The organism is Pandoraea sp. ISTKB (assembly GCF_001721285.1).
Classification (GTDB): domain Bacteria; phylum Pseudomonadota; class Gammaproteobacteria; order Burkholderiales; family Burkholderiaceae; genus Pandoraea; species Pandoraea capi.
Genome location: NZ_MAOS01000020.1, coordinates 114,952 through 162,965, shown reverse-complemented (window position 1 = coordinate 162,965; position 48,014 = coordinate 114,952). Strand labels below are relative to the sequence as shown.

The 48,014-nt window shown below is 57.6% G+C and carries 64 protein-coding genes; 39 read left to right on the top strand and 25 right to left on the bottom strand.

Annotated features, from left to right (window positions below):
- The first annotated feature begins 180 nt into the window (after positions 1 to 180).
- The 32 genes from A9762_RS28845 (at position 181) to A9762_RS04735 (ending at position 18,920) form a co-directional block, all read left to right on the top strand.
- Positions 181 to 330: a hypothetical protein gene (locus A9762_RS28845; protein WP_170836179.1), complete on the top strand. Its 150-nt coding sequence runs from the start codon at positions 181 to 183 to the stop codon at positions 328 to 330.
- A gap of 45 nt (positions 331 to 375) precedes the next feature.
- On the top strand, positions 376 to 723 hold the full coding sequence (locus A9762_RS04885) for a hypothetical protein (RefSeq protein ID WP_139133062.1): 348 nt from the start codon (positions 376 to 378) through the stop codon (positions 721 to 723).
- A 24-nt stretch (positions 724 to 747) separates the two neighbouring features.
- Positions 748 to 915, top strand: coding sequence for a hypothetical protein (locus A9762_RS28840; RefSeq protein WP_170836178.1), 168 nt, complete (start codon positions 748 to 750; stop codon positions 913 to 915).
- A gap of 13 nt (positions 916 to 928) precedes the next feature.
- On the top strand, positions 929 to 1,066 hold the full coding sequence (locus tag A9762_RS28835; RefSeq protein WP_170836177.1) for a hypothetical protein: 138 nt from the start codon (positions 929 to 931) through the stop codon (positions 1,064 to 1,066).
- 48 nt (positions 1,067 to 1,114) lie between these two features.
- Positions 1,115 to 1,390, top strand: a complete 276-nt coding sequence (locus A9762_RS04880) for a hypothetical protein (RefSeq protein WP_240493437.1) — start codon at positions 1,115 to 1,117, stop codon at positions 1,388 to 1,390.
- Between the two features lie 26 nt (positions 1,391 to 1,416).
- Entirely contained in the window at positions 1,417 to 2,040 is a 624-nt protein-coding gene (locus A9762_RS04875) for a DUF262 domain-containing protein (protein WP_069340758.1), read from the top strand.
- A gap of 32 nt (positions 2,041 to 2,072) precedes the next feature.
- Complete coding sequence (locus A9762_RS04870) at positions 2,073 to 2,387, top strand: hypothetical protein (protein WP_069340757.1); 315 nt, start codon at positions 2,073 to 2,075, stop codon at positions 2,385 to 2,387.
- Between the two features lie 17 nt (positions 2,388 to 2,404).
- Entirely contained in the window at positions 2,405 to 2,809 is a 405-nt protein-coding gene (locus tag A9762_RS04865) for a hypothetical protein (RefSeq protein ID WP_069340756.1), read from the top strand.
- A 24-nt stretch (positions 2,810 to 2,833) separates the two neighbouring features.
- Positions 2,834 to 3,196, top strand: coding sequence for a hypothetical protein (locus A9762_RS04860; RefSeq protein ID WP_069340755.1), 363 nt, complete (start codon positions 2,834 to 2,836; stop codon positions 3,194 to 3,196).
- Between the two features lie 236 nt (positions 3,197 to 3,432).
- Positions 3,433 to 3,873: a hypothetical protein gene (locus A9762_RS04855; RefSeq protein ID WP_139133098.1), complete on the top strand. Its 441-nt coding sequence runs from the start codon at positions 3,433 to 3,435 to the stop codon at positions 3,871 to 3,873.
- Positions 3,874 to 3,975: 102 nt separating this feature from the next.
- Positions 3,976 to 4,206, top strand: a complete 231-nt coding sequence (locus A9762_RS04850; protein ID WP_069340913.1) for a hypothetical protein — start codon at positions 3,976 to 3,978, stop codon at positions 4,204 to 4,206.
- 83 nt (positions 4,207 to 4,289) lie between these two features.
- Entirely contained in the window at positions 4,290 to 4,649 is a 360-nt protein-coding gene (locus tag A9762_RS04845; protein ID WP_069340912.1) for a hypothetical protein, read from the top strand.
- A 30-nt stretch (positions 4,650 to 4,679) separates the two neighbouring features.
- Positions 4,680 to 5,018, top strand: a complete 339-nt coding sequence (locus A9762_RS28440) for a hypothetical protein (protein WP_139133097.1) — start codon at positions 4,680 to 4,682, stop codon at positions 5,016 to 5,018.
- A 191-nt stretch (positions 5,019 to 5,209) separates the two neighbouring features.
- A complete protein-coding gene (locus tag A9762_RS04840) occupies positions 5,210 to 5,593 on the top strand; it encodes a hypothetical protein (RefSeq protein WP_139133096.1) in 384 nt (127 codons plus the stop codon).
- Between the two features lie 69 nt (positions 5,594 to 5,662).
- Positions 5,663 to 5,962 (top strand): hypothetical protein, encoded by a 300-nt coding sequence (locus A9762_RS04835; protein WP_139133095.1) that lies wholly within the window; start codon positions 5,663 to 5,665, stop codon positions 5,960 to 5,962.
- Positions 5,963 to 6,539: 577 nt separating this feature from the next.
- Positions 6,540 to 6,770, top strand: a complete 231-nt coding sequence (locus A9762_RS04825) for a hypothetical protein (protein ID WP_139133094.1) — start codon at positions 6,540 to 6,542, stop codon at positions 6,768 to 6,770.
- Positions 6,771 to 6,786: 16 nt separating this feature from the next.
- Complete coding sequence (locus A9762_RS04820; protein WP_069340908.1) at positions 6,787 to 7,023, top strand: hypothetical protein; 237 nt, start codon at positions 6,787 to 6,789, stop codon at positions 7,021 to 7,023.
- A 116-nt stretch (positions 7,024 to 7,139) separates the two neighbouring features.
- Complete coding sequence (locus A9762_RS04815; protein ID WP_069340907.1) at positions 7,140 to 7,403, top strand: hypothetical protein; 264 nt, start codon at positions 7,140 to 7,142, stop codon at positions 7,401 to 7,403.
- Positions 7,404 to 7,417: 14 nt separating this feature from the next.
- Positions 7,418 to 7,690, top strand: coding sequence for a hypothetical protein (locus A9762_RS04810; RefSeq protein WP_069340906.1), 273 nt, complete (start codon positions 7,418 to 7,420; stop codon positions 7,688 to 7,690).
- Positions 7,691 to 7,703: 13 nt separating this feature from the next.
- The gene (locus A9762_RS04805; protein ID WP_069340905.1) at positions 7,704 to 8,081 is read left to right on the top strand and encodes a hypothetical protein; all 378 of its coding nucleotides are present in this window, start codon (positions 7,704 to 7,706) and stop codon (positions 8,079 to 8,081) included.
- 371 nt (positions 8,082 to 8,452) lie between these two features.
- Complete coding sequence (locus A9762_RS28435) at positions 8,453 to 8,803, top strand: hypothetical protein (RefSeq protein WP_139133093.1); 351 nt, start codon at positions 8,453 to 8,455, stop codon at positions 8,801 to 8,803.
- A gap of 676 nt (positions 8,804 to 9,479) precedes the next feature.
- The gene (locus tag A9762_RS04790; RefSeq protein ID WP_069340902.1) at positions 9,480 to 10,487 is read left to right on the top strand and encodes a hypothetical protein; all 1,008 of its coding nucleotides are present in this window, start codon (positions 9,480 to 9,482) and stop codon (positions 10,485 to 10,487) included.
- A gap of 95 nt (positions 10,488 to 10,582) precedes the next feature.
- Positions 10,583 to 11,491: a recombination-associated protein RdgC gene (locus A9762_RS04785; protein ID WP_069340901.1), complete on the top strand. Its 909-nt coding sequence runs from the start codon at positions 10,583 to 10,585 to the stop codon at positions 11,489 to 11,491.
- On the top strand, positions 11,472 to 12,122 hold the full coding sequence (locus A9762_RS04780; RefSeq protein ID WP_206093553.1) for a hypothetical protein: 651 nt from the start codon (positions 11,472 to 11,474) through the stop codon (positions 12,120 to 12,122). Before A9762_RS04785 ends, A9762_RS04780 begins: the two co-directional genes overlap by 20 nt.
- Positions 12,119 to 12,382 (top strand): hypothetical protein, encoded by a 264-nt coding sequence (locus A9762_RS04775; RefSeq protein ID WP_069340900.1) that lies wholly within the window; start codon positions 12,119 to 12,121, stop codon positions 12,380 to 12,382. Before A9762_RS04780 ends, A9762_RS04775 begins: the two co-directional genes overlap by 4 nt.
- A complete protein-coding gene (locus tag A9762_RS29075) occupies positions 12,375 to 13,646 on the top strand; it encodes a hypothetical protein (protein WP_069340899.1) in 1,272 nt (423 codons plus the stop codon). Before A9762_RS04775 ends, A9762_RS29075 begins: the two co-directional genes overlap by 8 nt.
- A complete protein-coding gene (locus tag A9762_RS04765; RefSeq protein ID WP_069340898.1) occupies positions 13,643 to 15,538 on the top strand; it encodes a DNA cytosine methyltransferase in 1,896 nt (631 codons plus the stop codon). The genes A9762_RS29075 and A9762_RS04765 overlap by 4 nt, the downstream gene beginning before the upstream one ends.
- Positions 15,535 to 15,948: a hypothetical protein gene (locus tag A9762_RS04760; RefSeq protein WP_240493448.1), complete on the top strand. Its 414-nt coding sequence runs from the start codon at positions 15,535 to 15,537 to the stop codon at positions 15,946 to 15,948. The genes A9762_RS04765 and A9762_RS04760 overlap by 4 nt, the downstream gene beginning before the upstream one ends.
- The gene (locus A9762_RS04755) at positions 15,945 to 16,286 is read left to right on the top strand and encodes a DUF4031 domain-containing protein (RefSeq protein ID WP_083253631.1); all 342 of its coding nucleotides are present in this window, start codon (positions 15,945 to 15,947) and stop codon (positions 16,284 to 16,286) included. Before A9762_RS04760 ends, A9762_RS04755 begins: the two co-directional genes overlap by 4 nt.
- A gap of 780 nt (positions 16,287 to 17,066) precedes the next feature.
- Positions 17,067 to 18,149 (top strand): hypothetical protein, encoded by a 1,083-nt coding sequence (locus A9762_RS04745; protein ID WP_139133092.1) that lies wholly within the window; start codon positions 17,067 to 17,069, stop codon positions 18,147 to 18,149.
- On the top strand, positions 18,146 to 18,439 hold the full coding sequence (locus A9762_RS04740) for a hypothetical protein (protein ID WP_069340895.1): 294 nt from the start codon (positions 18,146 to 18,148) through the stop codon (positions 18,437 to 18,439). The genes A9762_RS04745 and A9762_RS04740 overlap by 4 nt, the downstream gene beginning before the upstream one ends.
- Positions 18,440 to 18,557: 118 nt before the next feature.
- Positions 18,558 to 18,920, top strand: coding sequence for a hypothetical protein (locus A9762_RS04735; protein ID WP_139133091.1), 363 nt, complete (start codon positions 18,558 to 18,560; stop codon positions 18,918 to 18,920).
- Here the strand turns inward: A9762_RS04735 and A9762_RS04730 are convergent.
- Together A9762_RS04730 and A9762_RS04725 are read right to left on the bottom strand one after the other, a co-directional pair.
- The gene (locus A9762_RS04730; protein WP_139133090.1) at positions 18,910 to 19,809 is read right to left on the bottom strand and encodes a DUF6685 family protein; all 900 of its coding nucleotides are present in this window, start codon (positions 19,807 to 19,809) and stop codon (positions 18,910 to 18,912) included. The genes A9762_RS04735 and A9762_RS04730 overlap by 11 nt on opposite strands.
- Positions 19,810 to 19,877: 68 nt before the next feature.
- Positions 19,878 to 20,165, bottom strand: a complete 288-nt coding sequence (locus tag A9762_RS04725) for a hypothetical protein (RefSeq protein ID WP_139133089.1) — start codon at positions 20,163 to 20,165, stop codon at positions 19,878 to 19,880.
- A gap of 58 nt (positions 20,166 to 20,223) precedes the next feature.
- Between A9762_RS04725 and A9762_RS28430 the strand changes: the two genes are divergently transcribed.
- Positions 20,224 to 20,580, top strand: a complete 357-nt coding sequence (locus A9762_RS28430; RefSeq protein ID WP_139133088.1) for a hypothetical protein — start codon at positions 20,224 to 20,226, stop codon at positions 20,578 to 20,580.
- A gap of 241 nt (positions 20,581 to 20,821) precedes the next feature.
- On the opposite strand, the gene A9762_RS04715 is transcribed toward A9762_RS28430, so the two are convergent.
- Positions 20,822 to 21,568 carry a hypothetical protein gene (locus tag A9762_RS04715; protein ID WP_139133087.1) on the bottom strand — a complete coding sequence of 249 codons (747 nt, stop codon included), beginning with the start codon at positions 21,566 to 21,568 and terminating at the stop codon, positions 20,822 to 20,824.
- Positions 21,569 to 21,813: 245 nt separating this feature from the next.
- Here A9762_RS04715 and A9762_RS04710 point away from each other — a divergent pair, with 245 nt between their 5' ends.
- Positions 21,814 to 22,389: a hypothetical protein gene (locus A9762_RS04710; protein WP_139133086.1), complete on the top strand. Its 576-nt coding sequence runs from the start codon at positions 21,814 to 21,816 to the stop codon at positions 22,387 to 22,389.
- A gap of 423 nt (positions 22,390 to 22,812) precedes the next feature.
- Here A9762_RS04710 and A9762_RS27980 read toward each other — a convergent pair whose 3' ends face one another.
- A complete protein-coding gene (locus A9762_RS27980) occupies positions 22,813 to 23,493 on the bottom strand; it encodes an A24 family peptidase (protein WP_139133085.1) in 681 nt (226 codons plus the stop codon).
- Positions 23,494 to 23,631: 138 nt separating this feature from the next.
- On the opposite strand from A9762_RS27980, the gene A9762_RS04695 reads away from it, so the two are divergent.
- Genes A9762_RS04695 through A9762_RS04685 form a run of 3 tightly spaced genes read left to right on the top strand, consistent with a single transcriptional unit; the run spans position 23,632 to position 26,055 of the window.
- Positions 23,632 to 24,891, top strand: a complete 1,260-nt coding sequence (locus tag A9762_RS04695; protein WP_069340888.1) for a hypothetical protein — start codon at positions 23,632 to 23,634, stop codon at positions 24,889 to 24,891.
- 36 nt (positions 24,892 to 24,927) lie between these two features.
- On the top strand, positions 24,928 to 25,344 hold the full coding sequence (locus tag A9762_RS04690) for a hypothetical protein (RefSeq protein ID WP_083253627.1): 417 nt from the start codon (positions 24,928 to 24,930) through the stop codon (positions 25,342 to 25,344).
- 33 nt (positions 25,345 to 25,377) lie between these two features.
- Positions 25,378 to 26,055, top strand: coding sequence for a hypothetical protein (locus A9762_RS04685; protein WP_069340887.1), 678 nt, complete (start codon positions 25,378 to 25,380; stop codon positions 26,053 to 26,055).
- Here the strand turns inward: A9762_RS04685 and A9762_RS04680 are convergent.
- From A9762_RS04680 to A9762_RS04575, 19 genes are all read right to left on the bottom strand, one after another.
- On the bottom strand, positions 26,039 to 26,536 hold the full coding sequence (locus tag A9762_RS04680) for a hypothetical protein (protein WP_069340886.1): 498 nt from the start codon (positions 26,534 to 26,536) through the stop codon (positions 26,039 to 26,041). The genes A9762_RS04685 and A9762_RS04680 overlap by 17 nt on opposite strands.
- A gap of 389 nt (positions 26,537 to 26,925) precedes the next feature.
- Entirely contained in the window at positions 26,926 to 27,225 is a 300-nt protein-coding gene (locus A9762_RS04675) for a hypothetical protein (protein WP_139133084.1), read from the bottom strand.
- Complete coding sequence (locus tag A9762_RS04670) at positions 27,188 to 28,579, bottom strand: type II toxin-antitoxin system HipA family toxin (protein ID WP_069340884.1); 1,392 nt, start codon at positions 28,577 to 28,579, stop codon at positions 27,188 to 27,190. The genes A9762_RS04675 and A9762_RS04670 overlap by 38 nt, the downstream gene beginning before the upstream one ends.
- On the bottom strand, positions 28,572 to 28,829 hold the full coding sequence (locus A9762_RS04665; protein ID WP_083253626.1) for a helix-turn-helix transcriptional regulator: 258 nt from the start codon (positions 28,827 to 28,829) through the stop codon (positions 28,572 to 28,574). The genes A9762_RS04670 and A9762_RS04665 overlap by 8 nt, the downstream gene beginning before the upstream one ends.
- Before the next feature lie 590 nt (positions 28,830 to 29,419).
- Positions 29,420 to 30,061: a DUF2026 family protein gene (locus A9762_RS04660; protein ID WP_069340883.1), complete on the bottom strand. Its 642-nt coding sequence runs from the start codon at positions 30,059 to 30,061 to the stop codon at positions 29,420 to 29,422.
- Positions 30,062 to 30,092: 31 nt separating this feature from the next.
- Entirely contained in the window at positions 30,093 to 30,302 is a 210-nt protein-coding gene (locus A9762_RS04655; protein ID WP_240493447.1) for a transcriptional regulator, read from the bottom strand.
- Positions 30,303 to 30,794: 492 nt separating this feature from the next.
- Positions 30,795 to 31,463, bottom strand: a complete 669-nt coding sequence (locus A9762_RS04645) for a hypothetical protein (RefSeq protein ID WP_069340881.1) — start codon at positions 31,461 to 31,463, stop codon at positions 30,795 to 30,797.
- Positions 31,464 to 31,522: 59 nt separating this feature from the next.
- On the bottom strand, positions 31,523 to 32,245 hold the full coding sequence (locus A9762_RS04640) for a hypothetical protein (protein ID WP_139133083.1): 723 nt from the start codon (positions 32,243 to 32,245) through the stop codon (positions 31,523 to 31,525).
- Positions 32,246 to 32,293: 48 nt separating this feature from the next.
- Positions 32,294 to 32,731 (bottom strand): MarR family winged helix-turn-helix transcriptional regulator, encoded by a 438-nt coding sequence (locus A9762_RS04635; protein ID WP_069340879.1) that lies wholly within the window; start codon positions 32,729 to 32,731, stop codon positions 32,294 to 32,296.
- A gap of 24 nt (positions 32,732 to 32,755) precedes the next feature.
- Positions 32,756 to 34,078: a hypothetical protein gene (locus A9762_RS04630; RefSeq protein WP_069340878.1), complete on the bottom strand. Its 1,323-nt coding sequence runs from the start codon at positions 34,076 to 34,078 to the stop codon at positions 32,756 to 32,758.
- A gap of 55 nt (positions 34,079 to 34,133) precedes the next feature.
- Positions 34,134 to 34,814: a response regulator transcription factor gene (locus A9762_RS04625; protein WP_069340877.1), complete on the bottom strand. Its 681-nt coding sequence runs from the start codon at positions 34,812 to 34,814 to the stop codon at positions 34,134 to 34,136.
- Positions 34,811 to 35,347, bottom strand: a complete 537-nt coding sequence (locus tag A9762_RS04620) for a hypothetical protein (protein ID WP_069340876.1) — start codon at positions 35,345 to 35,347, stop codon at positions 34,811 to 34,813. Before A9762_RS04620 ends, A9762_RS04625 begins: the two co-directional genes overlap by 4 nt.
- 89 nt (positions 35,348 to 35,436) lie before the next feature.
- A complete protein-coding gene (locus tag A9762_RS04615) occupies positions 35,437 to 35,826 on the bottom strand; it encodes a single-stranded DNA-binding protein (RefSeq protein WP_069340875.1) in 390 nt (129 codons plus the stop codon).
- 360 nt (positions 35,827 to 36,186) lie between these two features.
- Complete coding sequence (locus A9762_RS04605; protein ID WP_069340873.1) at positions 36,187 to 38,196, bottom strand: sulfite exporter TauE/SafE family protein; 2,010 nt, start codon at positions 38,194 to 38,196, stop codon at positions 36,187 to 36,189.
- Positions 38,197 to 39,864 (bottom strand): DNA primase, encoded by a 1,668-nt coding sequence (dnaG, locus tag A9762_RS04600; protein ID WP_069340872.1) that lies wholly within the window; start codon positions 39,862 to 39,864, stop codon positions 38,197 to 38,199. It abuts the gene before it with no gap.
- Between the two features lie 27 nt (positions 39,865 to 39,891).
- Entirely contained in the window at positions 39,892 to 40,479 is a 588-nt protein-coding gene (locus A9762_RS04595; protein ID WP_069340871.1) for a hypothetical protein, read from the bottom strand.
- A gap of 102 nt (positions 40,480 to 40,581) precedes the next feature.
- Positions 40,582 to 42,984, bottom strand: coding sequence for a DNA topoisomerase (locus A9762_RS04590; RefSeq protein ID WP_069340870.1), 2,403 nt, complete (start codon positions 42,982 to 42,984; stop codon positions 40,582 to 40,584).
- A gap of 5 nt (positions 42,985 to 42,989) precedes the next feature.
- A complete protein-coding gene (locus tag A9762_RS04585) occupies positions 42,990 to 43,571 on the bottom strand; it encodes a hypothetical protein (protein ID WP_139133081.1) in 582 nt (193 codons plus the stop codon).
- Between the two features lie 242 nt (positions 43,572 to 43,813).
- On the bottom strand, positions 43,814 to 45,247 hold the full coding sequence (locus A9762_RS04575) for a replicative DNA helicase (protein ID WP_139133080.1): 1,434 nt from the start codon (positions 45,245 to 45,247) through the stop codon (positions 43,814 to 43,816).
- A gap of 463 nt (positions 45,248 to 45,710) precedes the next feature.
- On the opposite strand from A9762_RS04575, the gene A9762_RS04565 reads away from it, so the two are divergent.
- Positions 45,711 to 46,124 (top strand): hypothetical protein, encoded by a 414-nt coding sequence (locus A9762_RS04565; RefSeq protein WP_069340865.1) that lies wholly within the window; start codon positions 45,711 to 45,713, stop codon positions 46,122 to 46,124.
- Complete coding sequence (locus A9762_RS04560; RefSeq protein WP_069340864.1) at positions 46,124 to 46,819, top strand: hypothetical protein; 696 nt, start codon at positions 46,124 to 46,126, stop codon at positions 46,817 to 46,819. Before A9762_RS04565 ends, A9762_RS04560 begins: the two co-directional genes overlap by 1 nt.
- A gap of 213 nt (positions 46,820 to 47,032) precedes the next feature.
- On the opposite strand, the gene A9762_RS04555 is transcribed toward A9762_RS04560, so the two are convergent.
- The gene (locus A9762_RS04555) at positions 47,033 to 47,245 is read right to left on the bottom strand and encodes a hypothetical protein (protein WP_069340863.1); all 213 of its coding nucleotides are present in this window, start codon (positions 47,243 to 47,245) and stop codon (positions 47,033 to 47,035) included.
- A gap of 102 nt (positions 47,246 to 47,347) precedes the next feature.
- Complete coding sequence (locus A9762_RS04550; protein WP_069340862.1) at positions 47,348 to 47,722, bottom strand: hypothetical protein; 375 nt, start codon at positions 47,720 to 47,722, stop codon at positions 47,348 to 47,350.
- Positions 47,723 to 48,014: the final 292 nt, after the last annotated feature.

Sequence of the window (48,014 nt, the reverse complement as noted above, 5' to 3'; positions counted from 1 at the left end):
CTGGCGAAGCTAGACGCGCTCGCAAAGGTCGCCTTCAAAGGCTCGCGGCGCGCAGCACTGAAATCCTTGGTGCAGCAGCTCCCTGCACCAGAAGAAAAGATTTGATACCGTAGCCGGTTACGGTATAATCTGACTTATGGTCGGCTCGGATGTGCCGAAAATCCAACTACTTGGGGCGCGATGATGGAGTTCGAGGCAAACGGCAAGGTGTATCAGACGGACGAAGAGACGCTTGCGCTGATGCGTGCCTTCCGCGAGGCGGGTAATGCGGAAATGGTCGGTGCAGTATTCGAACTTGGCTTGCGTTTCGGCCGCATTGTTGCTCGTTGACGCGGGAAGAAGGAAAACATGCTCGTGAAACCAGAGTCCCTGCGCATGCTGAAGCGCTCCAAGGGTTCAGACGGTAAAGCGCTCCCCGGCTTGTGGGAGAGCGACATTGTCCGAATGGAGTGGGTCGACGGTGCTTGGCATTGCGAGGTACCGATGCGGGAGATTGGCAAGACGCACTTCTACGAATTCCGCCCGCTGGAACTGGGTGGAAAATGGCGCTCAATCGGAGCCCTGCGCACCCGCGCCGCAGCCTGTATGTACGCAGAAAGGCTCAGGGACGGCACGCACGTTTATCAGGGCGAGACTCGTGACGATGTCGGCAAGATTCCCGGTTACCTCGTCGCATGGTCCGAAGTGTCTGCCGAAATCGCGGCGCACCCATCCGTAAGCTGATCGGATCGGAATACAGCCAAGACAATGGACGAAGTTTCGGAGAACGAGGCGGTCAAAGAGGCACTGAAGGCGCTCCAGCGCGCGAAAGAGTTGAGTGAGCGTGCGGGCTATGGGGGCATGGTGCTGGGGCCACTCGCCGACGCGCACCGTGAGGCGCAAAGCGCCCTTGATACGGCACTCGGACGAAACTAGAGGAAAAACATCTATGACTCAGAAAGAGAAAGCTGAACTGGCCCGACTCGGACGGGCATGGGCATGCGGTCGCGCTACCAAAGCGCAAATGCTGCGCCATACGGAGTTGGCCCGCAAAGACGACTTCGAACGCGCGAAGCAGGGCCGCTAAGCCACGGAAAAACGCGGGTTGTGCCTGCACTAAGAATGGAGGGAACAGATGGCAATTTATGTATTCCAGGCGATGGTCCAGGTGGCGATTGGGCTGCTCCCGCTTCAGTTGATGCTGTTCGTCATGTCTCCGGCCCCCTCGCTGAGGACGGCATACGTCGACAGTTGGCGAAAGATGGCACGGGGAACCGGTTGGGTGTTCACTCGCCTGTTCCAACTCCAGCATGGTTCGGAGCAGTGGATTGGATTTGCCGCATTCGGGCTGGTCGGCTTCTACGTGGTGATTTTCTCGGTAATCGACACCGTGGCGCGCTTCGCGCACTGAAACGAGGGATAAAGAACGTGACTGCGATGCACAAGCCTTGGAGCCTGTCGGATTCATACTGGTCGTCGCTGAGCGGCGAGCACAAGGCGCTGTACGCGCTCGTGCGGCCCCAGCCCAAGGCGACATACGAAGTCGACGTCCAGTTGAGCCATGTGGAACGCTTCTTGCGCGGACAGGCCAAGGACATGATGTCGATGGGCGGCGTGTTGGAGTTGGAGCCCGACTTTCAGCGCGGCCATGTCTGGACCGACGAACAGCGCGTGAAATTCGTAGAGTCGTTGTTACGGGGCTGCGCGCCGCGATCCATCCTGTTCAATTGCCCGGGCTGGAACAGCGAGCAGGCATCCGGCGACATTGCACCTCACACATTTCAATGCATCGACGGATTGCAACGACTGACGGCAATTCGGAAATTCATTGGAGGGGAGTTTCGAGTGTTTGGCGATCTGAGTGCTGGGCAACTGAAGGGTTCGCCGTTCGATCCTTCGCATTATACGTTGAAGGTGTCCGTGTACGAATTCGCTAATCGGGTTGATCTCTTGCAGTTCTACCTCGACCTCAACTCCGGCGGTACCGTCCATGGCGCACAAGAGCTTGAGCGTGTTCGCCAACTGCGTGAGCTGGCGAATTCTTCCGTGCACGGCGATTGATATCTAGGGAAAAAGGAAAACGAGAGAGGGACATGGACCACACTGCACAAATCGACCGAGGACTGGAACTACTTGCGCTGTGCCAATCACTCCAGTCTGAAAAGGACGGCGTGGACCGACCTGCACCTTTCGCGATCGACAAGTCTAAGACGCTCGACCAATTCGCGAAGGACATCAACGCAGCCTGCACCAATATGGCTGCGCTGCGCAAGCTGATCCCCCAGATGCTTCGATTGGCCGAACTTGGCCGGAAGCTTGAATCCGACGGGAAACTTGACGTCGAATGCGGTGACGATTATTCGAGCGCTGCGCTCAATTTCGTGCTCCGAGAACACGGCCTCAAATAACCACGGGAAAATTTTCAATGACTGCACTGTTGATTCTTTCAGAAGCCCTTGGGTTGGGCGTCGACGAGCAACGATTCGTTGCTGCGATTTTGCGAGAGCGTCGAGAGGCGAAGCCCTACGCCCTAACTACGGTCTCTATGGCAGCACTCGCGAGCGTGATCGAGTCCGACCTTGAGCCAGAAGAGCGGCTAGCACCGAATGTTCAACAGATGCTTATGAATGGCGCGGAAGTGGTCCTCGCGGGCCTCCTCCGGCAGAGCCGCAGTTTGAAGATCGCCGGGGAGTCAGCAATCGCGACGTTCAGAGTGCTAGACGAGGTGCGGTATCGCAAGGGCGCTTCTGTCGTCGATGTGCGGATCGGGCAGGCATTCCTCCAGGTGCTCACCCGTGTCGCAAACGACGGTCGTGTGCCCCTCCACTGAGCAGGAAGAACTGAAGGAGTCAAAATGTTCAAAATGGTAGTGAAAGTGGCCCGCAATGGCGAACTGTTGGACGTGATGGAATCTGGGGTCACCGAGTCAGAAGGCAAACAGATGCTCGCTGCCGCGCTCGCAGATGATCGGTCGCTGCCGAACAACGGGCAAGACATGGAGGACGGCGAGGTTTGGGTAGACATGCACGACGCCGAGGGAGATATCGTCTCGAGCGAACCTGCATGTTTTCATCGTGCCGATGCTGCGGACGCGCTGCAGCTTCATTTCGGCGCGTCCTCAAGCATGGTCGCGAAGTGTCTGTCCATGCGTAACGTTGATGAGCATTACAAGGACCATCGTGCGGCTATTCGTGCCGTCCTCAAGGGTGCCCGGTAAGACAACGAAAAATGGTCATGAAAAATTTGAAGGTTGTCCCGACGAGCCTAGGCTCTAGTGCGAACTGGCTCGGATCGGGGGGCATGGCTGACAGCAACCTCGTGTGGATCTGAAGCAAGACGACTTTAAGGAGCAGTAAAAAGAGGACAACGATGGGACGTATATTGGGGCGCGTTGAGTATCGAGAGACAGAGCTGGTCCGGTACTTCATTCACGACGACACTTCTGGTTGGTCCATGCCTCCGCTTTTTATCAATTCGGCCGAAGCGTGGGACGCCTACGACAGTGGCGAGGGAAAGGCACTGCGTGAAACTGTGCCGAAACAAAGCACGCACGTCAGGGTGATTCGCAAAGTGCTTGCACACGGCCTCATTTTTGCCGTGTCCGGTGAGACTTACGGGGAGGCGGTGTTTGGGTTAGCGACGGACGATCGACTGTTGTACCCGCTCAGCACTGGAGGCGAAGAAGCTCCGATGTGCTTCTTGAAGTCTGCTGGCATTTTCCACGTTGCCGAAGAATTAGATGGCGGCTTCGATGGCTTCTACGACCATCCGCTGTGTGCGGACCGGTGGCAGTGGAGTGAGAACGATGAGCGCATTGCATTCGAGGAGCTTCATGGCAAGCCCCTTGACCTGTGTCCGCGCTGCGTCGAAGTGTTGATGACGAAGCGTAGTTAAGACAAAGGAAAAAGCCGCTTGATGGATGCGCGTCACGCCCACTTGGTGAGCATCCGTAAATCGACTTAGGCCGCATCTGCGGCCTTTATTGCAGGTGGAGAGATGGTTGCGAAGAAGCAGGTCCCGGCGAACTACGACTACACGGGCGCGGATCGTGTCGAGCGACAGCGCAAGGCGCTCGTGGACGCTGGCGGCGGCCGGGTCGAGGCATATCTCGATGCGGGCGAACTGGCGAAGCTCGAGGCGCTCGCGAAGACCGCCTTTAAAGGCTCGCGACGCGCAGCACTGAAATACCTGGTCCAGCAGCTCCCCGATTTGGAAGAAAAGACTTGATACCGTAACCGGTTACGGTAGAATTCGATTCATCGTCGGTGCAAATTTGCCGATAACCCTTTTGCAAAAGCGAGGATGATCGCATGAAGGTTTTGGTGGACAAAGCAGCCCTCGATGCATTGCTGAAAACAGCGACGCCGGTGCACGAGGGAGGCACTACGGCGATCTCCCGTGAGCTAAACCTCGACGATCTCCTGTATGAGGCCGTCGAAGCCGCCAAGCCGCGCCGTCGTGCAAAGGCCGGGGATAGCAACATTGACCCGCTGGATCAATTGGTGTCGGTTGTCATCGGCGTTCCGGAGTCGATGAATCGGTATATTAAGGCGCAAGTTGCTGAAGCCGGGACGAACGTACAGGCTTACACGCGCGCCGTATTCCATTTGGCAATGCGTGCGGGGTTGATGGATCGATTGACCGCTTCGATGTCCATCAACCGCGAATAGGAAAGCCGTACATAACATCAGGAGCAGAGAGTGTCATTCGAGCAACATCAGCTTGATGGAGAAATTGAAGCCTACTGCGAAAAGCATGGTCGAGATGCGCTCCAAACCTACACGGGACCGGGTGGCGAGCATATGGTGCTCCGCTCACACAGTGCAACGGAAGCCGTCCTCGTCGTGCTTGGAACGCACGAAGAAGTTCGAGCTAGTCATGGGGAGTTCGAGCAGTGCTATCGCCGTATCGTCATCGATGAGGCATTCGCTCTAAGCGCGAACGAGAAGCAGCGGGAAAGTTACCACTCTTGGCTTGGACTTCAGCTACTGGCAATCCGGTTTTGCCTCGACTCAGATCGTGGAAGCGTAGGAAACTGATCGGAAATTTGGAGGTTGGCGTGGGAAGATGCATTGGGCGGGTTGAGAACCACAATTTTATGAAGTCACCCCGGTACTTCATACACTGCAACACGACTGGAGTCTCTTCGAACGCGTTGTTCCAATCCCGTGAAGTAGCCTGGCGTGTGTACGGTGAGAACGCAGAGGGTGAGGGAGGAGATTGGGGGGCGTTGGAAGCCGCTATTCCCGCGACGGCAACCGATCTGTTTGTCGTCAAAGTGTACCTCCCTTACTCCGATGAGCCCTCTTTTTTCCTCGCAAGTTCTGACCGACTCTTTGCAAGAAGTTCGACTCTCGGTGGGGATGGTGCATTGGACTTCGGGCTGCTGGAAGTCAGCGGTGTCATGCACGTCTCGACGGAACACGAGACCGGCGGCTATGGCAGTCCGGAAGTCGTCTTCGATTCGCCAATTTGCCAGGACGCAAAGCAACCGGTGGACGCGCATTATGTTTCACTTGAGGATGTCTTCGATAGGCCCCTGAACGAGCTGGTTTGCCCCGACTGCTTGAAGCTGATGGTCGGCGATGGGTTCGTTGTTACTCCCAAGTGTTAGCCAGCGAAAAAGACAATGCCTCCATTGATTTTTGCCCTAATTCTTCTGGTCGGCTGACTCGGGGTGTACTTGACGCAATCGATAGCGAGCACTCCGGAGTACGCGCAGTTTCTTGGAGCATATAGCCCGTGGTTAGCCTCGCACGCTGTCGACGTTGGCTATGCGGCGACTGCTCTGGTCTGGTCGGCGACGGTGGTTCTGCCCTGGATCCTGGTTCATGGGGATCAGGACGGTCGACTTCAGGACGCGCAGGACACCATGATTGACTGGGGGCTAGCCGTGCTGACGCCCGTCGCCACCGTGGCTTGGATCATCAGCGTTGGTTACTTGCTCGGCCTTGGATTCTTTGGTGCAAAGAATCTTTTTTAAACAATCGAACCCAATCGGAACCATATGACGGCATTAGTAATCGCGTTGGCATTGATTTGTCTCGCGCTCGGATTGATGGTGTGGCGGCTTTTCACGTTGTGCTTGGCTGCTCGGAGGGAAATTGATCACCCGGACCGACTGCCGGGGATGTTGCGCGAGATTGCGGGAAGAATCGAGCGAAAGGGGGACTGGGAAACCTTGGAGCGGATGCGCGATGCTTGTCGCCGCGCGCTGCGCGACTTAGACCATCTACGGCACCACACTAGGAGCAATATGGACCATCTCAGACCCACACGAGAGCCTGCCCGGGGCATCTACGACGCATTGTTGCGCGAGGCCTCAAAGAGGATGGGCCGGTCCACAGAAGAATGGATTTCGGCTGAGCGTGACGCTGTTCTGCGTGAAGCTATCTTCCAGGCCCAGAAGCTGGGTAGGCCCGCTCCTTCCCTTGACGACGTGGAGCGCGCTGAGCGTGCTGCGTTGGGACACTCAGACTACATTGCGAAATGGGCATACGGAGTTGCCGCCGCGATCGTCAACTAATCTGGAAATGATGAAGAGAAGAGCGCACCACGCCATGTTGGTTCAGTCGGGTGATACCGGGTCGCTACTGGACAAGCTCAACGCGGATGAGCGCGGAGCACTTGCCGAATGGTCCGCTTCGGAGCGGAACAAATGGGGTACCGTTGATCTGATGCGTTGGCCCGGCTGGAGTGAGGCATTGCAGCGAATGCAGTTTGACATGGAGGCGACGTGGGCAAAGGCGATCGATATTATTGATCGTGTTAAATCGCGCGGCAACGGATGAATAGGGACGCACACCAATGAAAGTCAAGATAAGTAAGCGAGGAGCGCACTTCGAGGTGGACCCTGTAGATATGCCTGGTAGTCCGCTGGTGGGTAAGGGCGAAAGTGTGGCAGAGGCGCTGGCCGAATTCATGATCTTCTATCAGGCCCGTTTGGGGATCGAGATTGAAGTCGATGCCTCCGTCGGCGACGCCGAGCACCAACGGATCAACGAAAAAACTGCGGACGCTGCCCGAGGCTGGGCTCTGTACTGAGTCGAGCGAATACCCACGTATGGGTAAAAGTAATAGCGCGAAGAAAACCGCAGACGGCACGAACCCGCTATTGGTGAAGGACGAGCGGAAGTTACAAACCTCCGGAAGAATGCGTCATGAATATCTCAGTCACGCAGACGAAGTCCGTAAAGCTGTCACCCGGCGAGTTCGCCCTGTTTGAGTCGATCATCGAGCATGTCTACCCTGATCCGAAAGAAGGGTCTACGTTGCCGCTCGACGAGGGAGATTCGCGTGCCGCGAAGGGGCTGGCCCGCAAGGGGCTCGTGATGATCGCCGAGGATTGCGGCCGTCCGGCAATGACATTCACCGCGTTAGGCGCGGCGATCTACCAAGAGCAGTTGGCCGTGCGCGCTGCGTAACGCAAGGAATACGGATGACCTTGTTAGGATGGCTCGTACTGGTTGGTGGTGCTGTGACGCTAAGTGGTGCGGTTTATGTTTGGAACGATAGATACCGGCGCGTGCCGCTGGCCGAGTTCGGTGAGGGCAACGTACAGCGGGTCGGCGCGTGGGAGAACCCCGAGTGGCGTGAAAAGGTTTGGTCACGCGGGTGGATGACGAGCGCCGAGTGGCGTGCGGTGAACAAGCGACAGCTTGCGGCAATTGATGCGGAACTGCGTCGGCGCGGCATTACACCGAAAGACTAGGAAAAACGCGAATATGAACAAGATTCTGCTCGTAGCGGTATTGGTGCTCGCCGGATGCCAGCAATCCCAGCCCGAGGCAAGCGCAGAGGCTAAAAAGACAACGTCTTCCGATGCGGCCGCGATCACTATCGTCCAATCCAAAGAGGGGAAGGGAAACCATAATAGCGTAGAGCTCGGCGGCGGGGCGTCAACGGTCACAGTAATTCAATCAGATGATGGCGCCGTATCGGTTAGACGCCCCGAAGGGGCCGCAGTGCATGTTACCCAGACTACCAGTGGAGATAACAAGACGAGCGCAGTTTCAATCACCGGCACAGAACCTGGGGGGGGCATCTCCATCAAGCAGTCGAGCAACGGAAACGGTAACGTAAATTCCGTCACGATCCAATGAAGCTTCGCCATTTCGCGCCTACGGTACATTGGGCGAGCTCCCCCTCGAGTTTCTCAGCGTTGTTTGATCTGACTGACGATTGAACTCGGGAAAAAAAGAAAGGAACTCAAACGTGGTCGGCACTGTGATTCTGAAAATTATCTCCGCGTTGGCGATTCTATATGTGGCAATTCAAGTCCAACGCGAAGGATTGCACCTATGGGCCGGTTTAATCGCCATCGCAGCGGCTGGGTTGCTGGCTTCGTACACGTTTTCCTGGTCTATCGAGCTTCGGTGGTTGTGCTGGGCCGCCGTAGCTGTCACCGCGAGCGTAGGGCTCGCAAAGGCGGTGCATTGTGAAATCGAACGCAACGAACGGAACCGCTGACTGCATGCAGAAAGAGGACTGGAGTTACTCTGGACTATCCAGCGCTTGGTCAATCGAGCAACGGGCGTTTGCAGAGCGTGCAATAGTGCGCGCGAAGGCGGAGATTGTGGAGGATATTGCACGTGGACGTGTCTCAGCCGCCGTTTCTGACTTTGACGAGCTGAAACGGCGCGTGACGGACGCAGGGGCCTATGGTGGACTGTGGGAGCTAGATATCGAAGAGCTGGGCGAAACGCTGTTTCCCCCACCTAATCCGAAGTGGAGTGGACCTGGAGCCGGATATGACTGGGCTTGTACCGTCATTCGACAAGCCATTCACGAATGGCTTAAACAAGGCAGACCGAGCGACGGCTGAAACGGAATATCGGAATGGGATACGTGACAGCTCTCTTATGGCGCCAGAGTTATTGCGACTGGCGCCCTACGGCTCTCGGCGTTGAGGCGCAAGTGCTACTGCACAATCCAACTTATCACTGATAGATCAAAAGAGGAGCCGTGATGAGAATACATGCGGGCATGGACTTAGTTGAACTCATCCCCCTGATGGGGAAGCGAGCCCGCCCCGGTTACGTGGGCTTGGCCTCGATGCAAGAGGCGTCCGACATGCGGCAACTATTGGTTCGAGACTTCGACGGGGAAGACACCAACGATATCGAAGGCCACACCTGGCACTTGTACTGTTGCGCGGTTGACCCAAGTGAGCAGAGTCCGAACGTTCGCACGGACGACCTGGTGATCTAACTCGAATCACGACATCCAAACCACGCCCGCCTGGTCGGCTTTGGGCGCGTACCCAAGCCCGAGCCCGTTCATATCTTTTCGCTCATGCGAATCGCAAGTGATAAATGACGTTATCACTCGTTTATCCCAAAGAAAGCAAATAAATACGCGTATACGCACGTATATTTATCTTGACTCAGCCGGAAGGCGCGGCTAAAGTTCGAGTGCGTTGGTAGCAAAAAAATAAATGAATTTGCAACGCATAAAGACGGTAGTAGACTAATCCGAGGAATTTGGAGCGAAATATGTCAATGAAAGCACTTGCCGCAAACGGCGATATCAAGAAGGTCGACCGCTTCCGTGTGCCCTTGGGGATGCTCAAGGTCCGTGCGGACAACATTCGCTACAAGGACAGCGTCGAAAACCGGCAACACGTCGCGAACATCAAAGCGAGCCTGGCCAGGCAATTCGCCGACGATTTGGAAGTATCGACGGAGCCTGGCCACCGCCACGGCAGCTTGCAACTTAAGAAGCAGCGTTCGCTGTGCGTTCACGACATCGAGGTCGACGTCGACGCTGACGACGTTATCACTGTGGTCGACGGCAACTGCTCCGTGACCGCGTTGAATCAGTTGGAACGCGAGGGAGTCATCGACGACCGCTTCCTGGTTGACGTGCTCGTCAAGAAGTTCGAGAGCGTGGAAGAGATTCAGATCCGGATGCTCACTGCTGGTCAGGCGAAAAACCCCAGCCCCCTCGAGTACGGCCTCGCCTTCCGGAACTTTCGGGACGGCGTATACGGTCGTGCATGGTCTGTGGAAGAGATCGCAGAGCGCTTTAAACGCAGTGTCGTGAGCGTGCGCACTTTGCTCAATCTTGCAGATGCTGACCCGCGTATCCACAAGATGATTTTTGACGATCTCATCAAGTCGCACTTTGCGATGGACATCGTCGCGAAGCACGGAGACGACGCTTACGAAGTCCTTTCGCGCGGCGTGCAAAGTGCTGACGCAGCGGGTAAAGCGAAGGTGACTGCAGCGTCGATCAATGGCCGAGCGCTGCCGAAAAAGATCGTTTTTGGCGCGCTCTCCTCGATCGAGACGTTCTCGTCCTCACTCGACAAATCGACCCGTCGTCAGCTCGCGGAAATCGAGAACCTTTCCGACGATCAGCTTAAAGGCCGCAAGGTCGAGATCGACGCCGCCCTCGTTCTCAAATTGCTGAAAGCAGGCTCCGAGATCGACGAGGCAAAGCAACGTCAAGCGGAGCGCGATCGCGATCGCGCAGCAGTCGCCGCTCAGGCCGAAATTGAAGCGTAACTGTTTTGACCTGCGCTTCCCCGCGCTCACTTGGGGCGGCCCGTACGGCGCCCGTCTTTTTCCGGGGAGTGTTTGGTCACTCATAGGAGAGTCACATGTGGTTTAAGAATCTTCAGCTCACCCGTGTCGGTGCATCTTGGACAACGACAGAAGCAGCTCTCGAAGAGATGCTTGAGAAGCATGCCTTTCGTGGGGCGGCGGGCCTTGAGATGGAGGCTTCAGGCTGGGTTCCCAGCATCAAGGGCGGGCCTCTGGCGCACCGCGTTCAGAAGCACGTGCTCCTGACATTGCGTACGGAGAAGAAGCTCCTTCCAGGTAGCGTAATTGCCCAGTTTGTACGCGCGAAGGCTGAGGAGCTTGAGGAGCAACAGGGCTTTAAGCCGGGGCGTAAGCAGATGCGAGAGCTCAAGGAACAGGTCACCGATGAGCTGCTTCCCCGGGCATTCGGGATTCATCGTGATATCCGAGTCTGGCTCGACCTCGAAAACCACTTTCTCTTGATCGACTCGTCGTCTTTGAGTGTCGCAGACCAGGTTCGAAGCACCCTACTGAAGACCACGGATATCCCTCTACTGAACGTGGAGCTGAATGAGAGCCCGGTTGCCGTCATGACATCGTGGTTGTCGGCGAACGAAGCTCCTTCCGGCTTTTCAATCGACCAGGATGTTGAACTTCGCTCCAACACGAACGAAAAAGCTGCGGTCCGATATGTGCACCATCCTCTTGACGGCGACGATGTCAGGAAGCACATCGAGGAAGGAAAGCGCAGCACAAAGTTGGCGATGACGTGGAACGATCGGATCTCTTTCGTCTTGAGCGAAGACTTCACGATCAAACGCATCACACCCCTTGACATCCTCAAGGACGCTGCGGACCCTGCTGACGGTGAAGCTGAGCGGTTCGACGCCGACTTCAAGTTGATGACAGGAGAGTTGGCGAACCTCTTGAAAGATGTCATCGATGCTACCGGTGGCGAACGCTCCGATGATCGCGCAGCCGCTTGATGGGGCAAGACAGATGAGCGCTCACCCCAGCCTTTTCGTCGAGCTCAACTGTGCGAAAGCCGGAACCGGCTGTCCAGGCGACTCTGACCTCGGCTTCGAGCCAACGAGGAGTCAGCTTGGAATTCTGCAGCACGCTCTTGGCATCCGCATTCGCGGCGACAAGTCCTATCGGAACCACTTCGTCGCCGGTCCCGGTCATCACGATTACAGCGATCTGATGGCACTTGTTCGCGCAGGGATGATGCGCGAGCACCCCGCAAGCCAGATAACCGGCGGAGATCCGTGGTTTGACGTAACTGGCTCAGGCTGGACCACTGCCTTCGATGCGCTGCCCGAGCCGCCGAAGCCTCCTAAGCGCTCGCGCTACGACGAGTTCTTGGACGCCGACGGGTGCCTCGGCGATTCGTTTGGCGAGTTTCTTTGTGGTGGCCGACTCCCCGAATTCGAATCGCGCAACGATCTGCGCCGGGACGATAGCGGCCGACTCATCTGGATCACCGAGTACCGCATGTTCCGAAATTTCGATTTCTGGACGCGCGACGTCCAAGGCGGTTGGTGCTCGACGAAGAAGGATGCCAAGGCCAGCTACAAGGCCGCGCTCAAGGCGAGCAAAGAGAAGGTGACCCCATGAACTGCGATTGCATCAGCACGACGGAGAAGCGCATCGAAGAGAAGTTCTCCGCAGAGCTTGGGGCCGACATCAAAGCCACATGCACGGCGGCAGCACTTGCCGTGCGCGGAAATGCGCTCGAAACCTGCCTCTACACACGCTTCAAGCTCACCGGCAACGCCAAGGGATACACGCGCGGCAAGGAAATCACCATGATCGCCAGCTTTTGTCCGTTCTGCGGCGAACCGACGAAGCCGAAAGAGGAGAACCAGAGTGCCTGACATCAAGACCATGACGTTTGATGCGAACCGGTATCAGCTCGTGCCGAAAAAGCTGGACGAAGTTACCGCCGAGGCGATGAAGTGCGCACGGGTTCGCAGCAAAGACGAGCAAGAGGTGTGGGACATTACTCTCGCCGCCGCCCCCACGCCAGCCGCACAGAGCGCAGGGCAAGAGGCGATTTATCAGGTGCTGGATGCGCCGGGAAAGTGGTTCGATGTGCGCGAGCAAGATTGGCCGCACTTCGCCGACAAGGAGCGTCGCATCGTCTACGCCTCGCCCGTGAATGGCAGCGAGCGTGCCCCGGAGTGGTGCTGTTTCCACTGCGGCGAGACTTTTGACGACCGCGAATCAGCCGCGCTTCACTTCGGCAGAACCGAAATGCAGTCTCCTGCCTGCACCATCGACATTGCAGAGTATCGGGCAATGGAAAACCGCATGACCGACTACAACAACGAAGACACTGAGCTTCACCGCGAGATTGCGCGACAAGAGTGCAACCATGCAACGGCACTGCGCCGCGAGGAAGAAAAGGGATATGCGCGTGGACTTGCTGACGCGGCCAAGGAGCGCGCCGCAGATGCGCAGCAGGTGGACTTGGATGATGAAACATTGTCTCGCCTCATCGGTGTCATCCAGATGCTGGAGCCAATCGAAAGCGGGAAGGCCCAAACCGCATCTGACCACCTACTTGCAAAAACGCGGGAACGCGCGGCCACTATCGCGGACGCACGTCGTGTTCTAGGTTTTGCAATCCCGATGCTGCGTCAGGTATACGCGACACTCAACGGGTACGCCCTCACGTCTCCCGCGAAGGACGGCGAACCGGTGTGTTGGTGGGATAGCGAGCGCAATGATATGCGTTGGAAACCGGGACTGTTGAATTGCGATTTCGCGGACGGCCAGCCGTTCTACACGCATCCGGTTACCGCGAAGGTGGGCGGGGATGAGCGAGACCATATCGCACTCGCTAAGTCCATGCTGGCGCTGGTCGATGAATACCATGAGCGCCCCAGTTCGGATACGCGCAAGGCATTGCGAGTCGCCCTCACCGACGAGTTCCGAAAGCTGCTCATCCGCGACGCGCCGTCGGCGGATGGCGGGGAAACGAAAGAGGTGGCGGGCCTGCGAGCCATCGCGAGAGAGTACGGCGAACTGATGCGTCACATGGATTCAGGCGGTGACTTTCACGAGTTCCACATGCGGATTGCCGCAGCAGAGGACGCCGTCATTGCCGCCAATCAGGCGAAGGGAGATGCGTCGTGATCCGTGATCAATTCCTTCTCGACATTCAGCCCGAGTTAATCATCGACAACTTCGCTGGCGGTGGTGGTGCGAGCTGTGGCATTGAACTCGCGCTGGGCCGACACGTTGACCATGCTATCAACCACGATCCTGAAGCAGTCGCCATGCACGCGATCAACCATCCGCAGACTGAGCACCATTGCGAATCTGTATGGGATGTGGACCCACTCGCGTTGACACGCGGTCGGCCGGTGGGCCTCGCGTGGTTCTCGCCGGACTGCAAGCATTTCAGCAAGGCAAAGGGCGGCAAGCCGCGCGACAAGAAGATTCGCGGGCTGGCGTGGGTGGCGATGCGCTGGGCTGCTGTCGTGCGCCCGCGCGTCATCATGCTCGAGAACGTCGAAGAGTTCCGCACGTGGGGTCCGGTGCTCGCCGACGGCTCGCCGTGCCCCAAGCGTAAGGGCGACACGTTCCGCTCGTTCGTTCGCCAATTGGAAGCTATGGGCTACTCAGCCGAGCACCGCGAGCTGCGCGCCTGCGACTATGGCGCGCCGACGATCCGGAAACGCCTGTTTCTGATCGCGCGTTGCGACGGTAAGGCCATCGTCTGGCCCGAGCCGACGCACGGCGCTCCGGGCAGCGCGGCGGTCGTGGCCGGATTGCGCAAGCCGTGGCGCACCGCCGCCGAGTGCATCGACTGGTCTATCCCGTGCCCGTCGATCTTCGAGCGCAAGAAGGAGCTCGCAGTAGCCACGATGCGCCGCATTGCGCGCGGCGTCCGCCGTTATGTGATCAATGCGGCCGATCCGTTCATCGTGAAGTTCCAGCAGAACAGCGTGGGGCAGTCTATCGACCGTCCGCTGGACACCGTCATGGCCGGTGCGACGCGATTTGGGCTCGTCTCGCCGCACCTGACGAAATTCCGCACGGGCTCGACGGGCTCTGATCTTCGCGAGCCAGTACCAACCATCACCGCAGGGCCAAAGGAAAACCCGGCAGGCGCTGCCCATGCACTCGGGCTGGTCGTTCCGGTATTGACCGAATGCGCCAACGCGTCGACGCAACGATCGTGGCCAGCAGACGAACCGCTACGCACCCAATGCGCAGAGGTCAAGGGGGGGCATTTCGCGCTCGCATCGGCCACGCTCGTCCAGACAGGTTACGGCGAGCGTCCCGGCCAAGCACCGCGCGCGCCTGGCCTTGATAAGCCACTGGGCACAGTCGTTGCGGGCGGCGCGAAGCATGCGCTCGTGTCGGCCTTCCTCGCAAAGCACTACGGCGGGAACTACGACGGCCCTGGCGTCAGCCCGCGAGATCCCGCCAGCACGATCACGACCACCGATCACCATGCGCTGGTGACGGCCAGCGTGATGACAAACACTACGGGGCACGCGGGTTCAGAGGCATCCGCCCCTCTGTCTACTATCGCTACCGGCGGTCACCATGCTGTCGTTTCATCTCACTTGGTCAAGTTGCGCAACAACCAGTTCGGCCATGACGCGCGTCAGCCAATGCAGAAACTCCCAACTGATGGCGGCCATGTAGGTGCCGTGCGAGCGTTTCTCGTGAAGTACTACAGCGAAGGCGGTCAAGATCAAAGCTGCCGCGATCCGATGCATACCATCCCGACGAAGGATCGACTCGGCCTGGTCACAGTGGCTGGCGAGCAATACCAGATCGCAGACATCGGCATGCGCATGCTTGAACCGCATGAGCTGTACGCGGCGCAGGGCTTCCCCGCGTCGTACGTGATCGCGCCGGTTCTCAACGGCAAGCGACTCGCAAAGCACGCTCAGGTGCGAATGTGCGGCAATAGCGTAAGCCCCCCCATGGCGGCTGCGCTGGTGCGCGCGAACGTTCCAGAAATGGCGGCATGGACCTCCAGTGAACGCAAGGAAATGGCCGCCGCATGACCACCCTCCCGGTCATGGCTGAAGTACTGCGCGTCGATGAACACAACGCCATCAAAAGGCGTGACTTCGATGGTGATGTCCCACTGCGTTGCACGGCTAGCGCTCGGCATGCGCGCAAAGGATCGTTAAAGGAGACAACTATGGACGACATTTTTGCAAACCAAACGTTCGGCAAGATTGCACTTAAGAAGCTTGAACCTCTTCCCGCGAATTTTATGTTGTATGTCGCCGGTTGGCTTGGCGATGGCACCCGGCGCGATGTCATGGAGGTGAGTGGCGCGGTTTTTCGCGAGGCCAAGTCCGGACCACGGAAGGGCAAGCTGTGCGTCATGGTTCCCGGAACGAAGCGAACCACGTATGTCACAGCCGACGAAATGGACGCGGTTGAGAAAGCGGAAGGCCTGGGATGACGGTCTACGTCGACGACATGCGGGCCCCTTATGGTCGGATGCTCATGTGCCACATGCTCGCGGACTCAGACGAGGAGCTTCACGAAATGGCGTCTCGCATTGGCGTGGCCCGTCGGTGGCATCAGAAATCTGATACACCGCATAGCCACTACGACATCTGCATGAGCAAGCGCGCGATCGCCGTCAAGCTCGGCGCCGTGGAGGTGACGCGGAAAGGTGTCGTCGCGGTTATCAGAGCGAGGCGAGCCGCACAGCTCGCCATCGATCGGGACGGTGGTAGCACGCTCACCATCCCGCTAGCTGAAATTGTCGTTGACGTAGCGACCGATCATCCTTGATCCCGGAGCTCGCATGTATCGAGTCATCGAAGAGGAAGAGGCATTCGTTCTGCTGGAGCTCGCCGGTTGCATCTTGCCGGAGCGAAGTGGCCACGCCTGGCTTGATCTGTCTGTACCACTCGATTGGATCCATTTGCCGCCTGTAAAAACCGTGACCGTGGAGACGCGCGCGGAAGCCATTGAGCATGCCCGTAGCTGCAATCGCTTCGCGCACGTTTATTTGGGGCACGCCGGAGACTCTCTGCTAGCCCAACTTCTTTGTGGCCTTCCGCGTGTCTTGGCGGCACGAATGAGACATGACGCTAGGATTCGCGCCGTTATGACCTTCGCTGACTTTTTTACCATCTTGGATTTGCGAGATGCTGCGCGGCGCCACCAGAACGGAGAACCTCTCGTGGCACCGACCGTCGATCTCGGGGAAGCATAAAAATGACTTCAACAACGGATTTCAAGCCTGTGCGGCCTACCGCCGCAAGTGCCGTGGACGCGTTTCTTGCGAAATGCCACCCGGGGAGCCGAAAACTAGGCTCTGTGAACGTCACAAGCGAAGCGGGATTTTCGGCATTTCAGGAGATCCGTACGGTTCGCGGGGAGCTCCTCCGGCTCTATTTGGACTGTCCGCCGTCGGGAGGCTGGCGTGTATGCGCTTTTGCGAAACCCGTGAGACAGGTGTAATCCGGCCGATCGGTACCTGCGCCTCAGATTCTCCCAGCCCCCGGACTTCGTAAGACGAGGTCGAACCGATTAAAATTACTGTCGCCGAATACCGGAGCCCGTTCTGTGAAACGAAAAGATGAATCGACTTTGCTTGCAACGCAAGGCTTTTGGGCCGTCCTTGCGACGGGCACCCCTCCGACCGTCGACAAAGTCAACGCCTGGCTGGAAGCGAGCGGGCATGGACGGCGCGATCGGACCTTGATCAACGAGGTTGTCAAGAAGTGCTGGGTAACCGTCGGTGAGCGGACGCAGCAGACCTCCGAGCTCCCGGGTATCCCGAAGGACGCCGTCGACCTGTTCCTGCGTCTGCGCGAAGACCTCATGACCATTTGTCGCGCTGAATTTGAAGATGAGCGCGCACATGTTGTGGCAGAGGCCGACCGCGCAACGGAAGCAGCACGGCTTCTTCGAACGGACGCCGAACGCTCAGTACAGGCGGCCGACACAGCGCGGAACGCTGCATTGACACGATGCGAAGAGCTGAACGCCGCGCTTAGTAGAGCGTCTGCAGAGCTCAAGGATCTACGTGAGCGCATTGGCGAGGAGCGTGCCCTGCGGAGCAAGGTGGACTTTGAGTTGGCCAACCTCAAGGCAACGTGCGCCACGGAAGTGAAGCGGCTGGAGGAGCATCGAGACAGCCTTACTGACGAAGTGCGGCGTGTGTCGTTGCAAGTCGACGTGGAGCGGCAATCGCTCAAGGCTTCTCAAGCGGAATGCGCCGATCTACGCGCGCTGCTCTCGGCAGCCAGGGACCGCGAGTCAAAGAAAGACATCGAGCTGGTCGAGCTCGAGGCGCGTTGTGCCGCCCAGGCCCGACAAGTTGAGTCCGAATCCGCGCGCGCGACACGCGCCGAGACGCGATGCGCAGAACTTGATACAGCATTGGCCACGGCAGGCGCTGACCTTTTTGCGGAAAGGACGGAAACGGAGCGTCTGCGTGCAATCGTCACGGAGCTATCGGATCGCCCCGATGTATCCGTCGCCCAGATCGAATCGGCCCTCGCCCTCGCATGGGCCTCGGCCGCTGCCGCTCCCGGCAAGGTTGAGCGAGGAGCCGATGGCGCCACAGTGTTCGCCGAGCGCGGTGCACGTTACGCGGCAAAAGCGGCAAAGACACTTTTTAAGCATCAGCAGCGCGCGAAATGACCGAGCCGGATCGAAAAATCCGCGAGCTCACTGCGGAACACATCGTTTCGGTCGGCATTCACACCGATGACGTGGAATCCATCGTGGATATTGCCATTGCGCTTGGCTGGACATCGCTTTCGCTTGAGGGCTTCGACGATCAAACCACCGCAGCTATTGCCGACAGACTCGCGTTTCACGGCGTCAGCGTTTGGACGTCCGGCCACGAAGGCATGAAGTGGCGAACGCCGAACGCAATATACGCCGACTTGCTTGAGCGGTTGCGCGTCCTTCCCCCTAAGGGCCGGTGAGATGGTCGCTTCGCGCGTTGCTGATCGTATCCTAGACGCCCTACTCTCCGAGGACCTCGTGTTGAGGTTGAGGTCTGATCGGGGGCGTGGGGGCCTTGGCCTGCTTTACGTCAGCTCGATGGCCTCGGCGATAACGATTCCGGCCTTGGGGGCGCTGGTTACCCCTGGCTTGGGTGTCGTCGGTACTGCCGTAGGCGGATTGATCGCGGTATTTGTCGGACTGCCGTGCGCACGATTCCTGCAGACGGAGCACGCGCGTGATCTCGCCTGCGACGTTTACCGAGGCATGTGCACGCCAAGCGAACTTGAATCCGGGCAGGCAACCGCATATGCCATTGAATACGGGGATTACCTGACAGCAGTGGTCATGTATGCCCACGAGTTTGGTGTCAGCTATGACGCCGCGAAGCCTGCCGTGAAGGCGATGATCCGAGATCGACTCGCAAAGATTGACGCGATCGAGACGCCGATCATGTGCTAAGGGTGCGTGGATAGCGGGCCACGCCGATTAGATGCGCGCCCAAGTCCGGCATTCCTGCTTCCCTGAGCAACTCTGCGGCTTTGCGTGATCGACGCTCAGTACGAGGCAAAAAAATCGCCCTTTCCGATTGACACGGTCGCGGCATAGGGGCCCACAGCCAGGTGATTCCCGCGTAGCGCATCGCGTCGGAAAATGCCACGGAAAACTCCGCGTCATCCGGCACAACAAACACTTCAAAATGCTCTACCAGCTCGTGCACTGCCGATGGGTTAATGCCGTACTTCCGCAACCTCCCCATTAGCGGGACACGCACATCGAGTCGTTTGGCAATGTAGCGCGCCGCAGCGAAATGGTGTGACCCTCCTGTATTCTTCAACCAGATCCTCCCGTCCCACGCGTAGTGCGCAAAATGGTCGCTCGTGGGACGCCCATGAAGAATCCTGATCTCCCGATGCGCCAGGTTCTTTCGTAACTGGTCGTGCGAGATCTCCCGAACCAGCTCGGGGCTCCGGGCTTCTATGAAGCGATCCATATCGCGATAGTCGGAGAGAGGGCTCTTCGAAGCCCCCAAACCCTCCACCTGGCTAATATCGCACTCCCAGCCATCGAAGACTTCTACCGTACCAATCTCTTGCAGGCCAGGCACCAAAGCCGTAAAGCTTTCGTAATATCCGCCGCTCTGGCGCCAACCCATGATTCGTTCCGGCGCGCCAGCGTTCCAGTCGTTCAAGTCTGGGTGGCCAAACCGATGCCACTGAGGGATCTCTTCGGCGTCTATTGATTCTGAGGAGGATAGTGACGCACGTTGCGCGTAAGAGCGCTCCGAAAGGAGTGTGACGAGGCGTGCCGGGTGGCCGAATTGTTCCTTAATGAAGGACAGAATACTCATGGTCAGGTGGCTTGAACGGTATGCGTACATCAATCCGTCATTCCGGAGCTTGAAATTCCGGAACTAGGTCATGCGAAGGCGCGAGATCTCTCTTCTAAGATCTTTGCAAGCTCGTCCTGAGCATTGATGAGCTCGCGCTGGCGTGCGGCAAGAAGCTCTGCTGTCACAGCGTCCGACCCTGCGTCGAACTTGCGTTGAACGCTCGCGACCACTTCTTTCAGCCGTTGCACATCTGCCTCGAGCGCTTGCTGGCGTCCAGCGCCCACTGCGACGAACGGCTTTTCGTCTGCGAGGAACAACGACATTCCTGATCCTGGTTTGACCATGTGCATTTCCATCCAGTTGTTTTGCGTCATGATATTTGGGTTCGCCTGAAATTAGTCGGAATCGACCGCGAGTCAGTACCAGATGTCAATGATTTCCACCACCGCCCCGTCGCATCGACAATTGCCCGATCTGCATAGCCTCGTTGTTCGGCCGATTGCATATAGCGACCTCGCCTCCGACTCCGTATGCAGCGCGGAGGCGTGCCGCGAGCCTTGGGTGAGTAGTGTCGCATCGGAACAGCACATCTTCGACGTGCTGCAGAAGCTCCTCAACAAACATCCCTCTCTTGAGGGCGGATTCGATTCTGTTTGCCTGAACGTGTTTTCCCCGCGCCCGCGCACGCTCAATTACTTGAGGAGCGCGTTCTGCGCTGTCCTCCCATTTATCGAGAGCATCCGCCATAACAATGCCGCCCCTAAACTCGGGAAGGGCGTTGGCGTGTAGAAACACCGCCATCACCAACAGACTGGCGAACCCGATCCACAATGCTACTGTCATTCTGGCTGTAGCTCCTTCGTCCCGGATTCCGAGACAAAATTCGGCTCAGCCCCGGCAAACACACACGAAGGCGCTTCCGGCCATTCGCGCCGAATAGCGCCAAAATCGCCATGCAGCCAGCACCGAAGGAACTCGATTCCGGAATCGGTGCCGACCGCAAACTTGATTGCTTCAACCGCCGCATTACTCATAGCGATTCTCTGCACCGAGCCGCGCTGTGCACGCGAGCAATCTCCCCGCCGAATCCCGCATGAAGTAAACCGACGTCGCACGCGCCGTGCGCTTGAATGACCCCTGGCGCCAATGCCTCCGAGGATTTGCTGATCACTAAGGGGCCGCCCACAACCTTTTCACCCGTGGTGCGGAAGGTCTGGTGCGGGTCCTTAGCGTTCGTAACGTCCTCCGTATGGATGTCAGAGGTGGTCGGTGCCAAACGAACGACGATCTTGAGCGACTTTGAGTCGCTCCGAGGGATCGATACCTCTTGCCCTAAGGGAACCACAACCTGCGCTTCGTAGACGTCTCTCAGCAATTCCGGTATCTGCATGTTCACGCCGCTCACCTGCACCGTGCGAATGGACTTGAGCTTGTTGTTTGCCACCGACAGGTGCAGAAGAACCTCACCTGCCCCAAGGCGGTCGCTGGGCACAACGCTTACAGTTCGGCCCAGGAACATTTCTCCCGTGCGTATTCCGACAGTGCCACCAGTGCTGTCCACGCCCGCGACGTACGTTTTGGACTCTCCCGTGCGGAGGACAGCAAGCTGATCCTCGGGACCAAGAAGAGAGACTTGAGATTCCTGCACCACACCATCGAACCATTTCAATTCGACAACATACCGCTTCGAGTCGATCGCGTGGACAACACTGCTCGCAAAAAACATCGTTGCACAAACAGCTGCGCCGACGGCACGCACGCTTTTACGAAGAACCATTTTGACCTCCGAGGTAAATGTGTGGGCACCGGGCATTCTCAGTTCGGGATCCCAAATGCTCACAAATTGAGACAAATCGCACATTTTCGAAGTCATTATAGCCCAGAGATCAAAAACAGTTATTTTTATGAATCGCTTGAGTGCAAAGAATCTCCATTATCGTGATTTTTGCCTTATTATCGCGTTTATGCGATCCTGCGATACAGCAGTCGATCCACCGAATAGTTCTCCAGAGGATTTCGCTCATGCCGCACCTCCACGATGATGCAAACAGCAAAGAGGCCGCAACCGCACAGTCACTGGCGCGAACGCTGGCCTTACTCAATAGCGAATTTCCTGCATCGGAAGTTCGTCGTTCTACGCAACCCGTGGACGAGCGGCCGGGTGTTTCGTCTGTCGAAGCTTCCGTCGTGGATCACAAGCGGTACGGCAGCATCTACGTGGCCCAAACAGAAGCCGACTTCTTGCGATCGATCGGCATCACTGTTGGGGCATACGACCATGACGCCGGACGGTTCCCCGCAATGGTGTCGGCTCATCGTGCCGCAGATGCTATGGAGTACCTGTCGCAGTTCCAATACCAATTCGACCTGGTGGCCTTCGACGAGCGCCTTGTTGCTCAAGCGCCCGACACTTTGACCGTGAATGAACGGCAAGCGATGGGCGCATATCTCGACTTCCAACTGGCAGGTACCCCGTCTGACCTCGATCGTCAGGACCTCGAAGATCTGCGGGACAAATTGTCAGCCCTCAGCGCTGGTCCGACTGCCCCCATGCAAGAGCCCTCGAGTCACGCTCACGCGGATTTTGAGCTGGGTTGAGCTCGAAGACATTCGCTCGTCAGCCTCTTAACACGTCGGGCACGCATCCGACGTGAGTCATGGAATCTAGCCCAGAGTCATCCTCCGGGCGACGTACCTTCAAGTTTTCACTGCTGCGAAAGCGGATGATTAAGTACCGCTCAATGTCCGCAAGGCGCGAAAGACTGTTTTCATCCGGAACCCCGATGAACAACCGCGCCCCGTGGCGAAGCGCCCCTTCGACCCAATGCCGGTAGCTGGCAGCATATCGCGGCGCCCTCCTTTTTCCCATGGGCGATAGCCTAGCGTTGCCTCCGAAGAACGTCGTCGTGTGACCCCAATAGAAGGGCTCGCCGTTCCATTCGTGAAGGTAGAGGCAGTTTTGACAATCCATCGCCTCTGCGTATGTCTTGTATTCCTTCCAAGTAATCGTAATCACTTTTCTCATCGTGCCAAAGGCAACGGCACCCAATCAAGCAGATCAAACGGCCACACGCATATCGAGAGCACTGCGGCCAGGCAAAGCGCGGGGCCAAAGGGAACAAACCGCCCGCCATTTTCAGCTCGTCGGAACAGCAGAGCCATGGGCAAAATTGCCACGCAGCTGACAAGCATAATCGTTATCACTGGCGTAGCGCCAAGCAGTCCGCCGACCGCCGCCATCAATTTCGCATCCCCTCTCCCAATGCAATCCTGCTTCCCCATCATTCGCGTCACGGCATTGGGCACTTCAACGACGCCCCATCCGACTGCCGCCCCCAAGACGACTTGGAGCATTGGCTGAAACGCAAATAGATAGTTGGCCAGAAGCGCGAGGCACGCGAGCGGAAGTGTAATGACGTCCGGTAGCAACTTGAGCTCAGCGTCGACAATTGCCGCACATATCAGCATCGCGCAAGCGACGAGCGACACGGCGAATCTCGGGTTTGCTCCTAATCGCGCATACAGAATCGGTGTGATGGCACAGCAAACAATCACGCCGATAGTAATAGACACGATGCGCAACGTAGGCGAGCTTGACCGCTCCAGAGCATAGCGTGACGCCAATCGGTGCTTTAGGTGCACGCTGGAAAACATCACAGCGACCCCAAGAAATCCGCCGAAAAACACCGCAATCCAATTCATATTTGACTGAATAAATATATTTTTTTGCAACCATAGCAGCGCAATTTCGTTTGAGAATAGTACAATTTGCGAAAATCAATCAAATATCATCAGTTCAGGGGCGATGTTATGTCGGAGCGAGAGCACACTGTCCGAACAATGGCACCGAGTGAGGTCGAAGCAGTAATCGCGGCGAATCGCCTGCCGGAGCTTCGGGAGAACCTCAAACGCCTTAACAGACGTGCCGAGAAACACGGCGTTCAACCGTTTTCGTTGCAGGTCGGCGAATACGGACACACATTTCTTGAAGATCGATCCGAGGGATATGGGGTTCATCTGCGCACGGTGCGGGTTACGTTGAAGGGGACGGCGTTCGCCCTCGGTGACTACACGGTGATGGCCTCGCTAAACCACAAGGATGCCCAGTATTTCGCCGCGCCCGGGTATGCCATCCCCACTCGCTATCTCCAGTGCGAGCCCAGCTGCGATCATTGCTCTACGCAGAAGCGTCGCACCCAAACGTACCTTCTGGCCGATCCTTCTGGTGACGTCAAACATGTGGGGAGCACTTGCGTTGAAGAATTCACCGGCCACCGCGTCGAGCACGCGCTCGCAGCGACGTCGATGTATACGGAGTTTGCCGCCTTGATCGACGCCATGATCGGCGAGGAGCCCGAAGCGGGGGGGCGCATGCAAGGTCCCGGGTTTCCAACTCTGCCATTTCTCGCGCTGGTCTCGCAGTGCATACGTAAGGACGGCTGGGTTTCGTCCGCCCAAGCTTCCGCGAATCGGGAGAACGGCGCGAGTCCGACCGAGTCGACGGCCAAGTGTGCCCTTGATGCGCTCAGCAAACTGCAGGATCCCGACGATCCTGCAGCGATGGCATGCCTCGAGCCCGTCGACGTGCAAACCGCAACCTCGGCACTCGAGCACGCACGCGAATTCTATCGGGCGCTGGCCGAACAGAACACCATGCAGGACTTCGACGCGAATATGTGGGCAACCTGCCGGTTTGATCGCGTGTCGGAAAAGCAGATCGGGCTGGCTGCCTTTGTCGTTCGCAAATACATCAACGAAGTCGTCCAGCCCGCTCGCGATCGCAGCCGGAACTCGGAGTACCAGGGTACGGTAAGTCAGCGCTCCGAATTCACGCTTCAGCTCGAGAAGAAGATCCCTCTCGACGGATATTTCGGCGAACGCTGCTTGCACATTTTTAGCGACCTTTCTGGAAACAAGTTTACTTGGGTAGCGTCGCGCCCCACGGATCTGGAAGTCGGTAAAACCTACATCGGTAAGGGCACGGTCAAGAAGCACGAAGAGCGCCATGACGTGAAGCAAACAGTGCTTTCGCGTCTAAGCGCGACCGAGCTCACATCGCCCGAACCAACGTCGAACGTCGACGAGAGCCCCTCGCCCTGACCGTATTGAATCGACCGCCGTCCAAAGGAGGACACCATGATCATTACCCGTATCGCCGGATCCAAGTTCGCTCGTGCATTCCTCGCGGCCGCCCTGTGTGGCGTTGCTCTTGGGGGCTGTGCGAGCGCAGGCAATCAAGTGCTTCGAACCGCGACGCAAGCGGAGATCGACCAGAAGATCGTCAAAGGCCGCACATCGAAAGCCGATGTTGTAGCCTATCTCGGCGCCGCTGAGAGCGTTTCGTTCACCGACTCCGGGCTCGAAATCTGGACGTATACGTTCGCCTCTAATTCGGCGAAGCCCATCACGTTCATCCCTGTCGTGGGCATGCTGGCGGGTGGTTCCGATGTCGATAAGAAGCAGCTGACGATTCTGTTCAACCAGAAGGAAATCGTGAGCAAGGCCACCTACTCGGCATCATCCAGCGAGGTCCGAACCGGTCTACTTAAGTAACCATCCCTGTTCAACTCCATCGAGAAGCTGGCCATGATTTTTCTAAGCGACCTAGTCGAAGCCGCCCCTCTGCTGGGCTTTACTGCGAAATATGTGGTTCTAGCCGGTCTCTTAGTGACGGTTTCGCCGTACGTCTTCTCGTTCCGATCTCGTCCACTGAAAAACCGGACTCCCCGAAACTGGGTATCGATTGCTCGAGACACCGCCCATGTGCTGGCGCTACTTGCGCTGCAAATCGGTATCGCCCTGTTCGCATTACAGAATGCGGTTTCGACTAAAGCGTCCCTCAACGAGACGGGCCTCCTACTCAGCTCCATCAAGCTGAGTTTTTCCCAATCATCCGTGTGCGAGCCTACCACCACTGACGTCGGTAGCCGCGCATCGGCGGAGGCTGTTCTGCGATCCGCAAATGTGTTGTGGCCAGTCGCCCAAGATAAACCGATGCAACGGCTATCGCCGTCTGCAGCGATTCCGTGTGACCGCCTACCGATTTACAACGTTGTGCCGGAAATGCGGGAAATTGGACGCTTACGGGCCTCGTCGCACCGACTGTTCATCGCTGGAGGAATCGCCTCCCTTATTGCCGTATTTGGCTTCTGTTTCAGCAATTTGAGGGTACGCCGTCCAAGAACGCATGCGGCGATGATGACGCAGGAAGGCGACGCCACACCGCCAAGCCAGGATCAGTCGGCGTTCAAGGCCAAGTGGTGAACGTCCATCCGGACGTCGTGCGCGTTCCCGTGATGGCGCAGCGCGCGGATGCACCGACGGCGTCGCTCCAGCGGATCGTCCAGTGAAGAGTCGTCGGGAGCGCCTGCCCTGGCCATTGGTGTTTGAACGTTCGCGCCCCGTCCGGCCCGATCGTGCCGCACTCAAATATGAGAACGTCGGCGTCACTGATAATCTCGACGGACGATGCCTGTGCCCCCACATTTTTTAGCGCGAAACTGAGCTCTTGCTCTGTGCTCGAATAGCCGGTCACTTCCACGCGCCATTTTGGAGGAAGCGCCTTTGGCGTTGGAGAAGTCGGGCCAATGTTGTTGGTGACATTTACCTCCGTCTTGTTCTGGAAGCCGGAAACCACGGCGATTCCAGAACCATCGCCACTGCGCGCCTTGGGCTCTGCCTTGAGCTTGGCTCCGAGAGCCGATAGTGCCTTTGCGAGGCTTGAGAGGATCCCCGAGAATTCCATGTGTCGTCGATTGTTGTTGTGTGAGCCGCACATTATGCGGCCCCGCGAACTCAGGTCAACAGGTCAAACGCGCTTGCTCGCTTCGCAAAATGGCGTGACAGCCCCGGTCATAGACGCTTCAGAGGCGTTTTCTTGGGACGAGCGCTAAGGCAGATCTCAGATTCGCCTCGGTCCTTTTCAATTTAAGGCGCAAATCACGGACCGTGTCGACCAGGACCCCGTAAGCCTCTTCGCTTCCCTCAATTTCCGCCGCCGCGTTCAGTAGCAAATCGGCGTCTTCTTTCGAAAGCGATGGGGATATTGCGTGAACCAGGTGGCGCAACTTCTGAGGCGACGTTGACGCGCAGTCATCAGGCACCGTGCTTCGCCGCCCCGAATCAGCGCAATCGCTATTGAGAGAGTCTGTCGCCATAGAGATCCAATGCGTCCAAGCACGGGGCGACCACGTCGTGACACGTCGAAGCGGGCATAGAAGTGTCGATTGTGAAGCGGCGAGACAGGAACCCGCGCTCATCGCGAACGATCAGCCCGACGTCAACGATCGCGGTCTCCCCGAATACGTGACTGAGCTGATCGGCCAGCAATTGCAGCATGCGCGACACTTCCTCAGCTGACTTCTCCTCGCGCTGCGGCGCTGCCGCAGTCGGTCCGTCATAAGCGTAATACGCTCTGTAGATATGTCGGTTCATGTGTCGCGCTCCTCCAGTTGTCACCACTTATTCCGGCCCACTCTCCGGCAGTGCTTTTGAGGGTCCTCCTCGGGGCGTAGATCTTTGGCGCGGCAACGGAGTGCATGCCGACGTCCCATTCCCCCTTGAGCTTTTTAAAAAATCCGTCGTCGACCCGTTGGCTCTGCTCCTTCAACACCTCCTCCATCGAGGTCGCAATCCGATCTACCACTTCCTCAGGTTTTGCCACTCCACAAATGGTGCGACCGAAGTTCAAAAGAGTCTTTCTGTCGGGGTACACCCTTTCCTTGGACATCTTCAGAGCGGGCGTGCGATCGGACAGCACCCGTCCGGATTGCGGATCTCGGTGCTCGTAAACGCTTGTCGTCACTACATCGTAGAGTGGGGCGAGTTCTGGGGTGCGTCCGCCTGGGAAATCGTAGACAACTCCGAAATTCTTCAGGTGCGCATCGCCATTTCGCACCATCATCGATAGGGCAACATACTCAAAGTACCTAGCGAGACTCTCGGTCCGATTGTCTTCGCAAAGGATGGCCAGCTGCTGACCAACGGTCTCGTAGGAGCTCTTGTATTTGTCGTCCGCCGTCTTCCTCAAAAGCACGGCCATATCTTCAAAACCAAGCTGTCGCTGTTCCGCGCCCTCCAAATCGAAGCGACGCATGACAAACAACGATCCGTCATCGGAAAGCCAGAAATCGGGGACACGTATCCCTGCCCTGTCTGCTGCACTCATGCACAGAAACTCGTTTTGCGCCAAGAATTCATAGTCGTCGCCCGCAGCCTTGACGATGAGATCCGGGGTAAACGACGTCGTCTTTTCCACGATAGGAGAACGAGTCTGCTCTTCTCGGCTTCCCACCCCCCTGTGCTCTTTCCCAGAGACCGAATCCGCATCAGGAATCATCACCTTTGGCTGAAACCCAGAGATGCCGGAAGTCAGATACTGGTTCACGAGGTACTCGAAGAGTTCTTCACTTGCCCCCGAGGAAAGCAACGTATCGAGGCCGACCTCCGCGCGCATCTTGTCACGCGCACGCCCTGGCTCTTGATAGCGCAATCGTCCGATTTGGTTCCCGCCGGTGATCGCGAGCAAGCGCATGTCGTCGAGATCCATGTGCTTCCCGAACCGTTCCCTGAGCTTATCCAGCAGATAGCCTTCGGGTCTATTCATCGCGAACACCGGCATAAGCGCGCCATCGGTATAGCTCGCGGCTCGCATCGGCATGATCAGCGATACCTCTTGTGCTCGCTCATGCCCAGTGTAGTTGAACACGAAAGTGGATTCTTTGACCAGGTTCCCTGACAGCCCCTGCGGGGTTACCACTTCCAGCTGCTTGATCTTATCGTTACTCATCGCCGATGCTCCCCACGTCGTCGTAGTTGATCCTGGCCGTGTCGATGCGAAGCCCCATGTTCAAAGCCGCCAGCGCACGCAGGATTGCGTGAATACCAACGTTCTCACCCTTCTCGATTTGGAGAATCGTCTGCCGCGTCACCCCCGCCTTCTTGGCCAATTGCGCCTGCGTCAATTGACGGTGTGCGCGCTCGCGTCGAAAGCTCTCGCCGAACTGAGCTGGAATGACGGATGTTGGAATGTACGACATAATTAACTTTTCTCAGTTAAGTTGAGATTTTGTTAAGTTAACTATACGCGCAAAAGTATAAAATACCAAACATTTCTCAAAGCTACCGGCCAAATGTTAATAATAAACAACTTTTTTGACGAGTCGCCGTGGATTCGAAGTCGAGCCCTGATGCCCGTGGTTGGGGTTCCAACGCGTGAGGCGTGGCATACTGTGTTTTTATACAGTTTCAGCCATGCTATTTGACGTCTACCTCCTGCGCGAAAAAGGTGGCCGGTTGCCTGCCGAGGTCGTCCGGCGGCGCGGCGCCGTTCGCGGACATCTGTCAGATTGGGAGTACGTTGACGGCTGACGGGGTTCCCGCCCGAATCGGATACGTGCGGTGACACTGACCAAGTGCGGCCTTCCGTCAGGCCAAGAGCTCATCCCCGCACTACACGGCTATGTCGTGACACGAATCACCGCGACCGGTATCCGCATTCGTGGCTTCGAATACGTCGAGTCAATGAGGAAGAAGACCGACGTTTATCCACAAACGTGGTGGTGCATACCCATTACAGAGGGAGTGATTGCGGGTGACGAAGCCTGGCTATGCGCCGAAGACACCGTCGCTACCATGCCCCTGTGACGAGCGGCGCGTTTGCTGACAGTGAGATGACCTTGCCCTCGTCGCTCTGTATCTGAAAAGCTCTCTGGAATTTCCGAGGAGGCTTTTGGTACCACACCGAGGCGACATGCAAGAGATCCTTCACGTCATTGCGCGCGAGGTTCTTGCTCAAAAGAGCAAGCGACAACTCCCTATCCGGATTCAGAAAGAAGTCCCCCGGCGATAGCAGGTCGTCAAATGACTCGGACATAGCTGATCGCGGCTTCTGGAACATCTTACGATCGCAACGGATCCCCTCCCCGAAGTGCGAGGCCATCTCGGGAAACAACGGCGAGGTAAAGTCAATGCACCAATCGTCAACTTCGACCCAGCAATGAAATCCGTCCGGGGAGCTCTTCTCGAATCCCTCGGCAGGATCCGCAATGGCGAGCGCTCGATCCGAAGTGTCCAGCTTATAGAAGGCCGCACCTGCGACTGGGCGAGCATCTCGCTTGTAGTGCTCACCCAGGATGACAGCGCCGATCATATTGATCAGCAGACAGCTTTTTGAAACGTCCTTTGCAAGCTCGTCGGCAATGCCGTGTGCAACCTGAAAAACACGCTGAAAGTCCGCGAGCGGCAACGGAGGGCGTTTGCTCTTTTGCATCGAATTGCCTCTCTGTCCTCGACAGCAGCGATCAGGTATTGCCGCTGTGCCACTCCAAGATCTCTTTGATGTAGGACCTGGCCATTTCCGGAAGGGCTCGCGCATCAGCGGAACCTTCAGGCAACAGCCACTTGTCCAGCGTTCGCCGGGGCACGCTGATACGTTTGGCAAACTCAGCGCGCGTCATCGCCAGCTGCGTCATCGCATCACGCAAAAGGTCCTGTTGCGAAACAATCTTCACTCGCTTTCTAGTTGCCATATAGCCGAACGTTACCACCCATGAGTGCCTATCCCCAACGGGGATCTACGGGAGGATGATACCGCAACCCCGCGCTATGCAACATCGATGACCTCTGTGACAGGCGGTACGTTCAACCCGTCGATCGCAATCCGTGTATGGCTCTTACTCGTCGATCAGCCACAGAGTGCTCCGAGCGCTCGACCAAACGCACCTCATCGGGGCGCAGATTCGCCTCCCACTGCAAATGGCCCTCCTTGCCGCACGCCACCCGGAGGTCCAGGTCGAAGATTTCAACGACGGTCCCCTGCTCGCCCACTCGAATGCGTCCCGAGCTTCCGCCCAGTACACGACCTTTCTCCGTCGATAGGCGAACGACTTAAACCAAATCGCCAGGCCTAAATTCTTGTAGTTCCATATCAAACCTATCGCATGAATTCCAAATATGACGGCATTCCCGAAGAAGCGGAGAACGAAAGTTGCTTGCCTGCAATATCACGCCGCAGCTGGTTCATCACAGCCGTCGACATGTGGCGCAAGTAGCTCCCGCAGTCCATCTCGATGCAGCGACGGGTCGTTCATCAATGCGTCATAGGCCCCGTAGCCTTCGGCATCATGATAGAGATCAACGGTTGTCGCGAACGGGTGCGTGGCATTGTGACGAAATCCGTACAGCGCCACCAATGCCGAAGCAATGCCCAAGTTCGACACCAGGGCAGACATTCCAAACCACTCGCACGCTTTGAACCAGCAGTACAACGCCACGCGCTTACCGTCCAATTTTCCGGACGGATCATCGACATAAACATCCTGGTTACCAATGTCGTAGTGATGCGTAATACGGTAGAAGTTTGCACCCTCCGCCTTGAGATCATCTTCAGCGTCTTTGATCAGCTGCAGGTGCGCGTCATCTTCATCGAATTGGGCGAGGCGATCAGACTGTCCCAGCTCCCGATAGTGAGCTGCGACTTGCCCGCAAGCAACAATGACACCAACAGGGGAGTCGCGCGGGAGAACAGCGACGGTCTCCTTTCGCTCCCAACTTTCCCCCGCCTTGCGGCAAAGCCGCAGAAACTCGGTTTGGTCGTGAGGGGAGGTCGCGATTTCGACGCGCCAGCCAGTTTCTGGCTCCAGCAGCGAATTGATTTCGTCGGCAGTTTGCATCCTTTCTGTCCAGTTTTAAGTTGTGCCCGAGCACTAAGAGAGATCGCGGCGGGCAACCTTCAATGCCCTTCAGTTTGCCTACCGTAGATCGACATGCCCCTATGCGGGTGAAGATTCAGGGACACCGGACTAGCAAGCGAGTCGGTGACCAAAACGCCCTTATTGCAGGCGAGCCAAAGGAGAGAGTCGACTGCAGCGATGCCATCTCCAGTCCGGCTACTCAGGAACCGGCACAGCGCCAAGCAAGCATCGAACCGACGCTTCGCGGGTAGTCTGGGCCGATCCGGTATTCCACTCAGACGGCACATCCAGATATCCGGCTTCGGGACAGCGACGCCGAAGTTCTTCGCCAGTTGGTACATGGTGTCAGTACCCACGAAGGGAATCGACTTGCACCAAGCGATGAGCGCCTCAGGATCGTCCTGCGCGAGAACGCTCTGCAACGCGACGAAATCCGAATCTCGCTCGACCCAAGCACGCTCGATCGCAGCTGCTTTCGCCCGATACCCAAAGACCTCCACCACCGGCCGCCCCGACTGGATGGCCGCGATCACTTTTTTCTCGATCGTGCGCGCCGATTGACCAGACCTGCCCGCGCACAGAATGATCCATATGATCTCCCACGCCATCTTTTCGGGCGTTTCCGGCGGCGCAACCTCTTTCTCTGCCCACGTCAGCATTCGGCTGGCGTCAGGGTCGTTACGAAGAAGCCACGAACGCATCTCCGTATAAAGTGGCACCGGCAAGCGCTCTTCAGGGGCTGGAATGGCCGACTGGTGCATGACTAGACCACTCGGCGACGGTGAACTATGCTCAGTGGCGCCATCGCGTTAGCCCGCCGCAACAGACGCGGCCAACTTCGTAAGGGACAGCGTGAACTGTGCCCTTTCGCGCGTCGACATTTTGCCCACTGCTTCGTCAATGAATCTCGGCCACTTGGCCGCCCGATTCGCGGCTCGACGGCCAGCTGCAGTGAGCCCGAGGCTCTTACTCCGCCCGTCAGCAGAACCGCGCCGCTTCACCACGAGTCCCTTCGATTCGAGCGTGCTGATCGCACAACTGACGGTTGCAACCGTCAGTTGCATTTCACGTGCGATATCCGAAACCCGGTTCCCCGCCGCGCCCCCTGCGAGCAGCACCAGAACTTCCCCCTGCGTCGGAGTGATACTCTCCCGCCCCGCACCTTCCCACGCGTGCCGCCGCAGACCGGCCATGATGGTTTGCAGCGAGCTCGTGATTGCCTGGTCACCTGCCTTCGTAACGTTCATCTTCGTTCCTCTCACAAGAAATAGTTATTGGGCTTCGGCGTCGCGCTGCTGTTCAGCAAGTCGCTCAAGCTCGGAATAGGCAGCGGAAAAGTGATAGGGGAAGTTGGCGAGCGCCCCCAAAGCCTCCCATGCTTGATCGAATTCGCCGGACCTGACTTCGCTTTCATCGACGCCAATAGAAAAGTCAATCTCCCCAGTCACGTACCGGACATTTACCCCGTTCGCGTCAAAGGTGAAATGTTGGGCGGCCGCAGAGAAGTGGAGAAGAACGGATTTCCCGATCAGGGCCGCCGCCGCCTTCACGCTACCGAAACTGTCAACAGGCATGTTCGGTACCTGGCGGTCTCCGCACCAATACAGGCCGTCGTCGCGCACGCGCACCCAGGGCATGACACTGCCTGCCCCGAGCGGGGCAGCGTCTGAGCAATGCGCAGCCCACCATTCAGTCAACAGCTTGAGAGCTGGGTGTGACTCGCAACCGCCCATCACCCCTTTGCATTTCAAACCGAATTCGGATTGCGCATCAAACGGTACTGACTGCGCAAGTCTGATTGCATCCAAGAAAATCTGCGCCGGGAGTTCAATCTCGGCGTTGGCACTGTGCGCCAAGTCGTCAGCAGGATTGAAAGCGCCGTCTTGACCCACTTCGTGAAGCTGCTCATCCTGGAACGCGTGCAAAGTCCACGCCTTCTCATAAGCTATGGACGGGATGCCAAGCCGCTCCTCGATTCGGTAGCAACAAGCGAGAACCGAGTCACCGCGCTCGCCGTCGCTCGAACGAAATTCGTGCGAGATGCTGATGATGTCTCGTTCTTCGTAGGCGTCGGGCCCGTCTTCATAGACGCCTGCCAACGTGACAGCCGAACGAGGTTTCGCCTGTGTCTCAGCGTTGTACGGCCAGCATGCGGCGTCCATGGTGTAAACGTTCTTTTCTCCAGGAAGCAATTGCACCTGAATGGCATGCTCGACACGCCACACTTCGAAATCCGTCCATCCCGAAGCTTTCGAGAAAATCCAGACGAACTCCAATTCGAATTCCGCCACGCCTTCCGGAATTTTTACCAGCCAGCCGTTACGTAGCGTCTCGCTGCCACCAACGAAATAGCGTTGATTCGGATACGGTTGACGAATCTTGATACCGCCGTCGGGCACCACCTCACCGAACGAGCACTTCACCTGCAACTCCACAGGGTGCGAGCGGATGTACTGTGCGCAAGTCGCGGGCGCAAAGAACTTCGGCAGGACGTGCAACATCCGGCAATCCACGTCACCTTCGCCAAACGGCTTACCATCCGCTCCGATCGCCACCACTTCACCGCCTTCCAGCACCTTCGCAGCAACTTGCACGATGTTTCCTCCACGATTCATTGATGCACCTGTCACAACTGACAGGCAAGAATATTCACGCCGCGACGGCAACATCACCACTCGCTGAACCAGCGATACGCTCGCCAAGCTCGACGCGGTGCTCGATTGCGAATCGAACCAGTTCCCCAGTCGTGTTCAGTCCCAACTTCTCCAAGACACGCGATCGGTACACTGCGATGGTCTTGATGCTCAATTCCAGCTGTTTGGCGATGTCTGTCAACCTGACACCCCGCCCAAGCAAGCACAACGTCTGATATTCACGGTTCGATAGCGCATCAAGAGCGCACACCTCCGATTCACCGAGGTGCCGCTTCACCAACGCCTGCACGGCGTCTTCGTGGATGTAGCGGCGATCGCTGAGAACACATCGAAACGCTTCAAGGTAGTGCTCCCTCCTTGCTCCAGCGCACAGGATTCCCCGTGCGCCGCTTCGTAGCGCGCGCGTAGCCCGCTCTTCAGACACACTGAAATCCACCGCAAGCACCCGGGCGCCCATACGCCGCGTTGAGATATCCGCGATAACCCCGAAGGCCCCGTCTTGCTCAAAGTCGAGATCAATCACCACCATCGCGCCATCTTCGCGCGCGACCGTTGCCCGAACGTCTTTCGCGCAGTGCGCGTCGACAATTTCGACGTTCGGCAAGGCCTCTCTGAGTAGCGCGCAAATACCGGCATTGCGAACCACATCTGAGACAGCCACACAGACCTTCGTCATACGATCGCCTCCCGAGACGATTCGCGAGCAATTCCACACACAACAAATGCCGGAATGGCTCCCCCCGGGGATATGAGCTGCGCAGACACGTCGGCCCAACCCAGTCCGAGGCCTCGCATGACGCTCCCGAACAGCGCCGGGTAAATGCGTCCGCTCATTCCCATGGCCGCCATCAGTTGCAACTTTTCTGCGTCGCCCATTTCACCGAAGACGTAGGCTCGCAAGTCGAAGAAGCACGCCTCATCGTCACGAAGCGCTTCCTCAAGAGCACCAGCAGCGTGTGCGACGTCACCACGCGCTCGGCATAAGCAATCGGACGCGATCGGCCGGAAAAGGCCCATAAGCCCCTTGAGCATCCGCGCCTTTCCAGCCCCCCGACGCCAAATCCAGCCGTTGTTTTCGACGCCAGAAGTCGCAGCCGCCCCGAGGTATCGGGCGAACGGATACTCGGCATCAAGCCAATAGGCGTTTGCGTTCGCATTGGCACGCGCTTGCGCCTCTATGAGACCGCGCAGATCGAGAACGGAAGTCATTAGGTTCAGGTGCTTTGAAGTTCAACTTGCGGCCCCGCGCTGTAACTACTCACACGAAGCCGCACCCGAGTTATGGAGTCAGCTAAATCCTAGAACGGGATGTCCGCCCCCGAAGCATCCCCGCCGACTTCTTGCCCCTGCTCGCGCTTGCCGAGGCGTTGCCAGCGGTTCACGCGAAAGCGGACCGAATAGTGCTTCACGGCGTTGTCGTCTTCATATTGATCGTTGCGCGGCTCGGAGACGACGTACAGCTGGTCGCCCTTCTTGATTCGCTCCGCGAGAACGCGACCCGGCTCTCCCCAAATCTCGTAGTTGAACCCCTCGGCGCGCGACTTCAATTCCTGCGAACCCTTGTCCTTCCACCCCACGTTCGTAATCAGGCGGAAGTTCGCGACCATCGATCCGTCCGCGTTCTGCTTAAACGTCGGGTTGTCGGCCATATAGCCAATCTGGCTGAATTGCATCTCACCGAAAATCATATTTCCTCCGAAGCTGGGTATTCACCCGTTAGTTACGCCAATCGATGCACTGCTTTCCTACGACCACTACTTTCGAGCCATTCGCGCTCGCACTGAAGCGAACGCCGCCTTCAGACCACCAGTTTTGCGTGCCGCCATAGGCGTCCGCGAGAACTCCACGGGAACCGGTACCCCTTGTCGTTCCGCGATATCCCGCGCAAACGTCTCATAGCGCTCCATGCGACGCTGAAGACTCCGTATGCCCAGCACCAGGCGCAGAATCGCGCGCGCGGATAGTGCGATCAGAACCATCCACACAACGCCACTGAGCACACTGAGAAAACTTGGGTGTTCCATATCGTCATCCGCCTCCAAGAAGAGTTATTGCTGTTTACCATCCGCACCACGCGCCTTTTCTCGCATTTCTGCTTCTCTCGCCTTTTTCCAGATATCTCGGACCACGCGCGCGGCGCTTATGGCGTCATTGATCTCCGGCGGCGTGTCCGTCACGTCCTCCATCACGGCGGCCCCCGCGAGATCTACAGGCTCATCCGGGTCCTGCAAAACTCGAACGGACGCAGCAGATCGTTCGACGTCGGCAAGCAATGCACGCTCGTCCGCGTAGAAAAGCACCAGGTCACATCCGTGGACTTTCTCGAGCACGACCTTGAGCACATCTGCCGAGGTCGGTGCGTCAACTATCCGTGCCAGCTGCTCGTCATCGATTTTGTGCTGCTCTTGAATACGCTCAATCGCGACACGCGCCTTGCAAACCTGCTCATAGAGGACATCGCCTGTCTCGCCCAGTAGTGCCAACTCGACCACGTCGCGAACGTCGCCTTCGGTCACGAGGCGGGAGCCCAGGAAAATAGTCTTTCGTTGCTTGGCGATCGCCTCTGGATCGACACTCTCTGGCGGGTCCTCACCCTTCAACTGAGCTTCAATCTCTTCGATTTCATCGTCGGTAAAGGCATAGCGAGAAACGCCCTCGACGAGCCCGTTTACCGCACCGTCTACCGACGGCTTCTCTAGCGCGCGTTTGCGCTTGATTTCGTGGATGTAGTGGTGATATACCCCGGCGACTTCGGTGAACGCGACAATCCGGCCAACGTTGTCGACAAGCGTCCACAATCGACGGTCAAACACACGCAGCCAGCGCAGCTCCGCAGGCGGCAGAACGCCCAGGCGTCGCGCCTCCTGCAGCATCGAATAGATGACCGTGTAGGTATACGCGTGCTTCTGGAAGAACGGCTGCACCGTGCGGTGCTTCCAATACTTGCGAAGCGTCTGGTGTGCCTCCGACATATCTAGTTTCGCCGTATCAGTGGCCCGATCGTATGAATCAGCGATCTGCTTCCAGAAGCCTTCGATCAAACGAGTTGTCGTGGCAAGTGCCTCTTTGTATTCCTCTGTGCTCATCTTCGAATCGAGCGCAGCAATGCGGGGCAGCAATACAGCTAGAACCGCCGCTTCGCTCGTCGTGAGGTCCTTCGGTCGACGCCACAGTCGCCCGAGCTGCGCCTTGAATACGGGTGCGGCGCGATCTCGGCTCACCACGTACTCCCCCGCCTTGCTCCCCTTATCCAGGAGCTTGTGCTTGATAGCGAACATCTTCTCGGTGTCCGGCATCCGGTACTTCCCCGCATTAATCGGTCGCTTCGTCAAATCCAGCTTTCGGAACAACTTCAGATGCGGGTAATGCTCAGCTTGCGAGTCGGTGAACGTGTGAAGGTCGTAATCCTGCGTCTTCGCAAAGTGCTTGTGATTCGTAGGATTGGTCGCGAGCGAGCGGCGAATCACCCAGATACCCAGCGGGATGCTGATGCACAGCGTGAATGCGTTCGCGGCAGTGCCCGATCGAACCAATGTGGAAAATTCAACGTATGCCGGGTCGGAGAGTTCGAAGTACTGAAGCCACCCTGCATACAGCCCGCCAAAAAATCCACCGATGGTCAGCGCGATCCCGACAAGCGCAACTTGATACGCGACGGCCCTTACGCGACCGGTAAAGAAAAATGCAGCACCGACGGCAGCAACGAGCAGCCCCAACGCACCGGCCATTGGCCCCTGCGTGATTCGATACTGGAGGTAACTTCCGAGGAAGAAGCCCCCGGTCATGCAGCACCACTTCGCCCACCACCGAGTCCTCTCATTGAGCCACAGCAGCATTCCGGCACCACCGAGTGCGCTTCCGACAACCCACGAGTACGGACCACGCGACACGCCAAAGACCCAGAACTGAGCAATCCGGATCCAGCCGTAGAACCGCGCTACGGGCGTGTGCAGCGCCATCCACATGGCGACACAAAGAATGCCGAGCAGCATCGCGATCGCGATGTACCACATCGGGTCGAGTGAATTGTCCTGACTGGGATTCGTCGGTTGAGCCATTTACGCAGTCACACCAAAAAGATTTCCGATGGCGGCCATGCGCGCCTTCGATTCGACAGTCGCACGAAGCGCTTCCAGCATGACCTCGGCGGCGTCCTTTGTCGTCTCCATTCCGAGCATCGCCGTGCGATCGGACTCAGATTTCAGCGCTCCCGCAAGCACCGCTCGAATGTATGGGGACTGCACGCTTGCGAAATTGGGTGCGTCGCGGTCCGCCAAGTTCGACGGATCGGCGAACCAATTCATCAACGTTCGGACCACGTCGTCGACGAGCTCCTCAGGTATGCGCTTTGCCCACTGGCGATCAATCGCCAACAGCAATGCCACTCGATGGTGCGTCGGATCGACAATGAATGACTCCCCCCTATCAGCGGGCCCCTTGGCTTGTCGTGCGGGGGTCACGGTCCCGGGCACTCGCAAGTGCATTCCAAGGGCCTCTTGCAGTCGCCCATGAAGTGCGGCGCGAAATGCGGGAGCGGCGCCAATGGCTCGAACCGTTTCGATCGCGTCACGCGCCATTGCGGCGCGATCTTCAGCAACCGCGACGTTGCCGGATCTCATGATCAGCTGAACAATCTTCTCTGACAGCGGCACGGCGGAGTCAACCAGGAGCTTCCGCCAGGCGTCGATCCCAAAAGCGCGAACATACGTGTCGGGGTCATGCTCAGGAGGGAGCGCCACAAAGTCGGCTCGCTTACCATCCTTGATTTGACCAAGCACGATACCGGCCGCTCGATCGGCGGCGCGCAATCCTGCAGCATCGCCATCGAAGCAGAAGACGGCACGATCACACACCTGGAAAAGCCGAGTGACGTGACCTTGAGTCAGACTGGTGCCCAGCGCGGCCACGACCCGAGCATCGGCGTGCTGGTGAAGCATTGCGACGTCGACGTACCCTTCGACCACAACCCCAACGCGATCGCGGCGAATCGTGGCGCGCGCGAGGTCGAGGCCGAAGAGCTCATCACCTTTGTGGAACACCTCGGTCTCTGGCGAATTGACATACTTGGGCTTCCCACGTCCAAGGACACGCCCCCCGAATCCGATAACCACCCCGTCCGCATTCCGAATGGGGAACATGATCCGCCTCGCAAACCGCTCTCGCACCTCGCCCGTCTCTTCGTCAACCGAAACCAGGCCAGCTCTGTCGAGCAGATCAGTTGAAACCCCACTTAGCGCGCTTCTCAGGCCGCCACCCGCGTAGCCGATGCCGAATTTCTTCACGGTCTCATCTGTGAGCCCGCGTCCATTGACGTACTCGCGCGCGACCGCGTCTGCCGACAGCTGGCTTTCGAAGTCACTCGCGGCAATGGCCAACACTTGCATGACATCGAACCTGCGCTGTTCGCGCGCCAGGTCTTCAGCCGAAATTGGGCGCGGCTCCGGGATTGCCATACCGGCGTCACCCGCCAGCGATTTGACAGCGTCCACAAAACCGTAGCCGCTGTAATCACGCAGAAAGGTAATCGCGTTGCCGTGTGCTCCGCATCCAAAGCAGTGGTAAAACTGCTTGGTCGGGCTCACCGTAAACGACGGCGACTTCTCTGAATGAAAGGGACAGAGGGCAGAGAAGTCCTTCCCCGACTTCTTCAATTGCACGCGCTTACCAATGACGTCGACGATGTCCGTGCGATCAATCAGACTTTTGATAAAGGCGTCCTCGAACATGCGAGCCACGTCAGATCTCCGATTGGGTTACTGAGACCACGCCGTACAAGCAAGCACGCTGCGTCGTCTGTCCACCGCAAAGGTCACCTTGCCCTGCGCCGGTATCGCGTGCACGCCAGCGGATATGGCGCCACCAAATCGCGCGTCAAATGCGTCAATCAGTGACATGACATCACCGTCCACGTGATACCAGACACTGTGGCCAGACAGTTCGTCGGACTTTCCAGCAACCTCCCCTACGCCATCGATATGTGCGCTGGACCGAAGCAACTCAAGCGGCGGGTCGATTTCGTAGTAGCCGAACTTCTCAGCGCCCTTGGACGGGACCGCCGACAGCGCGGGGGCCCCAACGGAATTTTCCTTCAAGGCAAAAACTCTCCCTGTCGGCCCTGACTCGCCGGATCCATACACAGCGCCGAGCGGACCGAACGTCGAACGCAGAAGTGCGGTCGACGGCTCGCACGTGACAAATCCCGCAGTGATCGCCAACTCGTCGTCTCGCACTTCGCTAGTCGAGCCATGCAGAACCGTCAACAACGGCGGGGCTGCGACAGCACCAGGAATACCGGCAATGACGAGCCCGCAAAGCGACAACAAGCGGAATGTGTGGTTCATGCGATTCTTTGTAGAATTGTTTGATATTCAAGACAATATTACATATTAGATGCAATTTGAAGTATTTTTTTAGCACCCCTATATGAAAAATGTTTTGATTCCTCAGTTCTCAAACTCGAAACCCACCTTTCCTGTCGGCTGCAGAACGAGATACGCCGAAAAGTTCTTCCCACCTTTCGACTTGAAGCCGTTCAAAAGATCCGTACGCCTCGATGCCAACAACTGCTTTGCAGTCCCCGCATCGATCCGGCGCTTCGCGATCTCACCAAAGAGCGTGAAGTCTCCGGCTTCGCACGCGAAATGCGCCCCGCGTGCTTTCACGTCTCCGCCGCACTTCGGGCACGCTCCAAGCGCGGGGCCCGACACGGCATTGTCAAATTCGAAGTTCAACTTCGAAAAATCGTCGGAGAACTTCAGCGACGCAGAGAACTTAGCTTTCGATTTCGTCGAAACAAAACCATCCAAGGGCCCGACTTTACCCGCTGTTAGGAGCGTTTCAAGCTCGTCCTGCGTCAGTTCTCTGCTTGCTACCTCCCGCCAGAACCCGAATCCACAGCCGCACTCGACCCGCTTGGGCGACAAATTGACAACCCCGGAACATTTCGGACATGCGCTCTTGAGCGCAACGTGCTCTGCGGGTGCCACTTCGAGGTAACGTTGCCGCACCCGCTCAACGATCTCGTGTGTTTGTTTGACAATCTCGGTCATGAAGGCCTGACGCGTGGCCTCGCCCTTTTCGATCTGCTTAAGCTTGAGCTCCCACTCACCCGTGAGCTCTGCGGATGTCAGCGCGGCGACGCCGTTTGCGCGAAGGAACGCGACCTGCTTCATCCCTTTAGCAGTCGGAACAAGATCGCTCTTATCTCGCGTCACGTAAGGGCGCTTGTCTGCCGACTCCTGCACCAAGCCTTCGATAATGTTCGCGCGTGTTGCTGGTGTCCCGATGCCCTTGCCAGCCATCGCTTCGCGCATCTCCACGTCGCCTACGGCTCGCCCACAGTTCTCCATGGCAGCAAGTAGCGTCGCTTCCGTATAGCGTGGTGGCGCCTTTGTTTTCTTCGAAACGACCTGCACACCGGCAACTAGGGGCTTTTCGTCGGGGAGGACCTTCGCGATACGAGCGTCCTCGTCCTCCTCCTCCTTGCCGTAAACCGCCTTCCAGCCCGGATCGATCATCACACTGCCGGTCGTCTTGAATGTTGACGTGCCGACGGAGGTGACACGAACCGTCTTTTCGATCTGAGCGTGAGGATAGAACGCTGCAATGAAACGCTTCGCCACGAGCTCGTAGATCTTCTCTTCTTCGGCGCTTAGGCCGTCGGGCGCTTCGGCTAGCGGGATAATGGCAAAGTGGTCACTGATTTTTGTGCTGTCGAATATCCGCTTGTTAAGCACAACGTAGCCTCGCTCCAACGCCGCACGAGAATGCTCGCCGAGCGTCCCCGGCCCCTTGATCGTGCCCATAATCTGCTTCGCCATGTCGAGATAGTCATCAGGCAGCGCCCGTGCATCGGTACGCGGGTAGCTCAGCACCTTGTGCTTCTCGTACAGGGCCTGGGCAATTCCCAAGGTGTGCTTCGCCGAGAATTTGTACTTCCGATTGGCCTCTCGTTGCAGCGTGGTCAGGTCAAACAAGGACTGCGGTGCCACTTTAACGGGCTCGACGGTTTCATTCACTGCCGTCGCGCGTGCGTCGCGACACACCCGCGCGATCTCCCCCGCGCGAGCCTCATCCCAAATTCGCTCAGGCCGTGCGTCACCACCGTCGGACTTCACCGTCGCATCGAACCACGTGCCTTTGTATGTACCGTTCTGGGCCTCAAACTCGGCCTCAACTTCCCAATACGCCTTCTCGACGAAATTGAGTCGTTCGTTTTCCCTATCGACGATGATTGCGAGAGTCGGGCCTTGCACTCGTCCGGTCGTGCTCTTGTCTCGGTCACCTCCAGACACTCGTTCGTGGAGCGCCGACAGTATCCTCGACCCGTTGATGCCGAACAGAAAGTCTGCCTCCGCGCGGCACTGCGCGGCGCTAAACAACCCTTGATAATCCGCACCAGGTCGTCGCGATTGAAACGCCTTCCGAATCGAATCCGGCGTCATTGATTGCAGCCACATCCGCTTCATCGGCTTCTTACACCCACCGACCGCATAGATGTAGCGGAAGATCAGCTCGCCCTCTCGCCCCGCATCACATGCGTTGACCACCTCGTCAATGTCGGTTCGCCCCATCAATTTCTTCAGCAGGGTCATCCGGCTGGCAGACTTTGCGATCGGCTTCAACTTGAATGGCGCCGGGATGACCGGGTAGCGCATAACATCGAACGTATTCTGTTCGTCCGATACACCGAGCTCGACCAGATGCCCTACTGCCGCGCCAATAACCACGTCGTCGCGCTCGTACCACGTGTCGTTTCCGCCTCCCGCCTTCGAGAAACCTCCCAAGGCCTTGGCGATGTCTCCGGCCACGCTCGGCTTTTCCGCAATCAGCAAGCTCTTGCCCATGTCCTTCACTCCTTGTTTGCGGCGGGTTTCGCCTTCGAAAAGATTCTTTCTTTCAATTTCATGGTCGCCCGAGTGAACCAGGTCCGACGAGCCTGCTGTTGGGCCATGTATCCGATGTGAAAGATGTACGCCTTAAGTTTCTTCACCGGATAGCTGCGACGCGTAAGCTTGTCTTCGTCAATGCGCTCGAACTCCCCGTCGCGCATCACTAGCCGCTCGTGCGTGAGCGAATAGACGATCATTCGAGAGTCCATCCAGGCGTCGGTTGTTATCGCAACGGCGAACCCGCCTGACATGGTGAACATGGACGCCGCGAAAGGCATTCGATACGCCTCGATCTCGCGCCCACCACGAGTAGCCCCTGCAACGACGTACACGTGCCCGTCACGAACAGACACATAGCGCGCGCCGATGAACGGGTAGTCGCTGAACTTCAGGCCCTTGACGACGTGCGACGGAGCAAAGGTGGATATTGCGAGCTCCAACTGTGACGCGGGCCGGACCTTCAGATCCGGATCACTCAGCGCCACGCCAATGCGAGCTCGAATCTCGTTGAAAACGGGCGCAATTTCGCCTTTAGCACTCACTCCCTCGTCCACCACGCGGCGCCCCACTTATCGCCCCGCCGTAGGCTTGATCGCGCCGCGCACAAAGCGCTCCCAACCATAGTCGAATGCGAAGAATGCGAACGTGAACAACACGAGCGCCACAGCGCCCGCGACATAGTGGTTCGTGCTTCGAAGGAACAATGCCGCGAATCCGCCTCCGCAAAGCACAACGGACAAAGCGAACCACAGCAGTCTGCGGACCATCAACTCGTTCTTCAGCATCATCCTCTCCCAGTCAGTTGTTCATACGAGTACGCATTCGCAGTCGTATCTACAAATCGTTGAAACTGCAATTCGGAAACCGCAGGGACCATCCCCAGAACGGCGTCCCGCGCTTTCCCGATAATGATCTCGGCCATCCCTCGACTCATCGAATCCGGGTTATACACTTCGTCGCGGTAAACAAAGAGGATGACGTCAGCGTCCTGCTCGATCGCTCCGGACTCACGCAAATCGGCCATCACAGGCCGCTTGTCCGCGCGCTTTTCGAGATCCCGTGAAAGCTGCGACAGCGCAACAACCGGGCACTGGAACTCCTTTGCGATGATCTTCAGGCCGCGCGTGATCTCGCTGACCTCCAGCGTTCGATTTGTCTCGGCGCGCCTCGAATCGCCGCTCATGAGCTGCAGGTAATCCACCACAATCGCCGTAACCTTCTTCTTCGTGCGCTGTTCGAGCTGCCGTAGCTTCGCGCGCATACGTGCGGGCGTGAGAAAGCCATCATCATCGATGTGCAACCTGCTGCGATACATACGCTCCCAAGCCAGGTTGACGCGCTCCCACTCTTGCTCGGTAAAGTCCCCTTGCTTCACCTTTTGATAGTCAACCGCCGTCATCGCCGACAGAGTGCGATTCCCTAGTTGAGCGCGGTCCATTTCCAGCGAAAACACCGCAACCAGGGGAACATCATCCGTGGTAACCGCCGTGCCACTTGCGATTGCCCCGATGGAGAGCGACTCCACGTTCTCGATTGCGTTTTCCAATGCGAAGTTCATCGCCAACACCGACTTGCCCATGCTCGGGCGACCGGCGATGATTATCAGCTGCCCGTTCTCTGCCGCGCCAAGCCGACTCGTGAGTCCGTCGAGGGGATACCTCGCCCCGATCGACGCACCCGCCTGAATCGCTTCCCAGCGCTCGGTCATTTCCAACTGCATCGCACCGGGACCGTCCAGCAGCCGCACATGAGATGCTTTTGCTTCAACGTTCAGCGTGATCGAATCAATATCGGCCAGGAGATCCTCTGCCGTCACGTCAGATCCGACGCGCAACGACTTATCCGCTATCTCACCAAGCCTCGCACGTAGCCGTCGCGCCACCGCCTTCTCTTTGATGGCAATGGCGTAGCTCGCGATATGGGCGATCGACACCGCCCCGCTCACCGCTAGTTGAAGCTCTGCGACGTATTCATCCTTCCAGGTCGCCGACGCTTTCAAGTACGTAGACACAGCGACGCTGGTTACGACGTCCCCTCGGGCCGTCAGCGCCGCGCACGCCTCAAACGTCAAACGGTGTGCCGCAGAACCGAAGTCATCCGCCGCAAGGTGCAGTGACACCTCTGAATATGCCTCGGCACCATCGGACGAGAGAAGCGCGCAAGTCACCGCTCGCTCCGCCTCCAACGCGATCAACGCTGTATCTTCTGAACTAGCCACGGTTCCCTCATTTAGTTCGCGCTCATGCGGTCGAACAAAAACATTTTCTTGAAGCGCACGCGCAGCGCAATGATACAAAAAAATATCTTTTAATGTACACTTCGCGTCACTGAATTCTATTTTTTGCAGATTATGTCACATTCCGAGGGGAAATCAGTTAGTAAGGCAACGTTTCAAGCCGGTGAGTCGCCCATCACGATTGAAGAGGTGATCATCGGCCTCGCACAGATTGGACGTAATCCATCTCTGCCTTGCGCCTATCGCGCTCTTTCTCTGCTGCGCCCGCATGATGCGCTTGATGTACAGCGCCGCGATGAAGTGCTCCGAGAGCAGTTGAGATCCCTCCCCAACGATCTGTAGCGAAAGAGGAACCATATGTGCCGCATTGAATTCCGTGCCCGACGGCCCTCTATGTAGATGTGACGGCGTGCGCCGCCTGCTAGTCGCGGCGGATCTCTAACCGATGTCCGAGTCGATCGGAGGTACCTTGAATTCAGTCACCACACAACAACAGGAACCGGAACCGGCAATCGCCTTGGTCAGGTTGCTTCAGCAACATCGGTTCGACCTCTCCACCGAAAAGCACCTCCAGGCTGAAATCGAGGACGTCCTGCTCAAGGCTGGAATCACGTTCGAACGGGAAAAGCGCCTTTCCGCCGGGGACATCCCCGACTTTTTGGTAGCGGGAGGCGTGGTCGTCGAGTGCAAAATCCGCGACAAATCGCGGAAGATCGAGGTGTTCAAGCAGCTTCAGCGCTATGCGCAACATCCTTCAGTCAGCGCCATAGTGCTCGCCTCGAATATGGCGATGGGGCTTCCACCAGACATAAACGGCAAACCAGTCTACGCGGCGTCTCTCAGCCGAGGATGGATCTGATGCGCACCTATGGCGCCATGCAGCTCATTGAGGGTGGTTCAGCGTGGGAAATGTCCAAACTTGAGCCCCACGTGGCAATCCGTCTCAAGCAGCTCTTCCCCCGCGTGCCGAAGAATTCAACCGGCCCGTTTAGGTTTCCACGCGACCTGATGCACGCAGCGGATTTGGACTGGTTCCTCACGCGATATCCGCTCGCCATGACAGCAGAAGATCGCGAAGCCCTGGATGGCGGGCGGCTCGCCTTCAATCTCCAGCAAGCTGAGATCGAGCGGATCCTGCTACCCAACTTCTCTCCCGCGCCATTCGTCGGCCTGCGCGACGGGCAGAACGTTCGGCACTACCAAATGCAGGCCGTCGAGTTGGTCCGGAGGCGATGCTCTTTGCTTCTCGGTGACGAAGGCGGACTCGGAAAGACGTACACGGCAGGGGCGTTTCTATGCGCAGAGCCCTGTGCGCTTCCTGCAGCAGTGGTCTGCGATCCGCCAATCATGGACGTGCTCGGCATCAAGGCAAGTGAGGCCCGCCAAATCGTTGATCCCCATGTGGGCGTACAGCGCACGGACAACGACACGTCGAATCTACGCAAGCTTGTAGAACGTTACCTTGAGAAAGGCAAGGCAGTCGCGCGCGGAGATCTAGCCAAAACCGTGGAGGCCACGCTCAACGAAGCCGAACAGCACGCGCTGTTCGAGTGAGGGGCGTTCTCCCCTGCAGCGCGTGGCCTCCGGGCCACTGATACCGATACGCGTGCGGGCTTGCGGAGCAAGCAAAGAATCAAAAAACGAACAAGAGACTTTTTCGAAGTTGTCGATGCCAAATCGGCATTGGAAAAACACGATGAAAAAGGAAAAAGAGCCGTTGCCGTTACCTTCGGCGACCTCGGACAAAGGCTCTTCCGCTGACGCTAACTAAAAGGCGCTGGCTACATCAGCTTGCAGGCCATTGAGCTCGTCAGCAATTGCGTCCAGACGCATCCTTAAGGCCGCATACTTCGGCGCCGACAGCAAATTCGACGCCAGAACCTGAGTCTTTAGACCACTCGCAGCCGTGAAAAGCACGTCCATTAACGCAACCATGTCCTCTGCGGGTGCAGGGGACCATTGAAGCTTATTCGTCGACATCACGTCGCTCCATTCTATTGAGATTTTTAGTATAGCTAGAGTTGAGCGCATGCCCGATGTAAGTTCTGACGATAATTGCAAACCGGCGGGTGATATCCATCGCTATTTGCGAATGGCGCCTGTCACCCTGAATTCGATTTCGAGATCCTTCAAACGGCGAAACTCGCCTTCGTTCGTTATCCGCCAGCCCTGCTCCCACGCTTCACGCAATGGCGACTCCAAGCCCGAAGGACATGCGGTAATGGGTAGGTCGGCACGCGCCGCTCGCTTGCCGTCCTCGATATAGGGCTGGTCGCGGAAGTTCTCGAACGTGAACAACCAATGAGTCGCTTCATCGCTGCCCGCAAAGTAGGGGCAGGCGTTCGCATCCATACCCTGTTCGACCGCAAGAACCGCTTCACCTTCAATGGCGTCCCAGTATTCCCCGGATTCAATGCCACGTGTCATTTCTCGCCCCGTAGAAGCCTTGTCGGCCATGAACTCAAGTGACCTGTCAGAGTGCGCGCGACTCGCAAATATCGAGGGATGTTCGCAAATTGCGTTGTTCGCTCTCAATTAACGATAGAACCTACACCCGAAATGACTATCGGGCCGTCGCGTGGTCTTCAAAAGCTCGCATGCTTCCGGATAGACGTTGCCTTACCTGCACCGATTGTGGCGACTTAATCTCGATCAAACCAAGGGAAGTATCCAGCCTCTCTCGCCATCCACGCGCCGAAGATCACCGAACCAAAGACACCGATTGCCCAACGAATGACGTCGCCTGGCC

What these genes read in the sequence shown, in the direction of transcription:
- A9762_RS28845 (WP_170836179.1), top strand. Translation starts at nt 181, where the DNA reads ATGATGGAGTTCGAGGCAAACGGCAAGGTGTATCAGACGGACGAAGAG.
- A9762_RS04885 (WP_139133062.1), top strand. Translation starts at nt 376, where the DNA reads ATGCTGAAGCGCTCCAAGGGTTCAGACGGTAAAGCGCTCCCCGGCTTG.
- A9762_RS28840 (WP_170836178.1), top strand. Translation starts at nt 748, where the DNA reads ATGGACGAAGTTTCGGAGAACGAGGCGGTCAAAGAGGCACTGAAGGCG.
- A9762_RS28835 (WP_170836177.1), top strand. Translation starts at nt 929, where the DNA reads ATGACTCAGAAAGAGAAAGCTGAACTGGCCCGACTCGGACGGGCATGG.
- A9762_RS04880 (WP_240493437.1), top strand. Translation starts at nt 1,115, where the DNA reads ATGGCAATTTATGTATTCCAGGCGATGGTCCAGGTGGCGATTGGGCTG.
- A9762_RS04875 (WP_069340758.1), top strand. Translation starts at nt 1,417, where the DNA reads ATGCACAAGCCTTGGAGCCTGTCGGATTCATACTGGTCGTCGCTGAGC.
- A9762_RS04870 (WP_069340757.1), top strand. Translation starts at nt 2,073, where the DNA reads ATGGACCACACTGCACAAATCGACCGAGGACTGGAACTACTTGCGCTG.
- A9762_RS04865 (WP_069340756.1), top strand. Translation starts at nt 2,405, where the DNA reads ATGACTGCACTGTTGATTCTTTCAGAAGCCCTTGGGTTGGGCGTCGAC.
- A9762_RS04860 (WP_069340755.1), top strand. Translation starts at nt 2,834, where the DNA reads ATGTTCAAAATGGTAGTGAAAGTGGCCCGCAATGGCGAACTGTTGGAC.
- A9762_RS04855 (WP_139133098.1), top strand. Translation starts at nt 3,433, where the DNA reads ATGCCTCCGCTTTTTATCAATTCGGCCGAAGCGTGGGACGCCTACGAC.
- A9762_RS04850 (WP_069340913.1), top strand. Translation starts at nt 3,976, where the DNA reads ATGGTTGCGAAGAAGCAGGTCCCGGCGAACTACGACTACACGGGCGCG.
- A9762_RS04845 (WP_069340912.1), top strand. Translation starts at nt 4,290, where the DNA reads ATGAAGGTTTTGGTGGACAAAGCAGCCCTCGATGCATTGCTGAAAACA.
- A9762_RS04825 (WP_139133094.1), top strand. Translation starts at nt 6,540, where the DNA reads ATGTTGGTTCAGTCGGGTGATACCGGGTCGCTACTGGACAAGCTCAAC.
- A9762_RS04820 (WP_069340908.1), top strand. Translation starts at nt 6,787, where the DNA reads ATGAAAGTCAAGATAAGTAAGCGAGGAGCGCACTTCGAGGTGGACCCT.
- A9762_RS04815 (WP_069340907.1), top strand. Translation starts at nt 7,140, where the DNA reads ATGAATATCTCAGTCACGCAGACGAAGTCCGTAAAGCTGTCACCCGGC.
- A9762_RS04810 (WP_069340906.1), top strand. Translation starts at nt 7,418, where the DNA reads ATGACCTTGTTAGGATGGCTCGTACTGGTTGGTGGTGCTGTGACGCTA.
- A9762_RS04805 (WP_069340905.1), top strand. Translation starts at nt 7,704, where the DNA reads ATGAACAAGATTCTGCTCGTAGCGGTATTGGTGCTCGCCGGATGCCAG.
- A9762_RS28435 (WP_139133093.1), top strand. Translation starts at nt 8,453, where the DNA reads ATGCAGAAAGAGGACTGGAGTTACTCTGGACTATCCAGCGCTTGGTCA.
- A9762_RS04790 (WP_069340902.1), top strand. Translation starts at nt 9,480, where the DNA reads ATGAAAGCACTTGCCGCAAACGGCGATATCAAGAAGGTCGACCGCTTC.
- A9762_RS04785 (WP_069340901.1), top strand. Translation starts at nt 10,583, where the DNA reads ATGTGGTTTAAGAATCTTCAGCTCACCCGTGTCGGTGCATCTTGGACA.
- A9762_RS04780 (WP_206093553.1), top strand. Translation starts at nt 11,472, where the DNA reads ATGATCGCGCAGCCGCTTGATGGGGCAAGACAGATGAGCGCTCACCCC.
- A9762_RS04775 (WP_069340900.1), top strand. Translation starts at nt 12,119, where the DNA reads ATGAACTGCGATTGCATCAGCACGACGGAGAAGCGCATCGAAGAGAAG.
- A9762_RS04760 (WP_240493448.1), top strand. Translation starts at nt 15,535, where the DNA reads ATGACCACCCTCCCGGTCATGGCTGAAGTACTGCGCGTCGATGAACAC.
- A9762_RS04755 (WP_083253631.1), top strand. Translation starts at nt 15,945, where the DNA reads ATGACGGTCTACGTCGACGACATGCGGGCCCCTTATGGTCGGATGCTC.
- A9762_RS04740 (WP_069340895.1), top strand. Translation starts at nt 18,146, where the DNA reads ATGACCGAGCCGGATCGAAAAATCCGCGAGCTCACTGCGGAACACATC.
- A9762_RS04735 (WP_139133091.1), top strand. Translation starts at nt 18,558, where the DNA reads ATGGCCTCGGCGATAACGATTCCGGCCTTGGGGGCGCTGGTTACCCCT.
- A9762_RS04730 (WP_139133090.1), bottom strand. Translation starts at nt 19,809, where the DNA reads ATGAGTATTCTGTCCTTCATTAAGGAACAATTCGGCCACCCGGCACGC.
- A9762_RS04725 (WP_139133089.1), bottom strand. Translation starts at nt 20,165, where the DNA reads ATGACGCAAAACAACTGGATGGAAATGCACATGGTCAAACCAGGATCA.
- A9762_RS28430 (WP_139133088.1), top strand. Translation starts at nt 20,224, where the DNA reads ATGATTTCCACCACCGCCCCGTCGCATCGACAATTGCCCGATCTGCAT.
- A9762_RS04715 (WP_139133087.1), bottom strand. Translation starts at nt 21,568, where the DNA reads ATGGTTCTTCGTAAAAGCGTGCGTGCCGTCGGCGCAGCTGTTTGTGCA.
- A9762_RS04710 (WP_139133086.1), top strand. Translation starts at nt 21,814, where the DNA reads ATGCCGCACCTCCACGATGATGCAAACAGCAAAGAGGCCGCAACCGCA.
- A9762_RS27980 (WP_139133085.1), bottom strand. Translation starts at nt 23,493, where the DNA reads ATGAATTGGATTGCGGTGTTTTTCGGCGGATTTCTTGGGGTCGCTGTG.
- A9762_RS04695 (WP_069340888.1), top strand. Translation starts at nt 23,632, where the DNA reads ATGGCACCGAGTGAGGTCGAAGCAGTAATCGCGGCGAATCGCCTGCCG.
- A9762_RS04690 (WP_083253627.1), top strand. Translation starts at nt 24,928, where the DNA reads ATGATCATTACCCGTATCGCCGGATCCAAGTTCGCTCGTGCATTCCTC.
- A9762_RS04685 (WP_069340887.1), top strand. Translation starts at nt 25,378, where the DNA reads ATGATTTTTCTAAGCGACCTAGTCGAAGCCGCCCCTCTGCTGGGCTTT.
- A9762_RS04680 (WP_069340886.1), bottom strand. Translation starts at nt 26,536, where the DNA reads ATGGAATTCTCGGGGATCCTCTCAAGCCTCGCAAAGGCACTATCGGCT.
- A9762_RS04675 (WP_139133084.1), bottom strand. Translation starts at nt 27,225, where the DNA reads ATGAACCGACATATCTACAGAGCGTATTACGCTTATGACGGACCGACT.
- A9762_RS04670 (WP_069340884.1), bottom strand. Translation starts at nt 28,579, where the DNA reads ATGAGTAACGATAAGATCAAGCAGCTGGAAGTGGTAACCCCGCAGGGG.
- A9762_RS04665 (WP_083253626.1), bottom strand. Translation starts at nt 28,829, where the DNA reads ATGTCGTACATTCCAACATCCGTCATTCCAGCTCAGTTCGGCGAGAGC.
- A9762_RS04660 (WP_069340883.1), bottom strand. Translation starts at nt 30,061, where the DNA reads ATGCAAAAGAGCAAACGCCCTCCGTTGCCGCTCGCGGACTTTCAGCGT.
- A9762_RS04645 (WP_069340881.1), bottom strand. Translation starts at nt 31,463, where the DNA reads ATGCAAACTGCCGACGAAATCAATTCGCTGCTGGAGCCAGAAACTGGC.
- A9762_RS04640 (WP_139133083.1), bottom strand. Translation starts at nt 32,245, where the DNA reads ATGCACCAGTCGGCCATTCCAGCCCCTGAAGAGCGCTTGCCGGTGCCA.
- A9762_RS04635 (WP_069340879.1), bottom strand. Translation starts at nt 32,731, where the DNA reads ATGAACGTTACGAAGGCAGGTGACCAGGCAATCACGAGCTCGCTGCAA.
- A9762_RS04625 (WP_069340877.1), bottom strand. Translation starts at nt 34,814, where the DNA reads ATGACGAAGGTCTGTGTGGCTGTCTCAGATGTGGTTCGCAATGCCGGT.
- A9762_RS04620 (WP_069340876.1), bottom strand. Translation starts at nt 35,347, where the DNA reads ATGACTTCCGTTCTCGATCTGCGCGGTCTCATAGAGGCGCAAGCGCGT.
- A9762_RS04615 (WP_069340875.1), bottom strand. Translation starts at nt 35,826, where the DNA reads ATGATTTTCGGTGAGATGCAATTCAGCCAGATTGGCTATATGGCCGAC.
- A9762_RS04605 (WP_069340873.1), bottom strand. Translation starts at nt 38,196, where the DNA reads ATGGCTCAACCGACGAATCCCAGTCAGGACAATTCACTCGACCCGATG.
- dnaG (WP_069340872.1), bottom strand. Translation starts at nt 39,864, where the DNA reads ATGTTCGAGGACGCCTTTATCAAAAGTCTGATTGATCGCACGGACATC.
- A9762_RS04595 (WP_069340871.1), bottom strand. Translation starts at nt 40,479, where the DNA reads ATGAACCACACATTCCGCTTGTTGTCGCTTTGCGGGCTCGTCATTGCC.
- A9762_RS04590 (WP_069340870.1), bottom strand. Translation starts at nt 42,984, where the DNA reads ATGGGCAAGAGCTTGCTGATTGCGGAAAAGCCGAGCGTGGCCGGAGAC.
- A9762_RS04565 (WP_069340865.1), top strand. Translation starts at nt 45,711, where the DNA reads ATGTCCGAGTCGATCGGAGGTACCTTGAATTCAGTCACCACACAACAA.
- A9762_RS04560 (WP_069340864.1), top strand. Translation starts at nt 46,124, where the DNA reads ATGCGCACCTATGGCGCCATGCAGCTCATTGAGGGTGGTTCAGCGTGG.
- A9762_RS04555 (WP_069340863.1), bottom strand. Translation starts at nt 47,245, where the DNA reads ATGTCGACGAATAAGCTTCAATGGTCCCCTGCACCCGCAGAGGACATG.
- A9762_RS04550 (WP_069340862.1), bottom strand. Translation starts at nt 47,722, where the DNA reads ATGGCCGACAAGGCTTCTACGGGGCGAGAAATGACACGTGGCATTGAA.